This window comes from Cellulosimicrobium cellulans, assembly GCF_016921195.1.
GTDB classification, from domain to species: domain Bacteria; phylum Actinomycetota; class Actinomycetes; order Actinomycetales; family Cellulomonadaceae; genus Cellulosimicrobium; species Cellulosimicrobium cellulans_F.
On record NZ_JAFGYF010000001.1, the window covers coordinates 1 to 57,671 of the forward strand.

Genomic DNA, 57,671 nt, shown 5'->3' on the forward strand with positions numbered 1-57,671 from the left:
AGTTCCACTCCACCGCGGGAGGCCCTCTCGCGCTACCAACTCAGATCAGCGCGTCACACTCTCTCGACCAACGTGCCCGGTCAGTACAGCTAGTCGCGGTCGCCGCGGTGCTTGCGGCGCATGGCCTCGATCAGGAGCCAGGTGTCGTCGTCGAAGGCGGTCGCATCGCCGACGAGGACGAGGGTGGTGAGGTAGAGAGCCGCGTCGCGCAGGAACGCGTCGCCGTCGCGGCTGTCCGGCGGGGCGACCCGAGCCATGCCGTCGTCCACGACGGCCCGTTGCTCGGGCGTCATGGGACCGAGCGAGTCGATGTACGCGCTCAGGTCGAACGGCTCGCCCATCTGACGCCTCCCCCCAGAGGCCGCCATCGTAGCGATGGCGGGTCGCGCCCGCGTCATGGTCGTGCTCACCACGTTCCGTCCCGTGCCGACTGCTGGTCGCGCCCGCCGGCTCGGCGCTACCGGTAGGCGCGGCGCGTGCCGGTCCTCTGGCGTGCGCGCGCACCGAACTGTACGCAGTTGGACGATCGTCCAGAACCGCCCCGAGCGCGGGGCGGTGAGTCGTCGCAGGTCAAGAGAGGGGGCGGCCCACCAGGGTGATGCACACAACGACGCAACTTCACCCGTCGTTCATCAAGACCTTCGTCAACGTGGGACGGTCAGGCCTGGTCGAGCGCCTCGGTCGTCGTGGTGCCGGAGGTCCCGATGACGGTCAGGTTCCGCAGGGCCGCGGCAGCGTGCAGGACCTGGGCGACCTCGTGGTCGCGCGCGGCGTGGATGCCGCACCACACGAGCTGCCGGGCGAGGGCTTCCTGGGTCTCCCCGAGACGCGCGTCGCAGGCGCGACGCATGGCGCGGACCAGGGCGGCGGACGCGACGTCGAGCGGGGTCGCTGCGGCCGTCGCGCTGCTCAGCGCCGAGGCGCCCGTGGTGCGCACGTCCACGGCGTGACCGAGCAGCCGGCGCCGGCCGACGGCGGTCGCGGCGGTTCGGGGGCTGCGTCGGTGGGCCGGGGACCGCAGGAGCTGGACGTGGAAGGCGTGGAGCTCGTCGGTCGTGAGGTCCGGCGGCAGGACGGTGTCGACCCGGCGGGTCCGCCCGGCGAACGGATGCGTGAGGTCGCTGGCACGGAGCAGGGTCGCGTACCCGAACAGGGTGGGGAGGACGATGCGGTGGGCGTCGCGGTGCATGGGGACCTCACAGGCGGGGCGTGCGCGTCGACGGTGACGCGCGACGGGACGTCGTGCGGTGGGTTGCCGGGGAGTGCGCGGTAGCGATGACGGCGAGGACGGCGGCTCGGCGCCCGGTCTGCTTCAGGCGCCGGGCAGCCACCGGTGCGGGCTCTGGGTCGTGCCGAGGGGACGGGCGCGAGCCGGTGTCGGGTGACGCCGTCGAGCGGTGGCCCTCGGGCCTCACGTGGTGGTCCGTGGTGTCAGCGCTGAGGGCCGCCGGTCGCCCCGCCCCGTGGTCGGGGCGACCGGCGAGGCCTCAGCTGGCCGTGGTGCGGCGGTTGCGGGCCGCGACCAGCACGATCACGCCGAGCAGGAGCAGCAGTGCTGCGCCGCCGGCGACCCAGGCGAGGGTGGCGCCGGTGGTCGCGAGCGACCCACCCGGCTTGCCGGGCTTGCCCGGGGTCCCGGGGTCACCGGGCTTGTCCGGGGTGTCGCACGCCTCCGCACTGTCGGTCAGCCCGTTGTGGGCGATGCCGGCGGTGTTCGCGAACCCACCGTTGCCATCGCTACCCGGTGCGGGGCAGGTGAACGTGGACTCGTTCACCGCGCCCGCGTCGAGGCTGGCCTCGACCTGCACCTGGTAGGTGTGGGTCGTCCCGGCCGGGAGGGTGACGTCGCTGGCGACGACGTTCTCCGGTGCGCCGGCCTCGCCCTGCCCTGTCCACGTGCCCGACGCCGTCACGCCCTCGGGCGTCGCGGTCACCGTCGCGGTCTTGACCGTGATGCCCGCGCCGTAGCGCAGACGGTCGGTCAGGTCGTAGACCCCTGCCGTGGCGCCGTCGTTGCTGGCGGTGATGGTGTAGTTCACCGTCCAGGTCCCGTCGGCGTTCTTGGCGGGCTTGCCGTCCATGACCTTGGTGATGTCGATGGAGGGCACCGGGGCGCAGTCCGTGTCGGTCTGCGTCCCACCCGTCTCGTCCGTCAGCGTGGCCGCGTTGTTCAGACCCTGCTCCAGCGTGTTCGACCCCGCCGCAACGGTGCAGGCCGGCGAACCGGACCCGTCCTCGCCCACGTCGTCGGACGCGAAGTACAACGGCACGTCCGCGACCACCGTGACCCGGTAGACGTGCGGGGCGTACCCCTCGTCGTCCAGACCACCGATCGCGACGTCCGTCGCGATCCGCTGGTCGCCGTCACCGTCGAAGCCCTCGTTGACCGAGACTCCCTCGGGCCCGGTGACCGCCACGGAGTCGACGGTGATGACCGGGGCGAAGAGGAGCTCGTCGTCCAGGTCGTACGTGGTCGCCTCGGTGCCGACGTTGCCGACGGTCAGGTCATAGACGACCTCCCACTTGCCGTCCCCGACCGGGTTGGCCGAGACCAGCGCCTTGTCCAGGGTCGGCTTGCCGGGACGCACGCACTCGTCGTCGGAGTCCTGGATCCCGTTCCAGCCGATGCTGGCGACGTTGTTCAGGCCGCCCGGCACCGTGTCACCGTCACCGCTGGTGCAGGTGTCGACCGCGGGGTCGATCACCACATCCGAGAGATCGGCCGCGTAGCGGACCGTGACCGTGTAGGTGTGCACGACCGGGGCGGTGCCCGCGCCGTCGATCGGCTGACCCGTCACGACCCGGACGTCGCCGACACCGTTGAAGCCGGGGTTGATCCCCACCGACGCCGGAGCATCGGTGACGACGTCCTGGATCCCGACGATCGTGACCCCGTCGCCCGGGGCCAGGGTGTCGTCCAGGTCGTAGATCCCGGCGCCCGGGCCCCGGTTGGTCGCGGTGACCTCGTAGACCACGTCGTAGACCCCGTCCATGCCGGGCACCGGAGTGACCGCACCCGACAGAGACTTCGTGATCTCGATCAGCGGCAGCGGCGCGCACGCCTCGTCCTCGGACGTCTCGCCGTTGTGGTCGAGCTCGACCGTGTTCGCGAGCCCACCGTTGTCACCGGACCCCGGAGCGGGGCAGGTGAGGTCCGCGGGGGCCACGACGTCCACGTCGAGGGAGACCACGACCTGCACCTGATACGTGTGCGTGCCACCCGCCTCGAGCGAGACGCCACCGGCGATCAGGTTCTCCGCGTCCTTGATGTCACCGCCCTGGCCGGTCCACCCGGCCTCCGCGGTGACTCCTGCCGGGGTCGTGATGACGTCGGCGGACTCGACGTTGATCCCGGCCCCGTACCGGAGCTGGTCGCGCACGTCGTACTCGCCCGCGGCCTGGCCCGTGTTGGTCGCGACCAGGTCGTAGGTGATGGTCCACGTCCCGTCACCGTTCGGCGTCGGGCCATCGGAGATGGTCTTGTCGACGTCGATCAGCGGCAGGGACGCGCACACGTCGTCCTCGGCGATGATCCCGTTGTGGTCCAGGCTGACCGAGTTCGCCAGCCCACCCTTGTCACCCGAACCGGGGGGCGGGCACTGCAGGTTCACCGGATCGATCGTCGCCTCGTCCATCTCGACGACGACCTCGACCTGATAGGTGTGGCTCCCACCGGCGGCAAGGGTCACGTTCTCGGCGATCAGGTTCTCCGCCGAGTCCTTGTCCGGGCCCAGACCCGTCCACGACCCCTCCGCCGTCACACCGGACGGCGTCGTGATGACGTCGGCGGACACGATGTCGATCCCCGTGCCGTAGTCCAGGCGGTCGAACACGTCGTACTCACCCGCGTCACCGCCCACGTTCTCCGCCACGATGTCGTACGTGATCGTGTACGTGCCGTCACCGTTCGGGGTCGGGCCGTTGCTGATCGTCTTGTCGACCGTGATGAACGCGATCGTCACGCACGCGGTCGCCTCGTCGGTCAGGTCGTTGTGCTCGACCCCGGCCGCGTTCGACAGGCCACCGTTCTCACCCTCACCGAGCGCGGAGCACGGCGTGATCACCGGAACCCCGGTCACACCGTCCGCGATCCCGACGACCACCTCCACCTGGTACGTGTGCGACCCGCCCGCAGGCAGGACCACACCGGAAGCGATCACGTTCTCCGCCGCACCCTCAGCACCCAGACCGGTCCACGACCCGTTCGGCGTCACACCGGCCGGCGCAGTCACGACACTGCCGGAGACGACCTCCAGGTCACCCTCGGCCGTCATACGGTCCGTCACCTCGTAGGTGCCCTCGAACGCGCCGTCGTTCGTGGCGACGATGTCGTAGGTCACCGTCCACGTCCCGTCCCCGTTCGGGGTCGGGCCCGCGGACACCGTCTTGGTGATGTCGATCGACGGGATCGGCGCACACGCCTGGTCGTCCTCGACCTCACCACGACCATCCGTCAGCTGGGAGGTGTTGTTGAACCCCTGCTCAGCGTCCGAACCCTCCGCCGGGCACGCCGTCGGGTCAGGGTCCGACCCGGCACCGGGCACCTGCAACGGCACGTCCGCGATCACCGTGACCTCGTAGTGATGAGCGGCGTAGCCGGCGTCGTCGTTGCCCAGCAGGGGCACGTTCGCCGCGATCGCGGTGTTGCCCTGACCGTCCCACGCCGGCGTCGCCAACGTCACGCCCGCCGGTGCGGTGGTCACCGTCGCGGAGATGATGCTCGCCTCGGGGGTGAAGCGCAGCGTGTCGTCCAGGTCGTACGTGGTCGGGTGGGCCGAGGTGTTCGTCACGTCGATCCCGTACACGACCTCCCACTGACCGTTCCCGACCGGCGTCGCCGAGAGCAGCGTCTTGACGTGGGTGGGGTCACCGTCCACCTCGAAACCGGCAGGGTCACAGCTGGTGTCGACCGGGTCCTCGGTGTCCTCGGGCTGGGGAGCAGCCACGCACGCGGTGTTGACCACCGTGTCCGGGCCACCCTCCTCCAGGACGATGGAGTACTCCTCGACGTGCGCGTTCTCCTCACCCGGCAACAGCTCGTCGATCTCGAACGACCCCAGATCGGGCTGCTTGTCGTCCGTCACCACCAGGTCACGCAAGGTGCCCTGACCGGTGTTGACGACCACGATCCGGTAGTTGATCGTCTCCCCCGGCCGGAACGTCGGGTACTCCGCGACGTCGTTCGCGTCCACCCAGTTGCCCTCGGCGTCCTGCACGTACTTCTTCAGGGAGACCGAGTACATCGTGCCCATCGTCAACGGCTCCGAGGTGCGCATCACGAGCTCGGTGTGCTCGGCGATCGCCTGGGCGCGGTTGACGTACGTGTCCCCCGGCTGCGCACCGTCCGGCTCGATGTTCACCGTGAACGCAAACGTCGCGCCCGGGGCGAGCTCACCACCGATCACGCGGATCGCGGTCGGGTTCGCCACCGGCGTCGTGCTCCACCGCGCCGGATCCACCGTCCCCGGCGCCGGACCGTTGCTCGTGTCCGACGGGTCATCCGACAGCGTCGCCGGGTCCTCGGTCGTGTAGTACACCGTCGCCCCCGCCGGCACGTTCACCCCGGTCACGTCATACGTACCCGAGAACGCGGTGCCACGACCGTCGCCGTTGAACGGCAGGATGTCGATCGTGTCCGTGAACGCCTGCGGCAGCGGATCCTGCGACCGCAGGGTGATCGTCCAGGAGCCTTCCTCCCCGGACCCGTCACCATCCGGGTTCGCGATGAACCACTGATCCGTCGTCTTCGCGATGTCCGTCGTGCCGGACGTCGACACGGTGACCTGGGCCCTGGACGGTCCTGTCGTGATGCCTCCGTACTCCGCGGTGACCGTGTTCTGCAGCCTCTGGCCCGGGTCCACGGAGGCGTCCGGAACTGCCTGGTACGTCAGCGCGTGCTGCACGTTCGTGGTGACACCGTCCAGCTCCCAGGTCAGGACCTGCTGACCGGAGCTGTTGGTCGTTACCGTCGGAGCCGGCGTCGCCGAGCCCGCCACATAGGTCATCCCCACCGGCAGAGTGTCGACGATCCGGAAGTCATCGACCGTCGGAGGGACCACGCCGGCTCCGTTGGCCGAGTACGTCAGCGTGTAGGTCGCGGGAACACCCGGCCGTACGACGCCGCGGTCGACCGCCTTCTGCACGGCCGGTGTCGCGACGATCACCCGGAGGATGTCGCGGTAGCCGGAGGTGTAGGGGTAACGAGCATCCGGCGTGTCCTGGACCCCGGGCGGCGGTCCCCCCGTGGCCATGTTCGGGCTCCAGACGCCGTCTCGAGCGTGGTTGCCGAACTGCCACACGTCCTGGCCGGCGGGCACGTTGTCCTTGAGCCGGGTCTGCAGGAAGATGCCGTAGTTGGTGATGCCTTGGTCACGGTTCTGGGCGACCGGGAGCGTGATGCGCACGGCCTTGACCGTCGACTTGTCCGTGGGCTCGGTCGTCGTCCAGCCGCCGTCGGCGATTCCGCAGTTGAAGTTGGCGGGGTTGTAGCTCGCGCTGTTCGGGTCCACCGTGGCGTTGCTGCCGACGTACCACTCGGTCACCACACCGACCGTGTCGGTCCAGCCTGGCGGGGAGTAGCGTCCCTCGTACTCGACGTACTTGGTGTCGAGCACGTTGCAGGTGCTGAGCGTCGTGGCGGTCTCGTTCAGCGCGATCCCTCCGGCGGACTGCTGGTAGAGCGTCGTGCCTGGCGATACGCGGATGCTGTCGTCCCAGGACGAACCGCCGACGTTCATCCACCGCTCGGTGCGGTTGAACTGGGATGACCACCCGCCGACGAACGTGATGGTCTTAGTCGACGTGTTGTTCGACGCGTCGTCGGTCGCGCTCTGCCCGCTCGGCGCGGTGTACGTCGGGGCGCTCACGTTCAGTGTGGTTCCCGTGCTCGTGGTGGTGTTCACCCGGAAGGTGATCTGACCGCTCGCCACAACATCCTGATCCGCCGGAAGGGCGCGGTTTGACGAGTCCCGCGCTGGCACCTGGGTACGCGAGTAGTCGATCCCCGTCAGCGTCAGCCGGTAGGTGTTGGTCCCGGTCTTGACGAAGGTGCACCCACCGACGAACGGAGCCATCTGGTCGGCGGGGTGCGAGCCAGCCGACCATGGGTGGCCCTGCGCACCGGCACCGTCGAAGGCGGAACAACCTGTCGGTGCCACGTTCGTCACCGACCCGTTGTTCGCGGTGAACGTCAGGTCGTAGCTCACGGTCGCTGGCCCGGGGTCGGACCCCTTGTTGAGCGACAGGGTCCATTGGAAGGGCATGTCGACGTAGCCCGTACCCACGGTACGCACCTCGTTGGGCGTGCCCCAGCGGATGTCCATTCCGAATGGGTTGTTGATGGGGATCTCTGGCACGTCAGCGGTCTGGCCGTTGATCTCGCCCGTCATGGAGATCGTCTCGCCGGTCGGGCCGTCCACGATGACCGGGACCACGACGACGGCTGCGGTGCCCTCGTTCTGGGTACCGACGTTGCACGTGAGGGTCTTGCCGTCCGCGGAGATCTCCGACATCGGCGTCACACCGGTGGTCAGGCACAGGTCCGGAATCGAGGCGATGCGCCCGTTCGTCACGGTGGTGGTGAACGTGACGTTGTCCACCGGGTCGTTCGACGGCGCTGCCTGGTCGTCGTTGACGTTGATCCGCCACTCGGCGTTGATCACATCCCCGGACGCGACCTCCGTCGTCGGCGTGCCGTCCGCCCACCGGGCGGTGATCTGGTACTCCGTGGCCGCCACGGCGGGCAGCGCGGCCGAGGCCGCGATACCGGTACCGGCTGTCGCGAGCGCGACGGCACCGGCGACGGCGCGCTTCCACGTCCCTGTCCGGTGCCTCGGTCGGGCGTGGCGTGCTGTCTTCGTCCCGGCGCGAGACCCGCGCCGAGGGGCGCCGTCGGCGCCCGTCGTGCTCCATGGTCGTGGTCGCATGAACTCCCCATCGGTTCCGTGGCGCGCGCCCCTCGCGCGCTCGTCAACACCCCATGTGACCCAGGTGACAGCGGTCCGTGACGGAACCGTGAAGGAACCTCATCAACGAGATCATCAATTCTGGCGGATTTTCACCCGCTGACCGCCAGATCTCCCGATACGCAGCCGGGGCCGGGGGAACGTCGCAGGCCACCCGTCACCGCCGTCCGTGGAGCCTGGTTCGGTCCCGTCGGGCGTCCACGGGAGGCTCGGCATCTCGAGCCCGGACCGTCTCCGGGTCACACGGACGCGTCGGGCTCGATGCCCAGCAACCGAAGGGCGGTGCACGCGTGCTCCCTCGCCTCCGTCGGCGTGGGCGCCGGTACGAGGTCGAGGAGCCGACGGCGGTGCCGCTCGCCGAGCAGCAGCCCGAACAAGGCCTCTGCCCGGTCGGTGGGCGCGCCGGCCGCCGACCGGCCACCCCGCCGCTCGGCCGGCTCCGGCACGGCGTCGAGCCGTGACGCCAGGAGCTCGACGTACCCACCGGGCCCGCTGGCGTAGAACCTCGCGGCGAGCTCCGGGAACCGGGGTGCCTCGGCGATCATCAGGCGGTGCATGCCGACCGCCTCGTCGGAGTGCAGCACGAGCACGAGCCGCGTGGCCAGGTCCGTGAGCGACTGCTCCGCGTCGGCCACCTGACCGACCGCGGCCAGTCGGAACCGCTCGACGGCCGCGGCGAACACCTCGGTCTTGTCTCCGACATGGACGTAGATCGTCCTCTTGGTCACGCGCGCGGCCGCGGCGAGCTCGTCGATCGACGTCCGCCCGAATCCCTGGGCGACGAAGAGGCGCACCGCGGCGTCGAGGATCTGGTCCCGCCGTCGTTCCCGCTCCTCGCGCGTCGGGCGACCGCGCTTGCGGGCCATGGTCTCCTCCGCGTCCTGCATCGCCACTCTCCTCCCGCTGCTGGGCTCGACGTCGGCGACGCCATCCTATAATGAGACGATGTCGTATCATTAGAACGCCGCCGTCCGAGGACGCGGTGCACCGAGGTTCCAGAGCCGAGCTCCGCAGGAGGAGTCGACACATGCCACACCAGAGCAGCGCGAGGAAGCGGCGCGGAGGAGCCCGTCCGCACGACGCCTCCGCCGCGGAGACGTGCGATCGCGACCAGCTGACGCACTACTACCGGCAGATGGTGCTCATCCGTCGCTTCGAGGAGCGCGCCGCCCGGGCGTACACCCAGGCCGAGATCGGGGGGTACTGCCACCTCAATCTCGGCGAGGAGGCGACCGTCGTCGGGCTGATGGCCGCCATCAGACCCACCGACTACCTCTTCACCAACTACCGCGAGCACGGGTACGCGATCGCGCGGGGCATCGACCCCGGCAGGGTGATGGCCGAGCTCTACGGTCGCCGCGACGGGGTCTCGAAGGGGTGGGGCGGCTCGATGCACCTCTTCGACATGGACGCCCGGCTGCTCGGTGGATACGGGATCGTCGGCGGCCAGGTACCCCTGGCCACGGGCGCAGCGCTCGCGATCGACTACCGCGGGGGCGACGAGGTCGTCGTGTGCCTCATGGGTGACGGGACGACGAACATCGGCGCGTTCCACGAGTCGCTCAACCTCGCGGCGCTGTGGAGCCTGCCGATCGTGTTCGTCGTCGTGAACAACGGGCTCGGGATGGGGACGACGGTGGAGAAGGCGTCGGCCGAGCCCGAGCTCTACAAGCGTGCCGCGTCCTACCGGATGGCGTCGGCGCGCGTCGACGGCAACGACCCGGTCGCGGTGCGCTCGGCGATGCTCGCCGCGGTCGCGAGCGCCCGCGGCGGCCGCCCGTTCCTCCTGGAGACGGTCAGCTCTCGCCTGAAGGGCCACTCGGTGGTCGACCCGGCGCGGTACCGCACCAAGGAGGAGGCCGAGGCGTTGCGGTCGAGCGATCCGGTCGCCGCCTTCGCCGTCCGCCTGCACGAGCAGTCCGTGCTGACGGACGAGGCGATCGCGCAGGTCGACGCCGACGCCGTGGCGGCGGTCGCGCAGGCGGTCGCCTTCGCCGAGGCGAGCCCCCACCCGTCGGTGGGCACGCTCTTCGACCACACCTACGCCACGCCCGTACCCAACGACTCGCAGCGGCTCCCCGGCCAGCCGCTGTTCGAACCCGCACCCCTCCCGGCGATCGGAGCGCCCGCATGACCGTCATGACGTACCGCCAGGCGTTGCACGACACCTTGCGGGCGGAGATGCTGCGCGACGAGGACGTGCTGCTCGTCGGCGAGGAGATCGGCGTCTTCGAGGGCTCCTACAAGATCACAGCGGGGATGCTCGCGGAGTTCGGCGAGAAGCGCGTGCGCGACACGCCCATCGCCGAGGAGGGGTTCACCGGTGCGGCGATCGGCGCGGCCATGCTCGGCCTCCGCCCGGTCGTCGAGATCATGACGATCAACTTCTCGCTGCTGGCGCTCGACCAGATCGTCAACCACGCCGCCAAGATCTACGGGATGTTCGGAGGCCAGGCCCGCGTGCCGCTCGTCATCCGCACGCCCGGCGGCGGCGGTCAGCAGCTGGGCGCCACGCACTCGCAGAACATCGAGCTGTACTACGCCTTCGTCCCCGGCATGAAGGTCGTCGCGCCCTCCACCCCGGCGGACGCCAAGGCGCTGCTGCTCGCCGCGATCCGGGACGACGACCCGGTGCTGTTCCTCGAGAACCTCGCCCTCTACAACACCAAGGGCGAGGTGCCGGACGGCGACACCCCTGCCGAGATCGGCCGCGCGGCGGTCACCCGCGAGGGTTCCGACATCACGGTCGTCGCCTACTCGCGCATGGCAGCCGTCGCCCTGGAGGTAGCCGACCGGCTCGCCGCGAGCGACGGCCTGGACGTCGAGGTGGTCGACCTGCGGAGCCTGCGACCCCTCGACCGCGAGACGGTGGTCGCGTCGGTGCGCAAGACGCACTGCGCGGTGGTGGTCGAGGACGACTGGCTGACGTACGGGATCGGCGCCGAGATCGCGGCCACGATCTCCGACGGCGCCTTCGACTGGCTCGACGCCCCCGTCCGCCGCGTCGCCATGGCCGAGGTCCCGCTCCCCTACTCCAAGCCGCTCGAGACCGCCGCGCTCCCCTCCGCGGACGACGTCGTGACGGCCGTCCGTCAGACGTTGGCCGCCGTGGGCCGACGCGCTCAGTAAGGACCATCCATGATCGAGATCCTCATGCCGCGTCTCTCCGACACCATGGAGGAAGGCGCCATCTCCGCCTGGCACAAGAAGCCCGGCGACCCGGTCGAGGTCGGCGACCTCCTCGTCGAGATCGAGACCGACAAGGCCACGATGGAGTACGAGGCGTACGACGCCGGCGTGCTCCAGGACATCGTCGTCCCCGAGGGCGACGTGGCCCAGATCGGGGCGGTGATCGCCCGGCTCGCCGACGGTACCGAGGACCCGGCCCCCGACTCCGGGCGCACCGTGGTGCCGCACCCCACCCCGCCCCCGGAGACCGGAGGAACGGCACCCACCCGCCGCGAGCGGCTGTTCGCGACGCCGCTGGTCCGTCGGCTCGCCCGCGAGAACGGCATCGACCTCGACGGTGTCGTCGGCAGCGGACCCGGTGGCCGGGTCGTCCGCGCCGACATCGAGGCGCTGATCGCGCGTCCGGCTCGCGAGACCGACGGCGGAGCGGACGCCGGGCCGCAGCCCGGCACGGTGCCCGCGCCCGCGCCCGCGCCCGCGTCCGCGGCGGAGGATCGGGCTTCAGCCACCACGCCGGGCCCTGATCGGGCGGGGACGACCGCCGTCCCGTTCGACTCCGTCCGACAGGTCATCAGCCGGAGACTCACGGAGAGCAGCGCGTCGGTGCCGCACTTCTCCGTCACCGTCGTCGCCGACGTCGAGGAGCTGCTCACCCTGCGGGCCGACGTCAACGCGCGGCTCGCGGACGCCGGGCGACCGACGGTCAGCGTCAACGACCTCGTCGTCCGGGCGACCGCTGTCGCGCTCCGCGAGCACCCGGGGATCAACGCCTCGTACTCACCGGAGGGCCGCGGGCAGACGCTCCTGCACGAGCGCGTCGACATCGGCGTCGCGATGGCGTCCGACGCCGGTCTCGTGGTCCCGGTCGTCGCCGGCGCTGACCGGAAGACGGCCTCCCAGATCGCCGTCGAGTCCAAGGAGCTCGCCGCCCGGGCGCGAGAACGACGTCTCACCCCGGCGGACATGGCCGGCGCGACGTTCACGATCAGCAACCTCGGCATGCACGGAGTCGAGCAGTTCACCGCGATCATCAACCCGCCCGAGGGCGCGATCCTCGCGGTCGGCGCGGCACTCCCCGAGCCGGTGGCGGTCGACGGCGCCGTCCAGGTGCGCCGCCGCGTCCGCTGCACGCTCTCCGCCGACCACCGCATCATCGACGGCGCGTCGGCCGCGCAGTTCCTCGCGACGCTCCGCGGCCTGCTGGAGCGTCCGCTCCTGGTCCTCGCCTGATCGCCGTCGGATAGGGTGACGCGCATGTCCGGTGCCTCCGCCGCGGCCGCTGCCGCGGCCGCTGTGACGAGGACGCCCCGCTAGCGGCGGGGCGTTCGTCGACACCTTCTGACGCCCTTCCGCTTCGTGGTCGTACCGGAGCGGCGCCTCGTGCTGCCCCGGTGTTCCTCTCGAGCAACGGAGCGTCCCTGTGTCCTTCTCCACCTCTCCCGCGCGCCCGCTCGGCGCGCCCGCACGCGCCCGCGCGTGGCTGGTGCTGGTCTGCCTGGCCATGCTCCAGTTCTTCATCGCCGTCGACGTGACCGTCGTCAACGTCGCCCTGCCCGCCATCGGCCACGAGCTGGGCGGCGACCCGCGCCGGATGACGTGGGTGATCGTCGGCTACACGATCACGGGCGGCGGCCTGCTCATGCTCGGCGGACGCCTCGGGGACGTCCTGGGCCGCCGACGAGTTCTCGTGCTCGGCACCGCGCTGTTCGGCGCGGCCTCGGTGCTCGCGGGCGCCGCGTGGTCCTTGCCCGTGCTGGTGGCGGCCCGGCTCCTCCAGGGAGCGGGCGAGGCGCTCGCGCTGCCTGCGGCGATGGCGGTCATCGTCCTGCTCTTCCCCGAGGGACCTCGCCGCGCACGCGCCCTGGGCGTGTGGGCGGGAGTGGCGAGCTGCGGGCTCGTGGTCGGGTTCGTGCTCTCGGGCGTCATCACGGAGCTGCTCGGCTGGCGGTGGGTCTTCCTCGTCGCCGTCCCGTTCGTCGTGCTCGTCCTGGTCGCGGCGATCGTCCTCGTCCCGGCGGACCCCCAGCGCGAGCGTCGTCCCCTCGACCTCGCCGGGTCGGCGCTGCTCACCGCCGCACCGCTGCTCTTCGCCGCCGGAGCGACCGGGGTGGGCGAGGGCGCTCCCGGCACCCGGTGGCTCGCCGTCGCCGCACTGCTCGCAGCCGTGGTCGCCGCCGCACTGTTCGTCAGGGTCGAGCGCCACGTGGCGAACCCGCTCGTGCCGCCGTCGTTCTTTCGCCACCGCGTCCGAGTGCTGGCCAACCTCGCCACCGCCCTCCTCAGCGCGGCGCTGTCGACGTCGTTCGTCCTGCTCACCTACCACCTGCAGCGCCGGCTGGGGCTGAGCCCGCTCGCCGCCGGGCTGACGCTCGTGCCTCTCGGCGTGTCCCTGGTCGTGGTCGCGGCCGTCGTCCCGCGCGCGCTGGACCGGTGGGGACCCCGTGCGTGCATGCTCGCCGGCATCACGTCCACCGCGTCCGGCGTGGCGGCCGTCGCGCTGTGCGCGCACCTCGGCGCTCCGGCCGCCGCCGCGGTCCCGGCGATGGTGCTCATCGCCGCCGGGATGGGGTTCGGGATCGTCGGACTGCAGTACGCGGCGGTCACGGGCGCGACGGACGAGGACGCCGGGGTCGCCGCGGGCGCCCAGCGGGCTGCCGACCAGCTCGGCGGATCCGCCGGGATCGCGGCCTACGTCGGTGTCGGGTTCGCACCGGCCTTCGCGGGCGCCACCCCCTACGTCGTCAGCGGCGCGCTCGCCGTGGCCGGGCTCGTCGTGGCCGGGCTCGTCGCCGCACGCATCGACCTCCCCGCCGCGGCACCGGCGACGGCCCCCGAGCGGCGTCCTGCGCCACGCGGGTTCCTCGGGCGCCGGAGCGCGCGGCGGAGATGACGGCGACGCGAGGCGATGTGGAGGAAGATCATCAACGGATTCATCACTTCTGAGGGCTTTTCACCCGCTGGTCCGGGCTTTCACCCTCGTGCCCTGGCACGCTCCCGGGGGTGCTGGGCGAAGATCGATCAGGTGAACCCACCGCTCGACGAGACGACGTCCGGGAGCGATGAGGCGATCCGCGAGATGATCGCCACCGGCTCGCTCGAGGACATCGAAGACCTGTTCGACCTGCTCTGGTACGACCTGCCCGGTCGTTTCGCGCGCCCGATCATGGAGAGGGTCCGTGGCCTGGACCCCGTGGAGTTCGAGCACAGGCCACGCCTGCTGCACGCGGCTCTCCTCGCTCACCACCGCGCCGAGATCGCTGAGCGTGACGGCGAGCTGATGAAGGTCCTGCACGTGTTCGCCGTCCAGGGCCGCGCGTACGCCGCCCGGCTCGCGTCCTTCACCCGCCCGAGCGACCTCGTCACGGCCGGCACGATCGCCGTCATCTCGGCACGGCTGCGCGGGGCCTACGAGGAGTCCGAGCGGCTGGGCGCGTGGGTCGACAAGCAGCTCGCGCTCAGGGGGACCGGGCACACCCTTCCCTGGACGCCGGCGCACATCACGACCAAGCCCGGCTGGCTGTCGGCCCAGCGCGGTGTCACCGCGATGCTCGCGGGTCGGCTCGACCACGCCGCGAAGCTGTACACCCAGGCGCACGTCGAGGCCGGACCGCCCCCGCACGCGCACCACGCCGGCGCGAACGCGCTGGCCAACCTCGCCCTCGTCGCCGCCTACCGCGGGCACCTCGGCCTGGCCCGTACCTGGCTCACCGCGCTCGACGACAGCGCTGCCGTCCCGCCGTGGATCGAGCACCTGACCACCGTCGGCGCACAGATCGCACGCGCACTCGTCGCGATCGAGGAGCAGACCCCGTCGAGGCGAGCTCTCGCCTGGACGTCGTCGGGCCGGCGACCCAGAGCCTGGAGCTGTGGCCCTTCATCGCCTACGCGCACTCGAGCCACGCGGCGCTGTTCGGCGACCCGCACGCGGCGCTCGCGCGCCTGGACGAGGCCAGGACGCGGCACGGTGCGCTCGAACCGGACCCCACCACCCTGGCGGGTCAGCTCGTGCTGCGCTCCGAGGCCAAGCTGCTGCTCAAGGCGGCCGAGGGCAACCGCCTGCTGCGCCTCGTCGAGGCCTACCCCGACGTCGCGTCGTTGCGTCAGCACGCCGCCTGGGTCCATCTGCTCGCCGGCCACCCGTACGAGGCCATCCGCTCCACGGCCCAGGCCCTGCACCAGCTCCACATCCCCGTGACGGACATGATGGGCCTGCACCTCGTCAAGGCGATCGCACACCTGCGCACCGGCAACAAGCACCACGCCGCCGCTGCGTTCCGCAAGGCCGTGGCGCTGCGCACGAGCGACAACCACGTCAAGCCGTTCCTGGCCGCCGAGCCCGACGACCTCAACCACCTCGCCCAGCTCGCCGACGTCCCCAACCCGTTGCTCAACCGGCGCGTCCAGCACGTGAACCTCCCCCGCCCCACCGCCGTCGTCCGCCTCTCACGCCGTGAACGGGCCGTCCTGGCCGCGCTCAGCACCGGCGACACCGCCGAGCAGGCCGCCGCACGGTTCGAGGTCTCCCCCGCCACGGTGCGCACCCAGATCCGGAGCATCTACCGCAAGCTCGGCGTCTCACGGCGAGCCGCCGCGCTCGCGCGCGCCGAAGAGCTCGGGCTGCTCGACGACACCGACGACTGACACACCGCCCGTGCGGCACGACAGCAGCACGTGACGCGGCCCGGTCGTCGTCGGACGCGCCGGCCCCGGTGCGGGTCGGCCGCGCTCAAGACGCCTGGGCGAAGAGGTGGTCCAGGTGCTGGTCGATGGCGGCCAGCGCGGCTCGCGGCTCGATCACCTCGAGCTCGAGCAGCGGGGTGAACCCGGTCAGCGCCAGGAGGAGATCCGTCTCGACGTCCGGGTCGCGGTCCGGTGCGATCTGCCCCTGCGCGATCGCCTCACGGACGAGCCGTGCGACCAGGGCGCGGCCGTCCCGCAGCCCGAGGCTCGCCTGCTCGCGCAGCGCCGGGTCGTGCAGCGCCTCCAGGACGTAGGCGGCGCTCATGCGGCTGGACGCGCGCGCGTCGGGACCCAGAGGGAGCATCTCGACGAGGACCAGCCGGAGCACGTCCCGCGGGTGCGGGGGCTGGTCGAGCGCGCCCAGCCCCCGCGCGACCCGGTCGGCGGTCTGCTCGGCAGTGAGCTCCATCGCGAAGGTCAACAGCGCGGTGCGTGAGGCGAAGTAGTGCTGCACATGCCCGAGCGAGACCCCCGCCTCGCGGGCGACCTCGCGCATCGTGGCCCTGGTCCAGCCGTGCTGGTCGACGACCCGCCACAGCGCACGCGCGATGGCCGCGCGACGCTCCTGATGGTCCACCAGCTTCGGCACCCGGGGCCTCCTGTCTCCGGCACGACACGTGACACAATACAGTCGTATGGCAAACGTCGGGACGGAGGGACGATGACTGACCCGCACCACCCCCCGGCGTTCTTCAACGCCGCCGCGGTCGCCATCGACGACGAGGTGGCGATCGCCCTGCTGGCCGACCTGCACATCCGCAGAGCGATCGCACGCGGCGAGTTCGACGACCTGCCCGGCAGCGGCAAGCCGCTCCCCATGCCCGACCGCCACGACCCCGACTGGTGGCTCAAGAACCTCGTCAAGCGCGAGCGGCTCGTGGTGCTGCCACCGTCCATCGAGCTGCGCAGGGAGGACGCCGCGCTCGACGAACGTCTCGACGAGATCTGGGTCGAGGAAGACGTGCGCCGCGAGGTCGAGGAGTTCAACCGGCGGGTGATCCGTGGCCGCTACCTGCCGCCCGCGGGCCCGCCCCTGGTCACCATGCCCCGGGACGTCGACGCGACGGTCGCGGCATGGGCGCGCCGCCGGGCGGCACGTGCCGCGGAGGCACGAGCAGCAGAGCGCGCGGAAGCGAGCGACGAGCGTCGCCCCCGGCGGTGGCGCCGTCTGCGACGTCGGTGACGGCAGCCGCGCCGTCAGTTGATGATCTCGCCCCGCTCGTCGGACCGCAGTGCTGCCAGACGTGCGCGCCAGGACGCCAGCGCCTCGGGGCTCAACCGCGGCCAGTCGGCCACCTCGCGGACCACCCGCAGCGGCTCGCTGCTCCGGTACGACCGCGTGGGATTGCCGGGGAACTTCTTGTCGGTGACGTTCGGGTCGTCCTCGAACGGCCCCGTCGGCTCGACCTCGTAGACCCGGGGCGCGGCGTCGCCGGCCGCCAGCTCGGCAGCAAGGCCCGCGCCGTCGACGAGCGCGGTGAAGTACACGTGGTTCATGGTGATCTCGGGCCGGTAGTTCGACCGGAAGCCCGCGGTCAGCAGGTCACCCGTCCGGAGATCGGCCTTCGTGCCGTGGAAGAACGGCCCCTCGTCCAGCGCCTGGTTCACCCGCTCAGGCTAGGCCGCGGTCACCCACCGATGCTTCATGTGGCCCTCAGACCTCATCGCGGGCCATGGTCAACCGGTTGACCACTCGCCCGACGACCCGCTACGTTGTGCGCAACCGCTTAACCACGACGATGGGTAGCAATGGACCAGCGAGGGTTCTACCAGCCGACCGACGCCTGGGTGGGGGACGTCATCCCCTGGCAGGAGGGCGGGGTCTTCCACCTCTTCTACCTGCACGAGACGCGTCGCACGCCGAAGGACGGCATGCCGTGGCACCGGGTCGTCACCGACAACCTGGTCGACTTCCACGACGCCGGGGAGGCGCTCGCCTCGGGTGGACCGTCCGCGGCGGACTTCAACGTCTACACGGGCAGCATCGTCGTGGACGACGAGGGGACGCACCACGCGTTCTACACCGGGCAGAACCCCGCCCACGTGGGTGCGGACGGGCGCCCGCTCCAGGTGGTCATGCACGCGACGAGCAGCGACGGCATGCGTTCCTGGCGGAGCCACCCCGAGGAGACGTTCGGCGCGACGCCCGGGTACGAGACCGGGGACTGGCGCGACCCGTTCGTCTTCTGGGACGCCCAGGCCGGGCTGTGGCGCATGCTGATCACGGCCCGCCACGACCACGGGCCGGAGCGCCGACGGGGCGTCATCGCCCAGTGCGTCTCGCGCGACCTGTCCACGTGGGAAGCCGCGGCGCCCTTCTGGGACCCGCGCCGGTACGTCGCCCACGAGTGCCCCGAGGTGTTCCAGTGGGGCGAGTGGTGGTACCTCGTGTACTCCGAGTTCAGCGACGCCTTCACCACGCGCTACCGGATGGCCCGCAGCCTGGAGGGCCCGTGGCTCGTGCCCGAGCACGACACGCTCGACGGGCGCGCCTACTACGCCGCCAAGTCCGCGGAGCGCGACGGCCGGCGGTTCTTCTTCGGCTGGATCGCCTCGCGCGAGGGCGCGACCGACGACGGAGCGTGGCAGTGGGCGGGCACGATGTCCGTGCTCGAGGCCGAGCAGCGCGAGGACGGCACGCTCGTCTTCCACCCCACCCGCGAGCTGCGCGACACCTTCGCCGAGCCCGTGGACGTCGTCCCCGCCGGGACGTCACTGGTCGCCCCCGACGGGCTCGCGAGCGTCCTCTCGCCCGCGGACGCCCCGGCCGCGTTCCGGCTCACCGCCCGGTTCGACGTCGCCCAGGGCACGCGGGAGGTCGGCCTCCTGCTGCGTGCGAGCCCGGACGGCGACGAGGGGTACGTGCTGCGCCTCGAACCGCACCGACAGCGCCTCGTCCTGGACCGGTGGCCGCGCCGGCAGACCGGCACCGAGCAGTGGCAGATCTCCGGCGACGTGCCGTTCGCCGTCGAGCTCGAGCGCCCGTGCGCGCTCGACCTCGGCGAGCACGAGCTCGAGGTGATCGTCGACGGGGACCTGTGCGTCGCCACGGTCGACGACGCGACGGTGCTGAGCACCCGCCTCTACGACCGGACGGACGGGCGCGTCGGAGCCTTCGTCGGGGAGGGCACCGCCATCCTCACCCGCCTCGCGCTCGCCCCCCGTGCGACGCACGACCCGGCGCGACCGCTCGACGACGCCACGGCCCTCGACGACGTGCTCGCCGCGGCCACCTAGACCGCATCTCGACCTGCTGCCCCTACCCATCCCTTGATCGACGGAGATTTGACCATGGCCATCAGGAAGCGCAACGCAGCACTCCTCGCCGCCGTCACCGCCACCGCGCTCGCGCTCACCGGCTGCGCGGGCGGGACCGGCGGCGGCGACCCCACCGACGTGAACCCCGAGGGGGAGATCGAACCTCGCGAGATCTCCTGGCTCCTCTCACGACCCGCCGACGGTGGCGTGATCACCGCGATGGAGCAGATCGCCGACGAGTACGCGGCCGACCACCCCGGCTTCTCGCTGAACCTCATCACCACGCCCGACCGGCCGTCGTACATCCAGAAGTACGAGACCCTCGCGGCCGCGAACAAGCTCCCGGAGCTCTTCGACACCGACGCCACGCCCTTCGCGCAGAAGCTCGCGAGCCAGGGCCGGATGATCGACGTCGACGCCCTGCTCGACGACCTCGGGCTGGCCGAGGACTATCGCGAAGCCGCGCTGGGCTACCAGCGGTTCGACGACGGCTCGCTGTACATGGTGCCGTTCGAGTTCCAGCTCGAGTTCTTCTGGTACAACACGGCACTGTTCGAGGCGGCCGGCGTCACGGTCCCCGCGACGCTCGACGACTTCCCGCAGCTGTGCCGGGACCTGCGCGCCCAGGGCATCACGCCGATCGCGCTCGACGGCCAGGACCAGTGGCCGCTCGAGCGGTACATGGCCTACTACCCGTTCCGGATGGCGGGCCCGCAGTACGTGCAGGACCTCAAGAACGGTGACGCGTCGTTCTCCGACCCCGCCGGCGTGGCCGCCGCCGAGTGGCTGTCCGAGCTCGGAGAGGCCGGGTGCTTCCAGGAGGGCTTCTCCTCCACGGGCTACGCCGACGCCCAGGCGCTGTTCACGTCGGGGAAGGCCGCCGTCTACAACATCGGGACGTGGGAGCTGGGCAACCTCGCCACCGAGGCGCTCGACCCGGGCGTGCGCGACGACGTCGACTACTTCACCCTCCCGACCGTCGACGGCGCGGTCACCACGGACGACGAGTACGTCACGCCGTCCGGGATCGGCATGGCGGTCAACGCCCAGACGTACGACCCGCTGGTCCGGGACTTCCTGAAGTTCGCGCTCGAGCGGTACCCCGAGATCTACGCGGCCACGGGCGCGCTGTCGCCGACGACGACAGCGACGACCACGATCCCGGCCGACGCGACCCCGCTGTACTCCCGCGCCGTCGAGCAGGCCGACACGGTCGGACCGCAGATCGCGATGCCCTGGGACACGCAGCTCGACCCGGCGACCAACACCCGGCTCCAGCAGGAGCTCACGCTCCTGGTCCAGGGCGACATCACTCCCGAGGAGTTCGTGGCGACCATGGACGCGACGCTGCAGGAGAACATCGATGGTTGACACAGCGACGGTCGAGGTCGAGGCCCAGCCTCGGCCTCGGCCTCGGCCTCGACAGCAGGCACGGCGCACACCGCTGAGGTCGTCGATGCTGCCCCGCCGGTCCCGGATCGCGGTCCTGGTCTTCCTGGTGCCTCCGCTCGTCCTGTACGGCGTGGCGGTGCTGCTGCCGATCGTGCAGTCCCTGGTCCTGAGCCTGTTCCGGTGGGACGGCATCAGCGACATGGACTTCGTCGGCCTCGACAACTACACCAGGATGTTCACGCGCGACGACGTCTTCTGGACCGCGTTCGGCAACGCCCTCGGGTACCTGGCGATCTGCCTCGTGCTCCAGCTCGGCGGCGCGCTGGCCGTGGCGGGTCTGCTGACGGCGCTCCCCCGGGCACGCGAGCTCGTCAAGACCCTCTACCTGCTGCCGGCCGTCATCTCGACCGTCGCGATCGCGTTCCTGTTCCAGCGCATCTACTCCCTCGAGCCCGTCGGCCTGCTCAACCAGGTCCTCGCCTGGGTCGGGCTGGAGAACCTGCAGACGGCGTGGCTGTCGAACGTGGACACGGTGCTCGCCGCGGTGTCCGTGCCCGAGGGATGGCGCTTCACCGGCCTGTACATGCTCATCGTCTACGCGGCGCTCATCGCCGTGCCCCGCGAGCTCGAGGAGGCCGCGCGCCTCGACGGGGCCTCGTGGTGGCAGGTGTTCTGGCGCATCCGCTTCCCCTACATCCGGCCGGTCTGGATCACGACGACGATCATGGCGACGACCTTCGCGCTGCGCGGGTTCGACATCCCGTACCTGCTCACGAACGGCGGCCCCGGCCAGGCCTCCGAGCTGCTGACGACCTACATGTACAAGACCGCGTTCGTGCACACGGACTACGGCTACGCCAGCGCGATCTCCGTGTTCATCGTGGTCGAGTGCCTTGTCGCCGTCGGCCTCATCTTCCTCCTGCTCCGTCGAAGGGACGCCTCGTGACCACGCCCGTCCTGGCCCGATCCACGGGCGACACCGCACGGCCCACGCGACCGCCGGCCCGCGCGCACGCGCGCTCGTCGCGGCTGCGCGTGCAGCGGACGCTGCTGACCGCGACGATCGTCGCGATCGTCGTCGTCCAGGTCTACCCGCTCGCCTGGCTGTTCCTCACGAGCTTCCGGACCGCGGCGGACTTCGCCGGCGGCAACCCGTTCGCCATCCCCGGAGAGCTCACGCTCGACAACTACTCGCGGGCGTTCGCGACCGGCAACCTGTGGCTGAACATCGTCAACAGCTTCGTCGTGACCCTCGGCGCGAGCGCGCTGATCGTCGTCGCCGGGATGATGGGTGCCTTCGCGCTGCAGGTGCTCGGCTTCCGCTTCAGCGGGCTCGTGCGCGCGCTGTTCCTGCTGGGCATCATCGTGCCCGTGCAGATCGCGCTCGTCCCGCTCTTCGTCGACTACGCCCAGGTGGGGCTGCTCGACACGTACGCCTCCATGATCATCCCGCTCGCGGCCTTCTCGCTGCCCATGGCGATCTACCTGTTCTCGTCGTTCTACGAGTACATCCCCCGAGAGATGTACGAGGCGGCGTCGCTCGACGGCGCGGGCCCGTACCGGATCTTCGCGCGCATCACGACCCCGCTGTCGGTGAACACCATCATCACGGTGGTCCTCGTGAACAGCATCTTCATCTGGAACGACTTCATCTTCGCCAACACGTTCGTGCTGTCCGACGGGCTCAAGACCATCCCGCTCGGTCTGCAGAACTACATCGGCGCGATGGGGAACACCGACTGGACGGCGACCTTCGCGGCCGTGTGCGTCACCGTGACGCCGTTGCTGCTGGTGTTCCTCGTCCTGAACAAGGCGATGATCAACGGACTCGAGAGCGGGGTGACCAAGGGATGAGCACAGCAGGCAACGGCAAGCCCGGTGCGGCCGTCACGATGCGCGACGTCGCGAAGCTCGCGGGCGTCTCGGTCGCCACGGTCTCGCACGTCGTGAACGACAAGCCCGGTGCGCGCATCGGCACGGACGCCCGGCGACGGGTCCGCGAGGCCGTCGAGCAGCTCGGCTACCGCCCCAACGCACTGGCGAAGACGCTCTCTCGCGGCACGTCGGCGTTCATCGGCCTCGTCGCCGACGAGATCGCGACCACCCCGTTCGCGGGCCAGATCATCCACGGTGCGCAGGACGAGGCGTGGAAGCACGGCTACGTGCTGCTCGTCGCCAACACCGACGGCAACGTCGCTGCGGAGAACGACGCCATCGCGATGATGCTCGAGCACCAGGTGCGCGGGATCCTCTACTCCACCTGGTACCACCGCGAGATCGTCGTCCCCGAGTCGCTGCACCAGACCGACACGATCCTGGTCGACTGCTACGCCGACGGCAGCGGCCTGCCGGCCGTGGTCCCCGACGAGGAGCAGGGCGGCCGGACCGCCACCGAGGAGCTCCTCGCCACGGGCCACCGACGCATCGCCTTCCTCAACACGACCACCCCGTCCCCCGCCCAGACCGGTCGTCTGGCCGGATACCGCGCCGCCCTCGAGGCGGCCGGCGTCGGCTACGACCCCGGGCTCGTCCTGTCCGTGGCACCCGAGCAGGAGGGTGGCTACGCCGGGACGTCGCACGTCGTCGAGTCCGGCGCGACGGCCGTGTTCTGTCACAACGACCGCGTGGCGATGGGCGTGTACGACGGCCTGCGGGAGCGCGGGCTGCGCATCCCCGACGACGTCGCCGTCATGGGCTTCGACAACCAGGACGTCATCGCCGCCCACCTGCGCCCGACCCTGTCCACGGTGGCGCTGCCGCACTACGAGCTGGGTGCCGCGGGCGTGCGGATGCTCCTCGGCGTCGACCCCTCGCCGGACGACGAGCCCCGTCTCATCGCCTGCCCGCCTGTCCGCCGGCACTCGGTCTGAGGAGTCGATCCCGTGCCCCCGACGAGCACCACCGTGCCCCGGCCCCGATTCCACTTCACCCCCCGGCGACACTGGATGAACGACCCCAACGGGCTCGTGCACCACGGCGGCCTGTGGCACCTGTACTTCCAGCACAACCCCGAGGGTTCCGACTGGGGCAACATGAGCTGGGGCCACGCCACGAGCCCCGACCTGGAGCACTGGACCGAGCACCCCGTGGCGCTGGCGCACCGGACGGGCGAGCAGATCTTCTCCGGCTCCGTCGTGGCGTCGCGTGCCGGCGGCGACGTCCTCACGGCCTTCTACACGAGCGCCTACGACGACGGGCACCAGGCACAGTCCAGGGCGACCAGCCTCGACGGCGGCTTCACGTGGAAGACCGACCCCGCCGACCCGATCCTCGACCGGGGCACCACCGCGTTCCGCGACCCCAAGGTGATCCGCTACGACGACGGCCGCCACCCCCGCTGGGTCATGCTCACCGTCGAGGCGGACGACCGGCAGGTCCTGCTCTACGCCTCCACCGACCTGGTGACCTGGGAGCACCTGAGCACCTTCGGTCCCCTGGGGGCGGCGGGTGTCGTGTGGGAGTGTCCGGACCTCGTCAGGCTGCCCCTGGACGGTGACGGCGACGACGCTCGGTGGGTGCTCCTGCTCAGCACCAACCCGGTCGGCGACGACCCCGACCCCGCGGGCTCGTCGATGCACTACGTCGTCGGGCACTTCGACGGGACCGCGTTCGTCCCGGACACCCCCGAGCTCCGCCGGCTCGACCACGGCCGTGACTACTACGCGGCCGTCACGTTCGACGACGCCCCGGGCGGCGAGGCCGTGACGATCGGCTGGATGGGCAACTGGCGCTACGCGCACGCGTTCCCGTCCGACCCCTGGCGCGGCGCGATGTCGTTGCCACGCGTCCTCGGGCTCCGCACCGTGCAAGGACGACCCACGCTCATGCAGGCACCGCCGGCCTTCGTCCGCGAGCGCCTCACCCACGCGGCGGCGACCTCGGTCGCCGTCGTCGACCGCCCGGCGGAGCTCTCGCTCACCGGGCACGTCCTGGTCGAGCTCGGCTGGGACCCCGCAACGACCGGCACGCTCCGCGTGCGGCTGCGCGGGGCGGCGGACGCCTTCGTCGACCTGGTGCACGCACCCGGGACCGGGAGCCTGCGCCTCACGCGCGGCGGCCCGGCCGCCGAGGCGGTGCACCCCGACTTCCCGTCGACGACCGCCGTCCCCCTGCCGGGCGACCGCCCGGCACGCCTGCTCCTCAGCCTCGACGGACCCCTCCTCGAGGTCTTCGTCGGGGACGGTGAGGCGGCTGCGTCGAACCTGGTCCTCCTGGGGGCCGGCGGTGTGACCGCGAGCCTCGAGACGGCACGGCCAGGAACCGTGCACGTGACCGCGGTCGACATCGAGGCGCCCAGCGATGCCGACGCCCCCGAACCTGCCGCCGCACTGGGCTGACGAGCTCTTCCCTCCTGCCAGCCGTCCTTCCACCACCGCCCGAACCAGGGTGAACGCTTCGTCGCGCCCACCCGTCCACGAGAGGAACCAGCAATGACGCCGTCCGTCTCGCGCCGCACCGTGCTCCAGGGAGCCGGCGCCGGAGCACTCGCGCTGATCTTCGGCGGCGCCGTGCCGTCCGCAGCCCGAGCAGCAGCCCCGGGCTCGCTCCGCGCCGTCTACCACATGACTCCGCCCAGCGGCTGGCTCTGCGACCCGCAACGCCCGGTCACCACGCACGGCGCCTACCAGCTGTACTACCTGCACTCCGACCAGAACAACGGCCCCGGCGGCTGGGACCACGCGACCACGACCGACGGCGTCGCCTTCACCCACCACGGCACCGTGATGCCGCTGCAGCCCGACTTCCCGGTCTGGTCCGGGTCGGCCGTCGTCGACACGGCGAACACGGCCGGCTTCGGCGCCGGAGCGGTCGTCGCGCTCGCGACCCAGCCGACCGACGGGATCCGCAGGTACCAGGAGCAGTACCTCTACTGGTCGACCGACGGCGGCTTCACGTTCACCGCCCTGCCCGACCCCGTCATCGTCAACACCGACGGTCGCGCCGCGACGACGCCCGCCGAGATCGAGAACGCCGAGTGGTTCCGCGACCCCAAGATCCACTGGGACGCCACCCGGGCCGAGTGGGTCTGCGTCATCGGACGGCTGCGGTACGCCGCCTTCTACACCTCGCCGAACCTGCGCGACTGGACGCTGCGCCGCAACTTCGACTACCCGAACCACGCCCTCGGCGGCATCGAGTGCCCCGACCTGTTCGAGATGACCGCCGACGACGGGACACGCCACTGGGTGCTCGGCGCCAGCATGGACGCCTACGGGGTCGGTCTGCCGATGACCTACGCCTACTGGACGGGCACGTGGGACGGCGAGCAGTTCCTCGCGGACGACCTCACCCCGCAGTGGCTCGACTGGGGCTGGGACTGGTACGCCGCCGTCACCTGGCCCTCGGCCGACGCACCGGAGACCAAGCGGCTCGCCGTCGCGTGGATGAACAACTGGAAGTACGCCGCCCGCGACGTCCCTACCGACGCGACCGACGGCTACAACGGCCAGAACTCGATCGTCCGCGAGCTACGGCTCGCCCGACAGCCCGGTGGTTGGTACAGCCTCCTGAGCAGCCCGGTGACGGCGCTGGCGAGCTACGTCACCGCGACCACCACGCTGCCCGACCGGACCGTGGACGGCAGCGCCGTGCTGCCCTGGACCGGACGCGCGTACGAGATCGAGCTCGACATCGCCTGGGACACCGCGACGAACGTCGGCATCTCCGTAGGACGCTCCCCCGACGGCTCCCGGCACACGAACATCGGCAAGTACGGAGCGGACCTGTACGTCGACCGCGGACCCTCGGACCTCGCCGGCTACTCGCTCGCGCCCTACTCGCGCGCCGCCGCCCCCATCGACGCCGGCGCCAGGTCGGTGCACCTGCGCATCCTCGTCGACACCCAGAGCGTCGAGGTCTTCGTCAACGCGGGCCACACCGTGCTCTCGCAACAGGTCCACTTCGCCGAGACAGACACGGGGATCTCGCTCTACACCGACGGCGGCCCCGCGCGGTTCACCGGCATCACGATCCGCGAGCTCGGGGAGGCGATCTAGGCCATGCCGCCATACCGCTCACCGAAGCGGCACCCGCAGAGGCGACCGACGACGACCGGCACGTGCTTCGTCCGGGGGGCCGGACGATCGCGGGCGAACCACCCACGAATCACCAGATCGAGGCCAGCCGCGTCACCTCGATCGATCTCAAGGTCGCCGTCCCTCCGCGCGCGTAGACCGAGAGCCCGACGGTGCCCTCGCCGGGGTAGACCACCATCGTCCCGGTGAGGGCCCCGTCGTCGACGAACGCCTCCACGGAGGACTCGTCGACGAGCACCCGCAGCCGCACCACGCCGTCCAGCGGCGCGTACGGCGCCGCTCGGCGGATCCCGAACTCGGTGTTCTCCCCGCTCCTGTCGGGCAGCGTGGTGAGGCCGGCGTGGGTCCGGTCCAGGAAGAACCCCTCGGGGCCGATGCCGACGACCGTCGCCTCCTCGATCGACCCGTCCTCAGCGCGACGCTCACGGACCCGCAGCCCGACCTCCTCCGCGTCTCCCACGGCGATCTCCGCGAGCGCCTGGTAGGTCGTGCCGGGGTCGTCGAGCACCGCCTCGTCGTCCCCGAGCGCCACGTCGGTGACGGTCGTGGTCCCCTCGCCCAGCACCTGGAGCTCGGGGACGGGCGTCTGCGCGAGGACGTACCCGCCGTCGGGCAGCACGTCGCCCGACGGTGCGGGGCCGTCCGGAGCCACGCGCCGCAGGGACAGCTCGCGCGGGACGCTCATCGCGTTCTGCCACGGCGTCGTCGGGGCGGAGTAGGGGAAGCGCCAGCTGCCCATCCAGCCGAGCCAGAGTCTGCGCCCGTCGGGTGCGTGCTCGAACGTCTGGGCGGCGTAGAAGTCCTGGCCCACGTCGGTGATCTGCACGGCCTCAGACGGTGTCGCGGGGTCGCGCGTGAACGTCGTCCCGTCGAAGTCGCCGACGAAGTACTGGGCCGTCGACCCGTTCGTCTCCTCGGAGTCGCCGACGCTCACGGTGAGCACCCAGCGCACGTCGTCCGGATCCCCGTCCACGGGCAGGGGGAACAGGTCCGGGCACTCCCACACGGCCGAGTGCAGGCCCTGCCCCTCGCCGAAGGTGCTGAGCCGCTCCCAGTGCAGGAGGTCCGGGGAGCCGTGGAGCTCGACGCCGTCCCCCACGGAGACGACCATGACCCACCGGTGCGTCGCCTCGTGCCAGAAGACCTTCGGGTCACGGAAGTCGCTGCGCCCGTCGTTCGGGATCACGGGGTTGTCCGCGTAGCGCTCCCACGTGCGGCCACGGTCGGTGCTGTACGCGAGCGACTGCGCCTCACCGCCCTCCGTCGAGGTGTACACCGCGACGAGGCCGCCCTCGCCTGCAGGGAACAGCCCCGACGTGTTCGCCCCGTCCACGACGGCGCTCCCGGACAGGGCCTGGCCGAGCTCGTCGTGCTCGAGCGCCGTGGGGAGCGTCTCCCAGTGCACGAGGTCCGTGCTCACCGCGTGCGCCCACGTCCCGTCCTGCTGGTGGAACAGGTGCCACTCCCCCTCGAACCACACGAGCCCGTTCGGGTCCGCGAGGCGTCCCTCGGGCGGGCTGTAGTGGAACTGCGGACGCCACGGCTCGGCGTACGCCGTGCTCTCGCGCGGGCCGGGCGCCGTCGTGCCCGACGGCGCCCGGTCGTCCTCCGGCGTGCCGGTGCACCCCGCGAGCAGCGCGAGCGCGAGCGCGACGGCTGCCGCGACCCCGCGTGACGGGACGCGCCGTGCCGTGGAGCGACCGGTTCTCGCCATCGTCACCACGCTAGGCACCGTGGCATCCCACCCGCCCGCCGGGGCGCGAGGGAGGGGCGACGGCCGGGTGCCGCCGCCCCGCCTCAGGCGTGCGACCCTCGTCCGCTACGGGAGCGGACTCGGGTCGGGATCGGGCGAGACGGCCTGCTCGGCGTTCGCGGGGATGTCCCCGTAGCCGCCGAGGCCGTCGTCGCCGTAGGAGCGGTCGACGACCGCGCTCGTGCCGGCGATGTTGAGCTTCACCGTCGGCGCGAGGGTCCCGCCGCGTCGCACGTCCGGGTTGCCGATGGCGTCGATGAACGACTCGACGAGACCCCCGGGCTGGACGTAGTGCGAGTAGGACTGGAACGCGTGCGCCGTCTGGAACGGGTCCGGGCTCGCCGGGGTCCCGACCGCGTAGTTGAGGTTCGTCGGGTTGCCCAGGGCGAGCCCGCTCCCCTCGTTGAGCGGCTGGAAGTCGGACCGGATGCCGTTGCCCACGAACCCGTAGACGCCGTCCGGACCGTCCAGGTACCAGAACCGCGGATCGGTCGAGTCGGTGTCCGGGCCGCGCGCGAACGTGTGCCGGTGGCTGATCGTGAACAGGTAGTACTTCGACCCCTGCACGTAGATCTGCGGACGCTCCGTCTGGTCGTTGACGCAGTTGCCGGACAGGATCGGCGGCAGGTACCGCCACTGCGTCATCGCCTTGTTCTCGGCGACGGCGAGGCCGACGTTCGCCATCTGGAAGTTCGCGCCCGAGGCCGTCACGGTCTCAGGCAGCTCGGCGTACGGATCGCCCTCGCGGTAGCCGAGGTCCTCGGCCGTGCACGGCACCGACCCGCGCTCACCGCCCGTGTTGCCCTCGAACACCATGTACGTCGGGCTGTCCTCGGTGTTCGGGTCCTCGAAGGTGAACGGGTCGCGGAAGTTGACGAACGCGTTCTGCTCACGGGTCTGGTAGAGCGTCCCGTCCGGCACGAGCAGCTGGTGCTGGTCGCGTGCACCGGTGAGCCACACGCCGTCCTCGTCGGCGAAGATGCGCAGCTCGGTCTGGACGATGCGCGGGTCGGCGGGCTGGATCTCCTGGTCGTTCGCGTCCCGGTAGAACGCGACCGCCGTGTAGAACATCCGGAGCTTGTTGCCCTCCATGATCCGGGTCGAGCCGGACCACTCGGTGACCGTCGAGAACGACTGGTCCTCGAAGATCGCGCCCGCGGCGCCGTCCGGGAACACGTGGCCCCCGTAGATCCAGCCGCCGTTGGCCGGCCGCTCGTCGGCGGGCACGTCAGCGGGCCGGTAGAAGAACCCGATCCGCGCGTGGGTGTGCCGGTCGTCGAACGTGTACCCGGCCGTCGAGTCGGCGACGAGCGAGAAGATGACCTCCCAGCCCTTGAAGCTCAGCTGGTTCGAGTGCTCGTCCGTCAGCGTCCAGGTGTCCCACACCCAGACCTGGGTGCCGTTCTGGTCCACCAGGACCGGGAAGTCCTGCGGGATCTCGGGCATCGTGTACTCCTCCGGCAGGGAGTTCTCCCCTGCCGGCGCGGAGGGCTCCGACATCGCCCGGATCTGGAGGGCGTCCGCACGGGTCCACCGCGCGGTGAAGTCGTCCTCCGGGTCGTACGCCTGCTGGCTGTGGATCGACGGCGCAGGGAAGCCCGGGAAGCGGAACGGGGTGACGAGCCCGTCCTCACCCGGGTCGTCGGTCGGTGGCGCTTCGTCGGCAGGCGGTTCGTCGCCGCCCTCCGGCGGCGCGGGGTCCTCTGTCGCAGGTGCCGGATCGGCCGGGACTGGCTCCTCGAGTGCGGGGGCGGTCTCCGACGGAGCCGTCTCCTGAGGCACCGGCGCGGTGTCGTCCGTCGTGGTCTCGGTGGGCGACGGGGGCGTCGGCGCCTCGTCGTCCTCGGCCGCCAAGGCGGTCGTGGAGCCGATCGTGATGGTTCCCAGGAGGAGGCCGGTGGCGAGCAGTCCGCTCACCAGCCTCTTCGTGCGTGGTCGTGTGCGTGTCGAAGACTTCACGTCCGTTCACCTTCTGCTGGATCCGTGAGCGTCTTCGTCCGAACGGTTCTCCCCCAACGTTTTCGAGCGTAGTGTGACGTGCACCACACCTGTCAAGGCATCGGCAGGTTCGCCACAGGAACGGTCACAGGGGGTGACTTCCCCGGTGCGTCCCATCGCACCCGACGACTGGCGATGACGCCGGCCGCACATACGGCTTCGGCTGAACGGCACGCGAATCCCGCGACATCTCCTCCTCCATGAAGCACGCGTCGCGCCCTGCGCGACGGCGCCCCCGGGCGCACTCCGACAACTCATGGAGCATCATGAACACCTCAACAGCCCACGGCCGGCCACCGGCCGAGCCACGGCGCGGGCCTCGTCATCACCGACGCGCTGCCCGCGCGGTCGGCATCGTCTGCGCGGCCACGCTCGCCACGAGCGGCACGGTCGTACTCGCGCTGCCCGCGGCCTCCTCGCCCGGACAGAGCGTCACGTCGCTGCGCGACCTCGAAGCAGAGGACCTCGCCGCGACGATCGCCGGGCGCGGCATCACGGTGCGCAGCGCCACCTTCTCCGGCAACGACGTCCAGGCCGGCCGCTTCTCCGGGATGAACGACACCGGCCTCGCGCGCGGTGTCGCGCTCACGACCGGCTCGGTCATCGACGCCGACCCGCAGTCCGAGGCCGACACCGACTTCTCCGCCTCGGCCGTCCTCGGCCCGAACGAGAAGCTGACCACCACCGGCGACCTCGGCGGCCGCGGCGCGCGCGCCCTCGACCGCCTGGTCGGGCAGACCACCTACGACGCGGCCGTGCTCACCATGCGGGTCGTGCCGTCAGGCAACCGCCTCTCCCTGTCCTACGTCTTCGGCAGCGAGGAGTACGCAGGATGGAGCGAGCAGGACTTCGCCGACGCGTTCGCCATCTGGGTGAACGGCCAGCCGTGCTCCACCGTCCCGCGCACACGTGACCTGGTGTCCACGGCCACCGTCAACGCGAGCTCGCACCCCGAGCTGTACGTGGAGAACTTCGCGCCGAACGACCCGGGCGCCGGGACGCACGACACGGAGCTCAACGCGTTCACCACGGTCCTCACGTGCGACGCCCGCGTCACACCGCGGCGGGTCAGCACCGTACGGGTCGCCGTGGCCGACACCCGCGACGGACAGCTCGACAGCACCGTCCTGCTCGGACGGGACTCCCTCGTGTCGAGCCGCGGCAACGGCCCCCAGGCCGACCGCGACCATCGCGACCACGGCAGGTGGAACCACGGCGGACAGTACTGGCAGATCCGGCGCTGACCGAACCAGACGCACACCGGCACGGCCGACGTCTGCTGCCGGGAAGTGCTTGAAGCACGAGGTGTGGGCGTCCCCGCAGGGACACCCACACCGTCGCGTTCGCACCGAATCAGCACCTGCAGACCGAATCGCACGAACTCGCGGCGCCCGGCCCGCAGGATCGCGACGTGACGAAGCCGAGGAGGAATCGCCCTACGCCGGTGCGAGGCACCTCCGGGCCTGGTGAGCATCAGAAGACGCGCCACGCCCGGAGGTGCCTCGTCCACGGGGACGAGAGGGGCCCTCAGCCGCAGGTCCGAGCGTCAAAGGCGACGTCGTACACCGTGTCCACAGGGGTGCCGTCGAGGACTGCCGTCCCCGTGACGGCTACCGTGCCCGCCTCGACGGACGTCGCTCGGGTCGGGAACGACTGGTAGGCGTTCCTGCCCGGCGCCACGTCCGTGAACGACTTCTCTCCGAACGGCGTCGTGAGGGTCAGGTCCGCGGGCACGCTGCCCGCGTTCGTCGCGCGGACCGCGATGTAGGTCTTGCCCGCCAGGCACCGCGGCGACACGTCCACGTCCAGGTCGACGGTCGGCACCTCTCCGGAGACCTTGACCTTGACCTGGACGTCCGCGAGCTCCGGGTCGAGCTCCTCGGCATAGGTCATGTCGAGTATGGGCTGGCCGTCGGCGGCCCAGTGGACGCGCCGGACCTCGGTGTCGCGGCCATCGCCGGAGGCGGTGCCGTTGCCCCAGCGGTGGTAGACGTAGAGGAGGTTGTCGTCCTCGTCCCAGGTGAACGAGCCGTGTCCGGGGCCCTGCTCGTAGCGGCCGTAGTCGACGCCCGTGACCATGGGTTCGCTCTTCTGCAGCGGGGCACCGTACTTGTGCCAGCTGTGGATGTCGGTGAGGTCGGCGTCCTCGTCCGCCCACACGCCGCCGACGATGTAGGTGGGGCTGACGCCGGAGCCGGAAGTGGTCAGGTAGATCTTGCCGTCGTGGTGCAGGGGGAACGCGCCTTCGCTGAGATGGTCCTCGAACGTCAGGGTCGGCACGATGATCGGCGTCGCCGTCGTGGTGATCCGTGTCGGGTCGGCCGGATCGACCTTGGCGATCCATGTCGCGGGGTCGCTCAAGCCGGGTGTGACGTAGCGCTGGGACCACGCGTAGTACGCCTCACCACCGGCCTCGACGTAGGTCATGTCGAGCGAGATGTTCTGGGCGAATCCCGGTCGTCCGAGGGGGTTTCCTGCGGCGTCGAGGATCGGCGCCGGAGTCGACCAGTGGTCGGGGTTCGCCGGGTCTCCCCCGTCCTCGAGCTGCATGATGTGGGCCTGCACGGTCCGCCACGATCCACCGCTGTTCGCTTGGGAGTCGTTCTCGTTGAAGCAGGGGGCGAACAGGATGGACAGGCGTCCGCCGATCTCGTGGATCTCCGGTGCCCAGTAGCAGCCTGCGATGGTGCGGCCCTGCGTGTTCCTCTCTGCCCGGGTGAGTCGGTTGAGCAGATCGACCTCCAGCGAACGACCGCCGTTGACGTCCGCGAGGGCTTCGATCGAGCTCGCGGCCCGGATCGGCAGGTGGGTGGAGCCGACGTTGTCGTTGTTGGTGTCGTCGGTGGCGATGAAGAGATAGGTGGTCTCGGCGTCCCGGGTGTACCGGTAGATGGTCGGGTCGGCCCGGTTGTGCGCGAACTGGCGGGGGTACCGGGTCTGCTTGATCCGGCCGTCGAGCGTGTAGGTGCCGGGGCCGGCGTCGGCGAGGCCGGCCAGCTGGTCGGCGTCCCACGTGACAGCGCGCTGGGCTGTCGATCCGTCGGAGTAGGTCAGGGTCGCGCGGACGTCCTGGAGGGCACCGGTGGCACCCGGGGCGATCTCCTGGTCGGGGACCGTGACGGCCGTGTTGGTGATGCGGCCGAACCGGGTCCGCAGCGCGTCAGCGGCCGTGGCCGGGACGGTGATCGCGTTGGTCGGCTCGGCGTCGGCGATACGGGAGGCGACGTCGTCGGGGACGGCGAGCGCGGTGGTGATCGGCGCACCGTCGCGAGGCTGGTCGCGGTTGCCGTCGGTCGCGACCACGGTGCGACGCCCCCCGTACGGGGAGTGCGGGTCCGGCACGCTGGCGGTGCGCCCGAGGTCCTCGATCAGGACGTGCTGCGCACGCCCGGCGTCGGTGGTCCACGACACGAGGTACCGGTCCTCGGCGGAGTCGTAGAGCGCGACCGGGTCGTTGATGCCCGCCGTCGTCCCGAGGTCGACGAGGCCCAGCTCGCGGAAGTCGGTGACGTTGCCGGGCTCCTGCGAGCGGAAGACGAGGGCCTGGCTCGTCCGGGTGCCGTCCGAGCTGCCGTCGACCTCGACCCGTGTGGCGATGACGCCGAGTGTGCCGTCAGCGAACCAGAAGAGCGACGGGTCGCGCAGGGCGCGCAGGTCGCTGAGGTCGACGCCGGTGAAGACGCTGCTCGCGAAGAGCACACCACCGTTCTCGTTGAGCGGCTCGGCCGTCTCGACATGATCGCCGAGCGCGAGGTGCAGCGACCGGGCGACGGTCTGGTGGTTGGCCTGGTCCACGGAGGTCGGGGTGCGGGTGTAGGCGAGGAGCGCCTGTGAACCGTCTTGCGGAAGCACCTTCACCGAGAACTGCTTCGTCAGCGTGTCACCCTCGACCGCGGCGGACGCGGTGACCTCGACGTCGAGAGCCGCGTCGTCGTCGTTGACGAGCATGCCGTCCACGACGGCGGTCGCCGGCTCGGCGCTCCAGACGACGAGCCCGTCGCCCACGGGGGGCAGGGAGTATCCGTCGCCCACGATCGGCGGCACGACGAGACGGGACCGCAGGTCGGCGGTGATCTCCTCGGTCGAGAAGGCGCGCACCACGACGTCGACGGCGTCGCCACGGATCTCCACGCCTCCGAGGGAGGCTGCCGGCGTGAGCGTCACGGTGACGTCCGGGCTGCCCGGTGCCGGGCGGCGCACGGTGCCGCTGCTCGTGACGACGTCAGGGTGGCTGCTCGTCCAGGTGATCGACGCGCCGTTGCTGCCGGTGGCAGGCAGCGGCAGGTCGCCACGGACGTCGGCGGTGTCACCGAGCTCGATCGCGTCCAGGTCCGCGCGGGCGAGCGCGGTGTAGCCCTCCACGCCGAGTGCGGCCACCTCACCGGGCGCCAGAGCGGACGCGAAGACCTGGACCTCGTCGATCGCCCCGCCGAACAACGGATCGACTGCGTACAGGGACCGGCCGAGGTAACCCGACGCGGCGGCGGCACCGAGTGCCGCCTCCGCGGTGTGCGCCGTGGTGGAGCGGGCGACCTCGGTGCCGTTGAGGTAATAGGCGATGTCGGTGCCGCCGTCGAGCACGACGGCGACGTGCTCCCAGCGGTCCGCGACCAGCGGCCGCGGTGCGGTGGAGCGCTGCTCCGTGCCTTGCTTGATCGCTCCGAAAGATGCCGCTCCGCACCTGGGGGTGGCAAAGACGTAGCTGGTGCTGTCGCGCCCGAGAGCGAAGGGCCAGGTGCAGTCCCGGGCGCCGTCCCAGCGGACCCATCCGGCGATCGTCAGATCTGTCTGCCCCGGACCGACGAGGCCGGCCGGGAGCTGGACGTACGGGGCACCCGAGGTGTTGGCGCCCCCGGGCAGCTCGATCGCGAGGTCCCCCGGCGTACCCGTCACACCGGGGACGAGGGACGCCCCGGTTCCGACCACGGTGGCGTGCCGGGCGCCGGTGCCGGCATCGTGGAGGGTCGCGCCTGCGCCGACGGCAGCGTCGTCGTCGAAGGCGTAGTGCACGTCGGCCACGGGTGCGGCCGCTGCCGGGGCTGCCGCGAGCCCGACCCCGACGAGGCCGCTCGCGACGAGCAACCCCGGCAGGGTGAGGGCAAGCAGTCGGGAAGGTCTGGACTTCATCGTCGTTCCTCTCGCATCGTGGGTGTCATCCGCAGGTCGAGGCCGTAGGGCATGGTCAGCCGCAAGCACGCGCGTCGAACGCCACCTCGTAGGACGTCGGGGTGCCACCGTCGACCCAGCCGGCGACCGTGACGGTGCCCGCCGCGACCGAGGTCGTCCGCGTCGCGAACGACTGGTAGGCGCTCTTGCCCGGCGCCACGTCGGCGAACGACCTCTCTCCAAACGGCGTCGTGAGGGTCACGTCCACGGGCACGTCGCCCGCGTTCGTCGCCCGCACCGCGAGGTAGACCTTGCCCGCGAGGCACCTTGGCGACAGCTCGACCTCGAGCGGCACCTGGGTCTGCGGGTCACCGACAGCCGTGAGCGTCGCAACGGCCGGCGTACCCGCGCCGTTGGCGAGGCGGCCCTCGACGGTGACGGTGTCACCCGGTCGCGTGAGCTGCCCGAGGTCCACGTGGTCCCACGCGACCGCCACCTGCTCGGTGTGCCCGTCCCGGAACGTCGCCGTCACGGTGGCGGGCAGGTCGACGCTCGTGGTGCCGATCTCGACGTCCAGCGCGACGGGCGCGACATCGGTGACGAGGAGGTTGGGCGCCCACCTCGCCGCGAGGGCGTCGCGCTCGGCGCGCGTGATCCCGATGACCGAGCCGTGGCGCGGTGAGCGCGGGAGCGAGAAGGACGACGGGTAGGTCCAGGCGACGTCGCCCTCGAGCGAATCCGTCATCAGCGGGATGTACCCCACGCCGCCGTAGTCGTCGACCCACAGGTAGTACCGGTTGCCGTTGACGTCGTCGTCGTTGGCGAGGAACGCGCTCGGCCCTTCGACCTCGGGGGTGCCGGCGGTGCGGCCGATGCACGTATCGACGAGCTGCCAGGCGCCGGAGGCCGTGGTCGCGCGCAGGCTCGTCGACCTCTGCCCGATGATGTCCGGGGACGGGCAGCCGCTGGCCTGGGTGGCCTTGGTGAACCGGTAGTAGGTGTCGCCGTCCTTGAGGACGGTCGAGTCGATCAGGCCACGGTCCTCGACCAGGCCCGGGACGTCGGCCGCCTTGAACCAGGGCTCGGGGTCGGTGAACGTGCGGAAGTCACGCGTGATCGACGTGAGGATCTGCGGGCCGTTGCCGTCCTGGACCGTGCGCGCCTCGTCGCTGTACATCGTCGACGTCCAGTACACGAGGTAGGCGTCGATCGACTCGTCGTAGAACGCCTCCGGCGCCCACGTCATCCCGGCGTTCGGCAGGTTGACCTCGACGTGGCGCTGTTCGCCCCAGTTCACGAGGTCCGTGGACTCCCAGATCTCGAGGTGGCGGCTGCCGCGGTCGGTCGCGCCTCCCCATCCCGTACGCCCGACCGACAGGTCGGTGGCGAGCAGGAAGAACCGGTCGCCCTCGTGGGAGCGCATGATGAACGGGTCGCGCAGCCCCATCGTGCCCTTGGTCGACTCCAATACGGGCTGGGCGCCGTTCAGCTCCTTCCAGCGCAGCGCGTCGTTGCCGTCGGACGTGGCGAACCGGATCTTCTCGCCCTCGATGCTGTCCGCCGTGAAGTAGGCGAACATGTAGGCCTCGAAATCCTCGCGCCCGATGCGAGGGTCCGCGGGAACGTTCACCACCACGTCCACGTCGACCGATTCAGCACCCGCGACCGCGACGGTCGCGGTGAGCGTGACCGTCGTGTCCCGTTCGCCACGCGTGACGGATCCCTTGCGCACCACGTCGGGCGCCGTGCCGGAGTCGGTGTCGGAGATGACGGCGTCGTCCGAGGACCGCCAGACGATCGTCGCCGCCTCGGCACCGCGCATGTCGGGGGCGACGTCGCTGCCGCTCTCGGGCAACGTCAGGCTCCCGAGCACGTCGCCCTGGAACGCCGGCAGCTCCGGGATCCTCGCGGCGACCTGCCGGGCGAGGAACGCCTCGGGACCGTCACCCTCGGCCCAGGCCCTCACCGTCACCGCGATCGGCGCGCCGACGACGGTCACGGGTCCGAACGACGCCGTGGGCGTCAGGGTCACGCGCTCGTCGGGCTCGCCGGCGGTTGGCCTCGTCACGACACCCGTCGTGCTCACGACGTCCGGCGCGCTCGAGACCCACGTGAGCGTCGAGCCGCCGGCACCGACGGTCGCCAGGTCGAGGTCGTTCTCGACGGCGCTCGTGTCACCGAGGTCGACAGCCACGTCGCGCTGCGCGACGGCCGCGTAGACGGCCCGTTCCGCCTCCTGGAGCTGCTCCGCAGTCAGCGCCTCGGTGTAGACGCGGACGTCGTCGATCGCGCCGTCCCAGTACGCATCGGCGGCGTAGAACGACTTCCCGACGTACCCCGAGAACGTCGCAGTCCCGACAGCGGCGGCCGCGGTGTGCGTCGTCGCCGCGTGCCCCACACGCACGCCGTCGAGGTACGTCGACACCGACGTGCCACCGTCGACGACGACCGCGAGGTGCGCCCAACGGTTCGTCGGGACCGTGCCCTGGCCGGTCGCGCGAACCTCGTTGCCGTCGCGGATCGCTCCGTAGGCGTTGCCACCGCAATCGGTCGTGGCGAACACGTGCCGCTCGACCGCCGAACCCAGCGTGAAGGGCCACGTGCACGCTGGAGCCCCGCTCCAACGAATCCACGCCGACATCGTGACGTCCGTCGTGCTCGCGTCGAGCAAACCCGGCGCGATCCGCACGTACGGCGCTGCGGCCGTGTTCGCTCCACCGGGCAGCGAGAGCGCGCGATCGTCCTCGTGGCCCGTCGGACCGGTCACGAGAGAAGCTCCGGTGTTGAGGACGGTGCCGGGGTGGGATGCGGACCCGCTGTCCTGCACGACCGTGCCGGCGCCCGCCCCCGCCAGACCGTCGAAGGTGTACTCGAGCACCGGTTCAGGCACCTCGACCCCGGCCGATGCGTTCAGCGCTCCGCCGGCGACGAGCGCCGACGTGAGCCCGAGCACCGCCAGGGCGGCCGCAGCGCGTCGGCGCTCGACCTCTCGATGGCCCACGTTCTTCCTTCTAGCGTTCAGCACGCCACCCCTCCTCCTTGAGCGGGTAATACGTCGGCGCGGGAGGACACACCCACACGCGCCACGGTCCTGGACGACGGTCCGGTCGAGCTCCTTCTCGATCGGCCGCGTCCCATGTCGACGCGTCGGGCGACTTTCGATGTTGTGCGCAACGCCCGGCCGACCACCGCATGTTAGCGCTCACACGAATCGGCGTCCATGCCCGCCAGGCGTTGCGACCGCCGAGAAACCACCCGTGGTCGTCGCAGGTCGTCGCTGAGGCGCGGCCCGGTCGGCCCACCGCTGCCACCGGCCAGTCACTGACTCGGCTCGTGTGGAGCCGAACGTCGGGGAACGTGCCTCGGGGGGCGCCGCCCAGGTGTCGCCAGGCGCACCGGAGGGTTTCACGGCGGTCCCCAGCGAGCACTCCGACGATGAGACCCTTTGCCTCAGGACCTCGCCCGCGCGTCCGGGGCCCGCGGAGATCGACGAGTCGTCGTTCTCGCGGGGGGCGTGACGCGATCGCTCGTCGCGGACCGTTCTCGTCTCACGGTGATGACGGCAACGATCCCGGGACTTCTCCGGGCCGCGGGCTCAGGTCGAGCAGCACCTTCGACGACCGTGCCGCGTCTCCGGCGACGGTGAACGCCTCCAGGGTCTGGTGGAGAGGGAGCTCATGGCTGATGACCGGGGCCGCGTCGAGCGAGCCGTCCGCCATCGCAGCGAGGACGTCGTCGATCTCGTCGTTGAAACGGAACGACCCGCGAACGTCGAGCTCGCGGGTCACGACGAGCGAGAGCAGTGCCGGCTGCGGGCCGCTGGGCATGAGGCCCACGAGGACGACCGTGCCCCCTCGCGCGGCGCCACGGACCGCGGACTCGAGCCCCGGCGTCGACCCGGAACACTCGAGCACCACGTCCGCCTCGACGGCGGCGATCGCGTCGGCCTCGGTCGCCGGGAGCGTCTCGTCGGCCCCGAGGGCGCGTGCCGTCGCGAGCGCGTGCTCGTGCAGGTCCACCGCGACGACACGCGCGGCACCGTGGTGCTTGAGCACCGCGACGGCGAGGGCGCCGATCGGCCCCGCGCCGACGACGAGCGCCGTGGTCCCCCGCACGTCACCTGCGCGGTCGACGGCGTGCCACGCGACGGCGGCGGGCTCGGCGAGCGCGGCCCTGCGCAGGTCCAGGCCCGGGGGCAGGGCGCGCAGGAGCCGGGTGGGCAGCGCGACGTATGACGCGAACGCGCCGTGCGTGTGCGGCACGTACGCCGCGCTGCCGAGGTACGACGCGCCCGGGGAGATGTTGGGTCGGTCGTGGGGGTACCGGCCCGGGGCGGTGCCGCGCGTGGCGGGGTGCACGGCCACCGGCGTCCCCGCGGCGGGCCCGCTGCCGTCCGCCGCCGCCACGACCACCGTGCCCGACACCTCGTGCCCGAGGCGCATGGGCGACCGCAGCACGGACTCGCCCGCAGCGCCGTGGCGCCAGTAGTGCAGATCGGACCCGCAGATCCCGCCGTACGCCATCCGGACGAGCGCCTCGTCCGGGCCGGGAACGGGCATGGGCTGCTGCTCGACCCGGAGGTCGTCGGCGCCGTGGGCGACGACGGCGGTCGTCGTCGTGGGAAGGTCGGTCATGGTTCTCCTTCGGAGCGGGCCGATCGGTCGGAGCGGTCGTGGGCGCCAGGGGTCAACGCGTCGTGGGGACGACGTCGTCGATCGCGTTCCTGGGGTCGGCGAGGTCGCGGTCGCGCGTCTCCGGTGCCCTGAGCGCGGCGACGAACGCGAGAAGCATCGCGAGGGACATGTAGACGGCGACGGGCACCCAGGACCCGGAGAATGCCGTGACGAGCGCCGCGGCGATGAGCGGGGCGAAGCCGCCGCCGAGCACGGCCGCGAACTCGCGGCCGAGCGTCACGCCCGCGTACCGGTAGCGGCTGCCGAACATCTCGGGGAAGTAGCTCATCGTGATCGCCACGCCGCCCTGGCACGCGAGCATGAAGCCGACGATCATCGCTGTGTAGATCCAGGCCAGGTCGCCGGTGTTGAGCGCCAGGAAGGTCGGGTAGGGCAGGACGAGCAGCGCGCCGGCGACGACGAGGAACGTGCTGCGCCGACCGAACCGGTCGGACAACCCGCCGAGCAGCCACGCGGCGATACCGCCGAAGATCGCCCCGACGAGCAGGATCTGCGGCACCTTCGCGGCGTCGATCTGGACGGATTCCTTGAGATAGGACGCCATGAACACCTGGTACGTGTACGACTGGACGCTCAGGCCGACGGTCATGAAGGTCACGATCGCGAGCAGACGCTTGCCGTTGCGGAAGACCTCACGCACGGGCGCGGCGGCAGTGACCTTCTGCTCCTTGGCCTCGGCGAAGACCGGCGTCTCGTTGAGCTTGCGGCGGAAGAAGTAGGCGGAGAGCGTCACGAGGATGCTCGACATGAAGACGGCTCGCCATCCCCAGCTCATGAGCTGGTCCTCGGGCAGCAGCTGGACGAGGGCCCATGCCCCGGCGCCGAGCACCGTCCCGCTCGCGGCACCCACCATGACGAGGGACGCGAGCCGGCCGCGCTTGCCGTGGGGCGCCGCCTCGGTGAGCAGCGTCGCACCGCCGGACTGCTCGGCGCCCGCACCGAAGCCCTGGCCGAACCGGCAGAGCACGAGGAGCGTCGGGGCGAGCAGACCCGCCTGCTCGTACGTCGGCAGGAAGCCGATGGCGAGCGTCGACAGGCCCATGAGCAGCAGCGTCGTCACGAGCACCCACTTGCGCCCGAGCCGGTCGCCGTAGCGGGAGAAGAAGAGCCCGCCGAGCGGGCGTGCGCAGAACCCGACGGCGTAGGCGCTGAAGCTCGCAAGGATGCCCGCTGCGGGCGAGACGTTGGGGAAGAACAGCTGTGAGAAGACGAGCGCCGACGCCGTGCCGTAGAGCACGAAGTCGTAGTTCTCCAGCGCCGTGCCGACGAGGCCCGCCGTGGCGGCACGCCGGACCTCGGCCGGGTGCGGTTCGCGGGCTCCCGCGGGCGGTCCTGTCGGGGTCGTGGTGGGGTTCGAGGAGATCGTGCGGTCCATGGGGTCCTCCAGGTCGGGCTCCGTGCGGGAGCCCTCACGTCGTCGTGACGACCGTGGCGGTCGGTGCCCTGGGAAGGGCGATGGGTGGTGGAAGGGCGTGCAGATCGGGGTGAGGTCAGGCCGCTCCGGCGGCACGGGCCGCGCCGGCGGCGGCGGCGCGCACGCCGTGGGCGACGATGGTGCGCACGTGCGCGGCGACGCGCTGCGCGAAGGCGGGGTGGGCGGCGATCTCGTCGCCGAGGAGCCCGCCCCGCCCGAGCACTGCGTCGACGAGGGCGTCGGTGCTCCGCGTCGTGCGGGCGAGCTCGGCGAGACGTGCGCGCGCCGGGTCGGTCATCGCGGCCGCGTGCGGTCCCGGTTCGAAGCCGTCGATCGGCGCGACGCAGCACAGCCACGCGGCGACGGTCAGGGCGAGGTGCTCGGGCACCCGCCCCTCCCGCAGGGCCCGGACGGCCGGGACGGGCACGCGCTGGGGAAGCTTGACCGAGCCGTCCGAGCCGACCTGGCTCGTGCGGTGCCCCAGGGCGGAGTTCGACCAGCGGTCGAACAGCTGCGCGACGTACGCGTCGACGTCGAACCCGCGCGGCAGCGTGATGCTCGGCAGGTACTCGTCCGCGATGACCGCTCGTGCCGCGCGCTCTACGAACTCCTGCGCGCGTGCGTCCGGGATCGTCGCGCGCCCGTCGAGGGCACCGAGGTACGCGAGGAGCGAGTGCGTGCCGTTGAGCAGCCGCAGCTTCACCAGCTCGTACGCCTCGACCTCCGGCGAAAACACCGCGCCGCCGCGCTCCCACGCGGGCCGGCCCGCGGCGAAGTCGTCCTCGAGCACCCACATGGTGAACGGCTCCGCCGGCACCGGCGCCGCGTCCGCGAGACCGGTGACCCGCCGCACCTCGTCGGCGTAGCGGTCGGTCGTGGCCGGGACGATCCGGTCGACCATCGAGTTCGGGAAGCGCGCCCGGTCGGCGACCCAGTCCAGCACGTCCTGGTCGGCGCCGGACGCCGCGAGGAAGTCGAGCACGAGCGCGCGCGTGGTGGACCCGTTGGACTGGAGGTTGTCGCACGACAGGACCGTCACGGGCTCGCCGTGCCCGAGGGCTCGACGCTCCAGCGCCCGCGCGAGCTGCCCGACCGTCGTCACCGGAGCTGCGCCGACGCCGAGATCGTGGCGGACGTCCGCGGCGTCGAGGTCGAGACGGCCCGTGCCCGGGACGACGTGGTAGCCGTGCTCCGTCACGGTCATCGACACGATCCGCGTGGTGGCGGCCGCAGCCGCGGCGACGACAGCCTCCGGGTCGTCCGCGGCGACGAGCGTGCCCGTGTGGACGCCCGGGACGGAGACGGTGCTGCGACCGGGGGCGATCTGGAGCACGGAGTACAGGTGGTCCTGCGCGCGCATCGCGTCGACGACGTGGCGCGACCGGTTGGCGACGCCGAGCACGCCCCAGTCGCCGGGCTCCGCGCGCTGCGCGATCGCGGTGTACACCGCCTGGTGGGCACGGTGGAAGTTGCCCAGGCCGAGGTGCACGATCCCCGTCGCGGAGGGCTCCGCCGGGGCGACGAGCAGGTCGGCCAGAGGCGCGTCGCGGCCCAGCCGCGTGGCGGCGTCGGTGGAGGACGTCATGGGGATCACCAGTCCGTGAGGGTGCCGTCGAGGCGACGGGCGACGGGTAGGTAGGCGGGCTCGTACGGGTACTTCGCGGCCCGCGCCTCGTCGACCTCGACGCCGATGCCGGGTGCGTCCCCGGGGTGCAGGTAGCCGTCGGCGTAGGTCCACGCGTGCGGGAAGACCTCGTGCGCGGCCTCGGAGTAGCCCATGTACTCCTGAATCGCGAAGTTGTGCGTGGCCAGGCCCACGTGGATGCTCGCACCGAAGGACACGGGCGAGACGTCGGAAGGCCCGTGCGGGGCGCCCTTGACCTGGTACACCTCGGCGAGCGCGAGGATCTTGCGCAGGTGGCTGATGCCACCCGCGTGCACGACGGCGGTGCGGACGTAGTCGACGAGCTGCTCGGTGATGAGCTGGTGGCAGTCGAAGACGGTCGTGAACACCTCGCCGATCGCGAGCGGCGTCGTCGTGTGCTGCCGCACGAGCCGCAGCACCTCCTGGTTCTCAGCCGGTGTGACGTCCTCGAGCCAGAACAGGTCGACGGGCTCGAGCTCCTTGGCGAGACGGGCAGCCTGCTGCGGGGTGAGGCGGTGGTGCGCGTCGTGGAGCAGGTGCAGCTCGGGTCCGACGTGGTCACGCACGCCCTGCAGGACTTCCGGCGCGTGCCGCAGGTAGGTGGCCGTGTCCCACGTCTCCTCCACGGGCGCGGCCCCGCGCGCCGCGGGCTCGTACGAGGCGACGTCGCGGTGCACGCCGTAGACCGTCTCGAGGCCGGGCACCCCCGACTGCGCGCGCACGGCGAGGAAGCCCTGCTCGCGGCGCGCGTCGACGGCGTCGAGCAGCGCGGGCAGCTCCCACGCGGACGCGTGCGTGTACGTGAGGACCCGGTCGCGCACCGCACCGCCGATGAGCTGGTACACCGGCTGGCCGAGCGTCTTGCCCTTGACGTCCCACAGCGCGACGTCGACCGCGCCGATCGCGGCCATCGTCACGGGTCCGCGGCGCCAGTACGCGCCGCGGTAGAGCAGCTGCCACGTGTCCTCGACGCGCGCCGGGTCGCGCCCGACGAGGAGGGGGCAGACGTGGTCGCGCAGGTAGGACGCGACGGCGAGCTCTCGCCCGTTGAGCGTCGCGTCGCCCCAGCCCACGACGCCGTCGGCCGTGGTCACCTTGAGCGTGACGTAGTTGCGGCCGGGGCTCGTGACGAGCACCTCGGCGGCGACGATGCGGTCGCTCATGCGGGGACCTCCTCGGGGCGGAGCGCGACGACGCGTTCGAGCGGGCGGCCCTCGGCCAGGGCCGTGACGTTGGCCGCGACGTCGACGACCCGCCCGAGGAACGTCTGACGGGTCACGCCCGACAGGTGCGGCGTCATCCGCACGTTGTCGAGCTCGTGGAACGGCAGGGCGGCAGGCGCCGCCTGCCCGTCGGGGCCGGGGTAGGAGTACCAGACGTCGACGGCCGCGCCGCGGATGGTGCGCGCGGCGAGCGCCTCGTACAGAGCGCGCTCGTCGACGACGGGTCCGCGCGCCACGTTGACGAGGACGCCGTCGGTACCGAGACGCGCGAGCTCCGGAGCGCCGACCATGCCGCGCGTGCGCTCGTCGAGCGGGACGCTGACCACGACGACGTCCGACTCGTCGAGGAGGCGGGGCAGCGCGTCGACCCCGCCCGCCCACTCGAGCCCGACCGACGACGCGTCGACGCCGCCGCGACCGGTCACGGCCCGCCCGGTGGCGCCGAAGGCCGACAGCGCGCGCCAGCACGCCGAGCCGATGTGACCGAACCCGACGAGACCGACGCGCGCGGCACCGAGCGTCTGCGGCTGCGGGAGCGACCGGTCGTACACCGACGACCGCCACAGCCCCGTGCGCAGCGCCGCGTCGGCAAGGTGGAGGTCGCGGCGCAGGTCGATCGCCGCCCAGGTGACGTACTCGGCGATGGAGCGCTCGTGGTGGAACGTGTTCGCCACCACGACCCCCGGGCGCAGCGCTGACGGGTCCACCCGGTCGGTGCCGGCGCCGGCGACGTGGACGAGCCGGAGCGCGGGCGCCGCGGCGGCCATCGCGGGCGTCAGCTCGGGGCCGACCAGCACGTGCGCGTCGCGCAGCGCGGCGGCCGTGTCGTCGGGCGCGAGACCGACGGCCCAGGACACCTCCGTGCCGCCGGGCAGGCGCGCGACGAGCTCGTCGCGCAGCGGGACCAGGTTCGCGTCGGTCACGACGACGTGGAGCCCGCTCATCGACGTGCCCCCCGCGGGTCCCAGCCCGGCGCCGGCGCGGTCGACTGCCGGACCACGAGCTGCGTCGGCAGGTGCACCGTGCGGGCCGGGTCGACGTCGTCGTCCTGCGCGAGCAGGGCTTGCAGGAGGTCGACGCTCAGGACTCCGGCCCGGGACATCGGCACCTGGATGCTCGTGAGCTGCGGCTTGGCGACGCGCGCGATCGTCGTGTCGTCGATGCCGACGACCGACAGGTCCTCGGGGACCGTGAGACCGAGCTGCGCGGCGCCCTCGACGATGCCGAGCGCGACGAGGTCGTTGTGCGCGATCACCGCGGTCGCTCCCGTGGCCACGACGCTCGCCGCCGCGGCGTTGCCGCCGGCCATGGTCTCGGCGTGCCATCCCAGGACGTCGAGCTCGACGTCGTGCTCGTCCGCGAGCCGGCGCATCGCGGCGACCCGGTGCTCGTTGGACCACGAGAGCTGGTTGCCCTGCACGTACGCGAGGTGCTCGTGCCCGAGGACGCGCAGGTACTCGACCGCCTGGCGCAGGCCGTGCTCGGCGTCCGCCAGGACGCTCGGAGCCTCGTCCGAGTCGCGGTTCACGAGCACGAGCGGGGCGTCCCCGCAGAGCTCGACGATGTCGTGCGCCGGCAGGCGCGGCGAGCACGCGATGAACCCGTCGACCCGGCCGTGGAGCTCGCCGAGAATCTCACGCTCGCGGTCCGGGCTGCCGTCGGCGTCGGTGAGGACGAGCGTCTGGCGGCGGTACCAACCGTGCGCCTGGGCGGCCTTGACGAACGACGCGATGATCGGGTTCGCAAGGTCGGGGACGGTCATCGCGACCGTCGTCGACCGGGTCGGCCGCGTCGTCGTGCGCTGCCTGCGCGCCGACGAGGCGACGTATCCGATCTCCTCCGCCGCACGCACGACCCGCGCGAGCGTCTCTGGCGAGATGCGGTCCGGCTCGCTGAACGCGCGCGAGGCGGTCGACAGCGACACCCCGGCGCGCTGTGCGACCTCGGTGAGCGTGGGAGCCACGATGATCCGTCCTTCCGTCGGCGGTGACGTCGCCCACAACCTTGCGCCACCTTGTGCAAACTTGTCAACCCTTGCACAAGCCGGTGCTGTGCGCGGTGAGAAACAGGAGGCCCTCGACGTCGCCGACACGGTTGCCGCGTGTCGAGATCGACGCGCGCTCCGTGCTCGACCTGGGGTGCGGGCCGGGCCACTTGTCCGCGGTCCTGCAGTCTCGATGGCCCGAGGCGCACGTCCTGGGCGTCGACGCCTCGGCGGCGATGATCGAGCGCGCCAGGTCGCAGGCGACCGCTACGACGCGGTACGAGCTCGGGGACCTGCGGAGCTGGACCCCGCCGGCCGCCGCCGACGTGGTGGTGAGCAACGCGACGCTGCAGTGGATCCCTGACCACCTGGACCTCCTGCCCCGCCTGGCCGGCTTCGTCGCCCCCGGTGGTGCGCTCGCGTTCAGCGTCCCGAGCAACCACGACGCGCCCATGAACCGCCTGCTGCGCGAGATCTGCGGACGCGAGCCGTATGTCTCGCACACCACCGACCTCGCACAGGGACGTTCCGCGCACGAGACCTCGACCTACCTCGAGGTGCTCGCAGGGCTCGGCTGGAAGGTCGATGCGTGGGAGACGACGTACGTCCATGCGCTGCCCGGGAAGGACCCCGTGCTGCGCTGGGTCACCGCCGCGGGTGCCCGGCCCGTGCTCGACGCCCTGCCGGACGAGGTCCGGCCCGCATTCCTCCAGGAGTACAGCGCCGCGCTCCGCCAGGCATACCCGCGACGCCCGTACGGCACGCTCCTGCCGTTCCACCGGATCTTCGTCGTCGCGACCCGCGGCTGACCAGGCCCGACGCGCGGGCACCCGCACCGACGTCGACCGACTCTGGGCCAGCGCACCCGCACACAGGTGGAACCCGCTCTACACCGACCAGCACCCCTGGGCGGGCGGCCCGAACTACTACGCCGCCTACCTCGAGAACGAGGAACGGTTCAAGCTCGAGCTCGTCGCCAAAGACGACCCCGAACGGTGACGGCGCCGCGGCGCCGTGTGCGCTCAGTCGTCCGGCTCAAGGAGAAGGAGCAGGACCGGGGCACCCCCGAGGTCGCACGCCACGGTGAAGCTCCCCGCCTGGTCGACCGCGGCCGAGGCGAAGGCGAAGAGGGTCTGCGGACGGCCTGCGGCCTCGAGCCCTCGCGGCTCCGGGACGTTCAGGGCTTCGGCCGCCCGCTCCATCGGCACGCCGTCGAGCGAGCAGTCGACCGGGTCCACCCGCCGCACGTCATCGCGGCGGGTCAGCGCCCACACGGTGGCGGCCCCTGCGGACTCCACCACCGTCGCTCCTGCCGGGTCTCCCGGAACCTCTGTCATCGCGGCGAACCGGGCCTCGACCTCGGCGAGCTCGACATCGGCACCGGTGTCGTCCGCGTCATCCACCCCCGACACGGGGATCGGGGAGCATGCCGCGAGGACGCACGCGAGCGACACCGCGACCAGGCCACCGAAGAGCTTGCGACGGGGCGCGAGGGAAGTCCACATGGTCCGATTCCATCGCATCCGCGACGGTCGACGCCAACCGCAGCCCGCTGGACGCGGGGCGGATCATCCTTGACCACGGACAGCTCGACGCCGTGACTCAGCCACGAACCACCCGTGCTGGAGGGCGAGCGACTGACGCCGACGTCCTGGTGTGCGTGACGACGGCGAACAGCTCGTTGGCGTCAGTCAGATCGTGGGCAGAAACACCCGCATCGTTCCCGGAGCGTGCTCCGCCCAGCGGTGGTAGGGCACGAGGGCGATCGCGAACTCTTCTCGCAGCGTCACGGTTGGCCGAACGCTGAAGTAGGGCAGCGAGGAGTGCTCCGTCGGATGGTGCCGCACGGTTCTCGCCCGGAGGAGGGCACCGTCCCCTTCGAGGCGTGGGCGCCCGCCGACGTCGACGCGGACGTTCTCGATCGTCACTCCGGCGGGTAGGTCGGCGGATTCAAGGCAGAGAACGAGGGGCCCCTTCTCGACGGCGACGGTGCCGCGTAGGGCGTCGATGCGGGGGTCGGGCCAAGTGAAGCGGGGCTCGACCGGCACGTTGAGCCGGACCGTGTCACCGGCGCGCAGGACGGTGCACACGGTAGCCCAGCCAGGGGCGACGAGCCGCTCCTGGCCGGCGGCGTCGATGAGCGTTGCCCCGTGCCCCCATTCGGGCACGCGCAAACGCAGCGTCACCTTCCGTTCAGGTGCGTCAAGGATCGTGACCTGGATCGCTCCGTCGGCGGGGTATCTGGTCTCGACGCGCACGCTGAGGTGGCCGCCGGCGTCGAGTTCGACGTCGATCTCGCAGGGTGCGTGCTGGACGATCGTGAGCTCGTCGCCGTCGACGGTTGCGACGTTGGTCTGCCAGGACGCGAGGGTGCGTGCGACGTTCGTGGGGCAGCACGACACGTCGAACCAGGGCGCGCGGAGTCCGCCTTCGGCGCGGGCGTTCACGTCACCGGCTTCGGCGGTGTTGGCCGGGACGCGCTGCTGCAGGGGATTGGCGTAGAAGAACGCACGACCGTCGGCGCGCGGTGAGGTGGCGACGATGTTGTAGTAGGTGCGTTCCATGAGGTCGGCGTAGCGCACGTCGCCGGTAGCGAGGAAGAGCCTCCAGGAGACCATGGTCGACGCGACGCCGGCGCACGTCTCGCAGTAGGCGCGGTCGGGAGGCAGTTCCCAGTCGTCTCCGAAGCCCTCGTCCTGGTGGCGCGATCCCATTCCGCCCGTGAGGTAGGTGCGGCGCTGGACGGACCGTTCCCACTGGCTGACGACTGCGTCGAGGAGTTCATCGTCGTGGGTGTCGACAGCGACATCGACCGCGCCTGCGGCGAGGTAGAGGGCGCGTACGGCGTGCCCCCGCCAGACGTCTGCCTCGCGCACCGGGATGTCGTCCTGGAAGTAGGAGGAACCCAGCAGGGGAATCGGGGTCAGGACGCCGCGACCGCGACGTTCGACGAAGAGTCGAGCCTGCTCCGTGTATCGCGGTTCGTCGAGGGCGCGGCCGAGCTCGGCCAGGCCGACCTCGATCTCGGGATGGCCGCAAATAGCCTGGCGTCCCTGAGGGCCGAACTCACGACAGACGTGATCGGCGGCGCGCCGAGCGACTCGGACGAGCAGGTCGTCCTCACCCCGGGTGCGCCAGCGCGCGACTGCTGCCTGGAGCAGGTGCCCGATGCAGTACAGCTCGTGTCCGCGCTCGAGGTCGCTGTAGCGCTCGGCCTGTCCGCGGTGGCCGTAGCAGGTGTTGAGGTAGCCGTCCTCGTCTTGTGCGGCGGCGACGCGGGCGACGAGCCGGTCGAAGGTCGCGGCGAGTGGACGCGTGTCGGTGCGGGCGAGCTCCCAGGCTATGGCTTCGAGGAGCTTGTAGATCTCGGAATCGGAGAACTGCCAGCCGCGGCGTTCACGTCGCGTGTTGCCGCTTGCGACAGCGTCGAAGTTCGCGATCCATCCCAGCCGTTCCATCCAGGTCAGGCAGTGCTGGATCGTTGCCCAGGCGTTCGTCTCCTGGCGCACTCCCCAGAACCCGCCTGTGAGCCGGACCTCTCCGACTCCGAGCCCGCGACGGGTCGCGAGGAGCGGTGCGACGGGTCGCGACTGTGGCGAGCTGGTGCCTCCCTCGGCGGTGGAGCCGAGGGAGGCACCGGCGGATGTGGGTTGGTTCATGAGCCGATGTGTGCGAGCAGCTGGTCGAGGGTCTGGTCGCGAACGAACACCGGCACAACGTCCAGCGGTGCGTCGACGTCGATCTCGTGCCCGCCGTCGTGAACGGCTCCGGTGGCGTGCTCCACCCATCGCGCCCCGGCCGGGAGGTAGACGGTGCGCCGACGGTCGCCAGCGCTGGTCACGGGTGCGACGAGGATGTCGGGCCCATAGAGGTACTGGTCGTCGATGTCCCAGGCGCGGGGGTCGTCGGGGAACTCGTGGAACAGTCCGCGCAGGACCGGCTGGCCGTCCTCGTGGGCTTGGGCCATGACGTGGCGGCTGTACGGGCGCAGCGTCTCGCGCAGCTCGAGGTAGCGGACGAGGATGTCGTAGACGTCCTCGCCGAAGCTCCACAGCTCGTTCGGGCCTCCCGAGCGCAGTCGGGGGCTGCCGTCGGCCGCGGTGACGTCCTCGTAGGGCAGGCGGTCGCCGTGCATGCGCATGACCGGGCAGAACGTGCCGAACTGCATCCAGCGGATGAGCAGCTCGTGGAACGCGGGGTCGGTGGAGTCACCCTGGTGGAAGCCGCCGATGTCGGTGGTGAACCAGGGGATGCCCGCGACGCCCATGTGGATGCCGGCGGTGATCTGGCGGCGCAGGTCTTCGAAGGTGGAGTGGATGTCTCCGGACCACACGAGGACGCCGTAGCGCTGGCTGCCGGCCCAGGCGCACCGCACGAGGTTGACCACGTCCTGCTGCCCGGCCTGGACCTGCCCGTCGTAGAAGGCGCGCGCGTACAGCTGGGGGTAGACGTTGCCGACCTGGGCGTTGGTGCCGGCGTGGTAGCGGTAGTTGTCGAAGTCGTAGACGCCGTACTCGGGCTCGGCCTCGTCCAGCCAGAACGCGCGGATGCCGTGGTCGTAGTAGTTCTTCGTCACGATCTCCCACAGGCGGGCCCGGGCGGCGGGGTTGGTGACGTCGTAGAACATCGACGGGCCTTGGAAGCCCATCTGGACGTCCAGGCCACGGTCGGCCTTGACGAGGTAGTTGCGCTGACGGAACTCCGGGAAGTTCTCCGACTGGGTGGAGACCTGGGGCCAGATGGAGACCATGAGCTCGATGCCGAGGTCGTTGAGCTCGGCGACCATCGCCTTGGGGTCGGGCCAGAACTCCTCGTCGAAGCGGAAGTCGCCCATCTCGGGCCAGTGGAAGAAGTCGGCCACGATGACGTCCATCGGCAGGCCGCGACGCTTGTGCTCGCGGGCCACCTCGAGCAGCTGCTCCTGGTTCCAGTAGCGCAGCTTGCACTGCCAGTACCCCAACCCGTACTCCGGCATCATCGGCGCGTGACCGGTCGCGTCGGCGTAGGCGCTGGTGATCTGGGCCGGGGTGTCACCGGCGGTGATCCAGTAGTCGAGCTGCTGGGTCGAGCCCGCGGTCCACTCCGTACGGTTCGCGGCGAACGTGGCCTGTCCGATCGCGGGGTTGTGCCACAAGAAGCCGTAGCCGGCGCTGGACAGCACGAACGGGACGCTGGCCTGAGAGTTGCGGTGCGCGAGCTCGAAGGTGCTGCCCTTGATGTCGAGGATGTGCTGCTGGTACTGCCCCATCCCGTAGAGCTTCTCGCCAGGGTTGGGCTCGAAGCTCGCGGTGAGACGGTGGTCCCCGCCCAGCAGCGGCTGGAAGGCCCGGGCGCGCAGCTTGAGCGACCCGCCGGCACCGAGCTCGCGCAGCAGCGTGCGCCCGTGGTGGTCGACGAACTCGATCGAGCAGGTCGCAGTGTCGTACCCGGTCTGCTCGTCGTACCCGCGCTTGGCGCGCAGGTGGGCGCTGATGCGCCCGTTGGTGATCACGGCCCGCTCGTCCTCAACCGTGATCCGCGCATCGCGGGCGCCCGGCTCGAGCAGCGCCCAGTCGGTGTCCAGGACCTCACCCATCACCGTGGCCCTCACCCGGAGGCTGTTCGCCCCCCAGGGCTCGACGACGAGCGTCTCGCCGTCGCCCCGCCAGACCAGGCGGTGGCCCTCGATGTCGAAGGTCCTCATCGTGTGCTTCCTTTCCGATGGTGCCCACCGCGACGACTGCGTCGCGACAAGACGTGATGCCCCTGCTGAGGTGAGTGCGTGAGCGCTAGTCCTTGACCGCTCCGGCGGTCACGCCTGCGGCGACGTAGCGCTGCGCGGCGATGAGGAGAAGGGCGGTCGGGATGGAGGCGACCACCGCGGTCGCCATCATCGGGCCCCATTCCTGATTCTGGGCTCCGATGTAGTTGTAGATACCCATAGTGATCGGACGCAGCTCTCCGCCCTCACGGTTGAGGGTCGAGGCGAAGATGAAGTCCGACCACGCCCACAGGAACGCGAACAGCGACGCGGTCACCATCGAGTTGCGCGAGACCGGGATGACGACCGAGCGGAAGGTGCGCCACGTGGAGGCGCCGTCGAGCTGAGCGGCCTGGATGAGCTCGCGCGGGATTCCCCGCATGAACGCCGTGAACAGCATGACCGCGAACGGGATCGCGATCGTGGAGTCGGCGATGATCAGGCCGGGGATCGTGTTGAGCATGCCCAGGCGGGAGTAGATCGAGTAGAAGCCGAGCGACATGACCACGGCCGGGACCATCTGCGCGACGATCAGGACGAAGCTCAGGGTGTTGCCCCAGGGAAGCGCGAGCTTGGCGATCGCGTACGCAGCGGGCATCGCCACGACAAGCGTGAGCGCCACCGTGCCCAGCCCGACGACCAGGCTCGTGCCCAGGTAGGGCAGCTGTTCGGACAGCACCGTGGCGTAGTGCCCGAGGGTGAAGTCGAACGGGAGCAGGTCGCCGCGACGGATGGACTCACGCCGGGTGAGCGAGACGTTGACCATCCAGTAGATCGGGAACAGCATCACCGCGGTCAGGGCCAGCGCGATGAGGGTCTTCCACCAGGTGCGATGCGTGGTGTGCAGCATCAGTCCTCCTGCTTGCGTTGCAGTGCGAGGTACAGCAGGCCGAAGGCGAGTGCGACGACCAGCAGGATCGAGCCCACGGCCGATGCTTCGGAGTACTGGATGGAGGCCGAGGTGCCCTTGCCGAACGCCATCGCGTACGACCAGGTCGCCAGCGTCTGGGACGTGCCGGTGCCCATCGTCATGATCCAGATGATGTCCACGACCTTGAGCGTGTAGACCAGGCCGAGCAGCAGCGTGATCATCGACACCGGCCGCAGCAGCGGGAAGGTGATGCGCCAGAACTGCTGCCAGGTGTTCGCGCCGTCCAGCGCCGCCGCTTCGTACAGGTCTCCGGGGATGTTCTGCAGGCCCGAGTACAAGATGACGAGGTTGAACGGGATCCCGAGCCAGATGTTGGCGATGATGACCGCCGCGAGGGCGTTCTCGGCGTTGAGCCACCAGACCGGGTCGACGCCGAAGAGGCCCAGGAACCGGTTGAGGATGCCGTTGTCGGCGTTCATCATCCACTGCCAGGTCGTACCGGAGACGATCACGGGCAGCAGCCACGGCACGAGGAACATCGCACGCAGCACGCTGGACAGCGGGAAGGCGCGGCGGAAGAACACGGCCAGTCCCAGGCCGGCGGCGTACTGCACGATCAGCGAGGCGAACGTGAAGACCGCGGTCTGGATGACGATGCGGCGGAAGCGGTCCTGGCCGAGGATGTCGGCGTAGATGTCGAAGCCGACGAACGGTGCCCCGCCGTAGACGAAGGTGTTGCGGTCGTACTCGTGCAGGCTCATCGAGAAGTTCTGGACGAGCGGATAGACGTAGAAGAGCACGAGGTAGATGACCAGCGGTGCCGCGAACGCCACGGCTACCCAGCGGGGGGACAGGCTGGGGCGGCGGCGAGGCTGGCTGGCCTGGTCCGCAGGCGGGCGGGCCGATTGCGGGCTCGTCCGGGTCGGGGCAGGCATCGTGGGGGACGACATGGAGTTCACCTGACTGACGGATCGGTGGCGGGCGCACAGTGGCGTCCGCCGTGCGGCGACGCCCGATGCTCTGGGCACGGGCGTCGCCGCCGGGTGTGGCAGATCAGCTCTCGGCCGCGTCCTTGAAGGCGGTCTCGACCTGGGCGCTGTCGCCTGCGGCGTTGAGGGAGGTCTGCAGGGCCTCGCTCAGGCGCGCTGAGACGTCGACGTACTCCGCCCCGAGCTCGGTGGTGCGGCCTTGGGCGCCCTCGACGATCGGTGCCCACGGCTCCCACAGCGGGTTGGCCGCGACCTGCTCGGCGCGCACCTCAGGCTTGGCTGCGAGGTAGCCCAGGGTCTCGTTCGTCTCCAGGAGCTTGTCGCCCTCGGTCAGGCACGAGATGACCGCGGCCGCGTTCGCGAAGTGGTCCGAGGCGTTCTCCGACTGCACCGGGGCCATGAGGAACTCCCCGCCGGTGGGCACGGGCGCCACTCCCCCGTCCTTGGACGGGATCGGGATGACGCCGACCTCGAACCCGGCGTCTGCCGCGGCCGCGGCGAACCACGACCCGTTCTCGGCGAAGGCGTACTCCCCCGTCAAGAACAAGTCCCACGCCGCCGACTGGTTGTCGGTGGCCGCGGACTTGGGTGCGTAGCCGTTGCCGATCCAGTCCGACATGAGCTGCCCGGTGGCGACTGCCTCGGCCGAGCCCAGGTCGGACAGGTCCGCGCCCGCGCCCCAGTACCAGGGCAACGCCTGGAAGACGCCCTCTTCACCGGCGATGCCGGAGAAGGTGATGCCCTTGTTGCCGGCCGCGGTGACCGTCGCCAGCGCGTTCTCCAGCGCGGCCCAGTCCGTGATCGACGCGGGGTCGATGCCGGCTGACGAGAGGATGTCCGCGTTGTAGTACAGACCCAGGGCGTTCGAGCCGAACGGGATCCCGTACGTCTCGCCGTCCACGACGCCCGGGCCGAGCAGGTTCTCGTCGATCCCGGTCGTGTCGATGCCGACCTGGTCCGCGGTCGCCACCAGACCGGCGCCCACCGCCTCGGGCATCGCGGGGTTGTCCAGCAGGATCACGTCGGGCGCGTTGCCCTCGCGCACCGAGGTCGTGAGCTGGTTGATCAGGTCCGCCGTCGGGGCGGCGGTGCGGGTGATCGTGGACCCCTCCGGCGCGCAGCTCTTGACCAGGGTGTCCCACGGCGTGCCGTCGGTGTGCTGGGGGTAGGGGTCCCAGAAGGTGATCTCGTCGGTCGTGGTGCCTTCGCTCGCGTCGCCGGTCGCCTCGGGCACGCCCCCACCGCCAGAACCGCACGCGCTGAGCGCAAGGCCCACCAGCGTCACCGCACCCAGGGCGGCGATGTTCCGCCTGCGCTTCGTTGCCATCACACTCTCCTCCACATCGAGGGCTGTTCCTGCGTCCCGGTTCGTCCCGGCAGTCACGCAGTCCATCCGGCGTCGAACCGGTTCGAGTTGAAATTACTCACAACGAATCGAACCGTCAACTCTCAACGAGGTGACGGTTCGACTTGGGATTGCGCGGCGGGGCTGGCTACTTCAGCGTGCGCACGCTGGCGCGGTCGGTCAGCTGCGGGGGAACGAGCATGTGCGAGGTGGTGGTCTCGACCTGGCCACCCATGCGCTGGGTGAGCAGCCGCACCGCGGACTGCGCCACCATCTCGGGCTGGGACTCCACGGAGGTGTAGGGCAGGGCGAAGAAGTCGGCGAGCTCGGAGGAGTGCAGACTGACCACCGACAGGTCACGGGGCACCTCGAGGCCGGCCTCGTGCAGCACCGTCGGCAGCATCGCGACCGCGCCGTCGTTGTGGACCAGCAGAGCGGTGGACCCCTCGTGGCGACGCAGCAGCTCACGCAGGTCCTGGCGAATCTCGGCAGGCTCTGGCCGGCAGTAGTGGTCTACGAGGCTGACCCCGAGCCGGCGGGCACGCGCCCTTGCTGCGCGGTCGAACCGCGTGGCGAAGGTGTGTCCGGCTTGGTAGATCTCCTGCGGCCACCGCACGAAGGTGACCTTGCGGTGCCCCTTCTCGTACAGGTGGTTGACCAGCGTCTGCGCGCCGCTCGCGAAGTCCAGGTCGACCGCATCCAGGCTCGAGCCGTCGGCCATCCCGACCAGAACCGCCGGAAATCCGGCGGTCTCGATGGGGTCGACGCGCGGGTCGTCGGCCACGACGTTGAGCAGCACCAGCCCGTCGACCTGACGCCCGGCGATCGCGCTGCGCACGGCCCGCACGCCGTCGCTGTCGGTGATGAGCTGCAGGCCGTACCCGGACTCTCGCGCCGCGTCCGACAGTGCGACCAAATAGGCGGCCAACGCCGGCTGGAACTCGGAGTGGTGGAACTGCACGACCACGCCGATGTTCATCGTGCGCGCCGTGGCCAGCGCCCGCGCGCTGGAGCGCACCGAGAAGTCCAGCCGCTGGATCGCCGCATGGACCCGGTCCTTGGTCTCCTGCGAGATCGTGCGCTTACCCGACAGCACGTACGACACCGTGCTGCGCGAGACGCCCGCCTCTCGCGCAACGTCTCCGATGTTTGCCATGTGCCTCTCCTTCAGCCCGCCCCGTCGGGGCCCCGGCCCCGCCTGCCGCTGGATCGACGGGGATCACCTCGCACTGTCGAACAAGGAAGGCCAACGTCGCGAGCGCACCCTTGACCACCCGTAGACGTCAGGCTAGCGTAATCGAACCGGTTCACCACGTCCAAGGTCGGACGCGTGATTGCCGAGACGACCGGGGGCGTGTGCACCGACTGTCCAGTCACACGAGAAAGTTGGATCCAGTGGTACGACGACGTACACCGGCGCGCACGCGCCACGCGACCCCACTCCGCAGAGCGATCGGTGGCGGGCTCGTCGCCGCGCTCTCCTTCGGGACCCTCGGCACCGCCGTCGGGCTGGCCCCCTCAGCCGCCGCGGGGGTGCCCGACGACGAGCTGGTCCTGCGCTACGACTTCGAGCCGTCCCAGGTCTCCGGCGACGTGATCGAGGACCTTTCCGCCAAGGGGCTGGACGGGAAGCTGGTGAACGCCGGCAACGCGACCTTCCCGCAGGGCCACACCGACGGAAGTGCCGCGCTCGAGCTGCCGGGCGGGGCGACGGGGTCGACCACGGCGCCCTACGTGCAGATCCCCAACGGAGTCTTCGAGGGCCTCGAGGCCGCCACCATCTCCACCTGGGTCCGCTGGGACGGCGGGGCCGACTTCCAATGGGTCTACAACCTCGGCCGAGACAACAACCGGGCCACGTTCCTCACCCCGTCCTTCGGCGGCGACCCGCGCTCGCGCTCGTCGATCAAGCCGGTCAACAACAACGCCGAGGTCGGCGTGTCCAGCATCGGCAAGCTGCCGACCGGCACCTGGGTCAACGCCGTCACCGTGATCGACCAGTCCACGATCACCTACTACCTCAACGGCATCAGGGTCGGCTCGACCAACGCCACCCTCGACCTCGACGCGGTCATGCACTCCCCGACGAACACGACCTCCGGGTTCCTCGGCAAGCCCTTCTGGGGCGGGCACCCGTTCTTCGACGGCGCGCTCGACGACTTCCGCATCTATGGCACCGCGTTGGGCGCCGAGACCGTCGCCGAGCTGTACGGGCAGGCCCTTCCCACGCTCCAGGGCGTCGCCCAGACCTCGATCTCGGTCGAGACGACCAGGGGCACGGCCCCCGCGCTGCCCGCGACGGCACCCGGTGACTTCAGCGACAGGATCCAG

Annotated in this window: 40 protein-coding genes (1 of these 40 running past the window's edge); 16 read left to right on the forward strand and 24 right to left on the reverse strand. The window is 71.1% G+C overall.

All coding sequences use genetic code 11. The annotated features are described in order from the left end of the window. Nucleotides 1-89: 89 nt before the first annotated feature. The 4 genes from JN535_RS00005 to JN535_RS00020 all read right to left on the reverse strand — a co-directional run bounded on the left by JN535_RS00005 (nucleotide 90) and on the right by JN535_RS00020 (nucleotide 8,851). Nucleotides 90-341 (reverse strand): hypothetical protein, encoded by a 252-nt coding sequence (locus JN535_RS00005; protein ID WP_205200883.1) that lies wholly within the window; start codon nucleotides 339-341, stop codon nucleotides 90-92. A gap of 317 nt (nucleotides 342-658) precedes the next feature. Continuing rightward, complete coding sequence (locus JN535_RS00010; RefSeq protein WP_205200885.1) at nucleotides 659-1,189, reverse strand: hypothetical protein; 531 nt, start codon at nucleotides 1,187-1,189, stop codon at nucleotides 659-661. A gap of 298 nt (nucleotides 1,190-1,487) precedes the next feature. Further along, the gene (locus JN535_RS21345) at nucleotides 1,488-7,736 is read right to left on the reverse strand and encodes a DUF11 domain-containing protein (protein ID WP_205200887.1); all 6,249 of its coding nucleotides are present in this window, start codon (nucleotides 7,734-7,736) and stop codon (nucleotides 1,488-1,490) included. A gap of 467 nt (nucleotides 7,737-8,203) precedes the next feature. After that, entirely contained in the window at nucleotides 8,204-8,851 is a 648-nt protein-coding gene (locus tag JN535_RS00020) for a TetR/AcrR family transcriptional regulator (protein ID WP_240200404.1), read from the reverse strand. Nucleotides 8,852-8,991: 140 nt separating this feature from the next. Between JN535_RS00020 and pdhA the strand changes: the two genes are divergently transcribed. The 4 genes from pdhA to JN535_RS00040 all read left to right on the forward strand — a co-directional run bounded on the left by pdhA (nucleotide 8,992) and on the right by JN535_RS00040 (nucleotide 14,043). Then, a complete protein-coding gene (gene pdhA / locus JN535_RS00025; protein WP_205200889.1) occupies nucleotides 8,992-10,098 on the forward strand; it encodes a pyruvate dehydrogenase (acetyl-transferring) E1 component subunit alpha in 1,107 nt (368 codons plus the stop codon). Then, nucleotides 10,095-11,093, forward strand: coding sequence for an alpha-ketoacid dehydrogenase subunit beta (locus tag JN535_RS00030; protein ID WP_205200890.1), 999 nt, complete (start codon nucleotides 10,095-10,097; stop codon nucleotides 11,091-11,093). Before pdhA ends, JN535_RS00030 begins: the two co-directional genes overlap by 4 nt. A gap of 9 nt (nucleotides 11,094-11,102) precedes the next feature. Further along, nucleotides 11,103-12,383, forward strand: a complete 1,281-nt coding sequence (locus JN535_RS00035) for a dihydrolipoamide acetyltransferase family protein (RefSeq protein ID WP_205200893.1) — start codon at nucleotides 11,103-11,105, stop codon at nucleotides 12,381-12,383. A 190-nt stretch (nucleotides 12,384-12,573) separates the two neighbouring features. After that, complete coding sequence (locus JN535_RS00040) at nucleotides 12,574-14,043, forward strand: MFS transporter (RefSeq protein WP_307867986.1); 1,470 nt, start codon at nucleotides 12,574-12,576, stop codon at nucleotides 14,041-14,043. A 60-nt stretch (nucleotides 14,044-14,103) separates the two neighbouring features. On the opposite strand, the gene JN535_RS00045 is transcribed toward JN535_RS00040, so the two are convergent. Then, on the reverse strand, nucleotides 14,104-14,904 hold the full coding sequence (locus JN535_RS00045; protein ID WP_205200895.1) for a hypothetical protein: 801 nt from the start codon (nucleotides 14,902-14,904) through the stop codon (nucleotides 14,104-14,106). Between JN535_RS00045 and JN535_RS21350 the strand changes: the two genes are divergently transcribed. Continuing rightward, nucleotides 14,892-15,794, forward strand: a complete 903-nt coding sequence (locus tag JN535_RS21350) for a helix-turn-helix transcriptional regulator (RefSeq protein WP_307867988.1) — start codon at nucleotides 14,892-14,894, stop codon at nucleotides 15,792-15,794. The two genes, JN535_RS00045 and JN535_RS21350, sit on opposite strands and share 13 nt — an antisense overlap. Nucleotides 15,795-15,879: 85 nt before the next feature. Here the strand turns inward: JN535_RS21350 and JN535_RS00055 are convergent, their stop codons facing one another. Next, nucleotides 15,880-16,482, reverse strand: coding sequence for a TetR/AcrR family transcriptional regulator (locus tag JN535_RS00055; protein WP_205200897.1), 603 nt, complete (start codon nucleotides 16,480-16,482; stop codon nucleotides 15,880-15,882). Nucleotides 16,483-16,554: 72 nt separating this feature from the next. Between JN535_RS00055 and JN535_RS00060 the strand changes: the two genes are divergently transcribed. After that, entirely contained in the window at nucleotides 16,555-17,076 is a 522-nt protein-coding gene (locus tag JN535_RS00060) for a DnaJ family domain-containing protein (RefSeq protein ID WP_205200898.1), read from the forward strand. A gap of 14 nt (nucleotides 17,077-17,090) precedes the next feature. On the opposite strand, the gene arr is transcribed toward JN535_RS00060, so the two are convergent. Then, nucleotides 17,091-17,501: an NAD(+)--rifampin ADP-ribosyltransferase gene (gene arr, locus JN535_RS00065; protein WP_205200899.1), complete on the reverse strand. Its 411-nt coding sequence runs from the start codon at nucleotides 17,499-17,501 to the stop codon at nucleotides 17,091-17,093. Between the two features lie 141 nt (nucleotides 17,502-17,642). Here arr and JN535_RS00070 point away from each other — a divergent pair, with 141 nt between their 5' ends. The 7 genes from JN535_RS00070 (at nucleotide 17,643) to JN535_RS00100 (ending at nucleotide 26,539) form a co-directional block, all read left to right on the forward strand. Then, nucleotides 17,643-19,130, forward strand: a complete 1,488-nt coding sequence (locus JN535_RS00070; RefSeq protein WP_205200900.1) for a glycoside hydrolase family 32 protein — start codon at nucleotides 17,643-17,645, stop codon at nucleotides 19,128-19,130. 54 nt (nucleotides 19,131-19,184) lie between these two features. Beyond that, nucleotides 19,185-20,522 (forward strand): ABC transporter substrate-binding protein, encoded by a 1,338-nt coding sequence (locus JN535_RS00075; RefSeq protein ID WP_205200905.1) that lies wholly within the window; start codon nucleotides 19,185-19,187, stop codon nucleotides 20,520-20,522. Nucleotides 20,523-20,607: 85 nt separating this feature from the next. Further along, a complete protein-coding gene (locus JN535_RS00080; RefSeq protein WP_205200907.1) occupies nucleotides 20,608-21,489 on the forward strand; it encodes a carbohydrate ABC transporter permease in 882 nt (293 codons plus the stop codon). A gap of 83 nt (nucleotides 21,490-21,572) precedes the next feature. Beyond that, nucleotides 21,573-22,397, forward strand: a complete 825-nt coding sequence (locus JN535_RS00085; RefSeq protein ID WP_374100477.1) for a carbohydrate ABC transporter permease — start codon at nucleotides 21,573-21,575, stop codon at nucleotides 22,395-22,397. Next, entirely contained in the window at nucleotides 22,394-23,413 is a 1,020-nt protein-coding gene (locus JN535_RS00090; RefSeq protein WP_205200909.1) for a LacI family DNA-binding transcriptional regulator, read from the forward strand. The genes JN535_RS00085 and JN535_RS00090 overlap by 4 nt, the downstream gene beginning before the upstream one ends. 33 nt (nucleotides 23,414-23,446) lie before the next feature. Further along, nucleotides 23,447-24,880 carry a glycoside hydrolase family 32 protein gene (locus JN535_RS21355; protein WP_307867992.1) on the forward strand — a complete coding sequence of 478 codons (1,434 nt, stop codon included), beginning with the start codon at nucleotides 23,447-23,449 and terminating at the stop codon, nucleotides 24,878-24,880. A 93-nt stretch (nucleotides 24,881-24,973) separates the two neighbouring features. Then, complete coding sequence (locus JN535_RS00100; RefSeq protein ID WP_205200913.1) at nucleotides 24,974-26,539, forward strand: glycoside hydrolase family 32 protein; 1,566 nt, start codon at nucleotides 24,974-24,976, stop codon at nucleotides 26,537-26,539. 109 nt (nucleotides 26,540-26,648) lie between these two features. On the opposite strand, the gene JN535_RS00105 is transcribed toward JN535_RS00100, so the two are convergent. Continuing rightward, nucleotides 26,649-28,292, reverse strand: a complete 1,644-nt coding sequence (locus JN535_RS00105; RefSeq protein ID WP_205200915.1) for a glycoside hydrolase family 32 protein — start codon at nucleotides 28,290-28,292, stop codon at nucleotides 26,649-26,651. A 105-nt stretch (nucleotides 28,293-28,397) separates the two neighbouring features. Continuing rightward, complete coding sequence (locus tag JN535_RS00110; RefSeq protein ID WP_307867994.1) at nucleotides 28,398-30,248, reverse strand: glycoside hydrolase family 68 protein; 1,851 nt, start codon at nucleotides 30,246-30,248, stop codon at nucleotides 28,398-28,400. A gap of 347 nt (nucleotides 30,249-30,595) precedes the next feature. On the opposite strand from JN535_RS00110, the gene JN535_RS00115 reads away from it, so the two are divergent. Continuing rightward, nucleotides 30,596-31,573: a choice-of-anchor L domain-containing protein gene (locus JN535_RS00115; RefSeq protein WP_205200917.1), complete on the forward strand. Its 978-nt coding sequence runs from the start codon at nucleotides 30,596-30,598 to the stop codon at nucleotides 31,571-31,573. A gap of 283 nt (nucleotides 31,574-31,856) precedes the next feature. Here the strand turns inward: JN535_RS00115 and JN535_RS00120 are convergent, their stop codons facing one another. The 8 genes from JN535_RS00120 to JN535_RS00155 all read right to left on the reverse strand — a co-directional run bounded on the left by JN535_RS00120 (nucleotide 31,857) and on the right by JN535_RS00155 (nucleotide 46,374). Continuing rightward, on the reverse strand, nucleotides 31,857-35,456 hold the full coding sequence (locus JN535_RS00120) for a LamG-like jellyroll fold domain-containing protein (RefSeq protein ID WP_205200919.1): 3,600 nt from the start codon (nucleotides 35,454-35,456) through the stop codon (nucleotides 31,857-31,859). Between the two features lie 55 nt (nucleotides 35,457-35,511). Further along, nucleotides 35,512-38,436: a LamG-like jellyroll fold domain-containing protein gene (locus JN535_RS00125; RefSeq protein ID WP_205200921.1), complete on the reverse strand. Its 2,925-nt coding sequence runs from the start codon at nucleotides 38,434-38,436 to the stop codon at nucleotides 35,512-35,514. Nucleotides 38,437-38,983: 547 nt separating this feature from the next. Continuing rightward, complete coding sequence (locus tag JN535_RS00130; RefSeq protein WP_205200922.1) at nucleotides 38,984-40,069, reverse strand: L-idonate 5-dehydrogenase; 1,086 nt, start codon at nucleotides 40,067-40,069, stop codon at nucleotides 38,984-38,986. 52 nt (nucleotides 40,070-40,121) lie between these two features. Next, entirely contained in the window at nucleotides 40,122-41,504 is a 1,383-nt protein-coding gene (locus JN535_RS00135; RefSeq protein ID WP_205200924.1) for an MFS transporter, read from the reverse strand. Between the two features lie 115 nt (nucleotides 41,505-41,619). Continuing rightward, nucleotides 41,620-43,128, reverse strand: coding sequence for a mannitol dehydrogenase family protein (locus tag JN535_RS00140; protein ID WP_205200926.1), 1,509 nt, complete (start codon nucleotides 43,126-43,128; stop codon nucleotides 41,620-41,622). A 5-nt stretch (nucleotides 43,129-43,133) separates the two neighbouring features. Next, nucleotides 43,134-44,351 (reverse strand): D-mannonate dehydratase ManD, encoded by a 1,218-nt coding sequence (gene manD / locus JN535_RS00145; protein WP_205200928.1) that lies wholly within the window; start codon nucleotides 44,349-44,351, stop codon nucleotides 43,134-43,136. Continuing rightward, nucleotides 44,348-45,355, reverse strand: coding sequence for a 2-hydroxyacid dehydrogenase (locus tag JN535_RS00150; protein ID WP_205200930.1), 1,008 nt, complete (start codon nucleotides 45,353-45,355; stop codon nucleotides 44,348-44,350). The genes manD and JN535_RS00150 overlap by 4 nt, the downstream gene beginning before the upstream one ends. Beyond that, the gene (locus JN535_RS00155; protein WP_205200932.1) at nucleotides 45,352-46,374 is read right to left on the reverse strand and encodes a LacI family DNA-binding transcriptional regulator; all 1,023 of its coding nucleotides are present in this window, start codon (nucleotides 46,372-46,374) and stop codon (nucleotides 45,352-45,354) included. The genes JN535_RS00150 and JN535_RS00155 overlap by 4 nt, the downstream gene beginning before the upstream one ends. A gap of 95 nt (nucleotides 46,375-46,469) precedes the next feature. On the opposite strand from JN535_RS00155, the gene JN535_RS00160 reads away from it, so the two are divergent. Then, the gene (locus JN535_RS00160; protein ID WP_374100359.1) at nucleotides 46,470-47,204 is read left to right on the forward strand and encodes a methyltransferase domain-containing protein; all 735 of its coding nucleotides are present in this window, start codon (nucleotides 46,470-46,472) and stop codon (nucleotides 47,202-47,204) included. Nucleotides 47,205-47,417: 213 nt separating this feature from the next. Here JN535_RS00160 and JN535_RS00165 read toward each other — a convergent pair whose 3' ends face one another. From JN535_RS00165 to JN535_RS00195, 7 genes are all read right to left on the reverse strand, one after another. Next, nucleotides 47,418-47,900 carry a hypothetical protein gene (locus tag JN535_RS00165; RefSeq protein ID WP_205200936.1) on the reverse strand — a complete coding sequence of 161 codons (483 nt, stop codon included), beginning with the start codon at nucleotides 47,898-47,900 and terminating at the stop codon, nucleotides 47,418-47,420. Between the two features lie 186 nt (nucleotides 47,901-48,086). Next, nucleotides 48,087-50,054, reverse strand: a complete 1,968-nt coding sequence (locus JN535_RS00170) for a glycoside hydrolase family 127 protein (protein WP_205200937.1) — start codon at nucleotides 50,052-50,054, stop codon at nucleotides 48,087-48,089. Then, nucleotides 50,051-52,078 carry a glycoside hydrolase family 31 protein gene (locus tag JN535_RS00175; RefSeq protein ID WP_205200939.1) on the reverse strand — a complete coding sequence of 676 codons (2,028 nt, stop codon included), beginning with the start codon at nucleotides 52,076-52,078 and terminating at the stop codon, nucleotides 50,051-50,053. Before JN535_RS00175 ends, JN535_RS00170 begins: the two co-directional genes overlap by 4 nt. Before the next feature lie 85 nt (nucleotides 52,079-52,163). Continuing rightward, complete coding sequence (locus JN535_RS00180) at nucleotides 52,164-52,985, reverse strand: carbohydrate ABC transporter permease (RefSeq protein WP_205200941.1); 822 nt, start codon at nucleotides 52,983-52,985, stop codon at nucleotides 52,164-52,166. Further along, complete coding sequence (locus JN535_RS00185; RefSeq protein ID WP_307867996.1) at nucleotides 52,985-53,839, reverse strand: carbohydrate ABC transporter permease; 855 nt, start codon at nucleotides 53,837-53,839, stop codon at nucleotides 52,985-52,987. The genes JN535_RS00180 and JN535_RS00185 overlap by 1 nt, the downstream gene beginning before the upstream one ends. A 220-nt stretch (nucleotides 53,840-54,059) precedes the next feature. Beyond that, on the reverse strand, nucleotides 54,060-55,322 hold the full coding sequence (locus JN535_RS00190; RefSeq protein WP_205200943.1) for a sugar ABC transporter substrate-binding protein: 1,263 nt from the start codon (nucleotides 55,320-55,322) through the stop codon (nucleotides 54,060-54,062). Between the two features lie 166 nt (nucleotides 55,323-55,488). Then, nucleotides 55,489-56,496 carry a LacI family DNA-binding transcriptional regulator gene (locus tag JN535_RS00195; RefSeq protein WP_205200945.1) on the reverse strand — a complete coding sequence of 336 codons (1,008 nt, stop codon included), beginning with the start codon at nucleotides 56,494-56,496 and terminating at the stop codon, nucleotides 55,489-55,491. Between the two features lie 239 nt (nucleotides 56,497-56,735). Between JN535_RS00195 and JN535_RS00200 the strand changes: the two genes are divergently transcribed. Then, nucleotides 56,736-57,671, forward strand: the 5' end (the start) of a protein-coding gene (locus JN535_RS00200; protein ID WP_205200947.1) for a LamG-like jellyroll fold domain-containing protein. It continues 3,027 nt past the right edge of the window; 936 of the gene's 3,963 nt are visible here — the first part of the coding sequence; the start codon lies at nucleotides 56,736-56,738; its stop codon lies beyond the right edge, outside the window.

What these genes read in the sequence shown, in the direction of transcription:
- JN535_RS00075 (WP_205200905.1), top strand. Translation starts at nt 19,185, where the DNA reads ATGGCCATCAGGAAGCGCAACGCAGCACTCCTCGCCGCCGTCACCGCC.
- JN535_RS00130 (WP_205200922.1), bottom strand. Translation starts at nt 40,069, where the DNA reads ATGACCGACCTTCCCACGACGACGACCGCCGTCGTCGCCCACGGCGCC.
- JN535_RS00115 (WP_205200917.1), top strand. Translation starts at nt 30,596, where the DNA reads ATGAACACCTCAACAGCCCACGGCCGGCCACCGGCCGAGCCACGGCGC.
- JN535_RS00135 (WP_205200924.1), bottom strand. Translation starts at nt 41,504, where the DNA reads ATGGACCGCACGATCTCCTCGAACCCCACCACGACCCCGACAGGACCG.
- JN535_RS00175 (WP_205200939.1), bottom strand. Translation starts at nt 52,078, where the DNA reads ATGAGGACCTTCGACATCGAGGGCCACCGCCTGGTCTGGCGGGGCGAC.
- JN535_RS00165 (WP_205200936.1), bottom strand. Translation starts at nt 47,900, where the DNA reads ATGTGGACTTCCCTCGCGCCCCGTCGCAAGCTCTTCGGTGGCCTGGTC.
- JN535_RS00195 (WP_205200945.1), bottom strand. Translation starts at nt 56,496, where the DNA reads ATGGCAAACATCGGAGACGTTGCGCGAGAGGCGGGCGTCTCGCGCAGC.
- JN535_RS00070 (WP_205200900.1), top strand. Translation starts at nt 17,643, where the DNA reads ATGGACCAGCGAGGGTTCTACCAGCCGACCGACGCCTGGGTGGGGGAC.
- JN535_RS00080 (WP_205200907.1), top strand. Translation starts at nt 20,608, where the DNA reads ATGCTGCCCCGCCGGTCCCGGATCGCGGTCCTGGTCTTCCTGGTGCCT.
- JN535_RS00035 (WP_205200893.1), top strand. Translation starts at nt 11,103, where the DNA reads ATGATCGAGATCCTCATGCCGCGTCTCTCCGACACCATGGAGGAAGGC.
- JN535_RS00010 (WP_205200885.1), bottom strand. Translation starts at nt 1,189, where the DNA reads ATGCACCGCGACGCCCACCGCATCGTCCTCCCCACCCTGTTCGGGTAC.
- JN535_RS00190 (WP_205200943.1), bottom strand. Translation starts at nt 55,322, where the DNA reads ATGGCAACGAAGCGCAGGCGGAACATCGCCGCCCTGGGTGCGGTGACG.
- JN535_RS00120 (WP_205200919.1), bottom strand. Translation starts at nt 35,456, where the DNA reads ATGAAGTCCAGACCTTCCCGACTGCTTGCCCTCACCCTGCCGGGGTTG.
- JN535_RS00020 (WP_240200404.1), bottom strand. Translation starts at nt 8,851, where the DNA reads ATGCAGGACGCGGAGGAGACCATGGCCCGCAAGCGCGGTCGCCCGACG.
- JN535_RS00140 (WP_205200926.1), bottom strand. Translation starts at nt 43,128, where the DNA reads ATGACGTCCTCCACCGACGCCGCCACGCGGCTGGGCCGCGACGCGCCT.
- JN535_RS00090 (WP_205200909.1), top strand. Translation starts at nt 22,394, where the DNA reads ATGAGCACAGCAGGCAACGGCAAGCCCGGTGCGGCCGTCACGATGCGC.
- pdhA (WP_205200889.1), top strand. Translation starts at nt 8,992, where the DNA reads ATGCCACACCAGAGCAGCGCGAGGAAGCGGCGCGGAGGAGCCCGTCCG.
- JN535_RS00060 (WP_205200898.1), top strand. Translation starts at nt 16,555, where the DNA reads ATGACTGACCCGCACCACCCCCCGGCGTTCTTCAACGCCGCCGCGGTC.
- JN535_RS00030 (WP_205200890.1), top strand. Translation starts at nt 10,095, where the DNA reads ATGACCGTCATGACGTACCGCCAGGCGTTGCACGACACCTTGCGGGCG.
- manD (WP_205200928.1), bottom strand. Translation starts at nt 44,351, where the DNA reads ATGAGCGACCGCATCGTCGCCGCCGAGGTGCTCGTCACGAGCCCCGGC.
- JN535_RS00100 (WP_205200913.1), top strand. Translation starts at nt 24,974, where the DNA reads ATGACGCCGTCCGTCTCGCGCCGCACCGTGCTCCAGGGAGCCGGCGCC.
- JN535_RS00150 (WP_205200930.1), bottom strand. Translation starts at nt 45,355, where the DNA reads ATGAGCGGGCTCCACGTCGTCGTGACCGACGCGAACCTGGTCCCGCTG.
- JN535_RS00005 (WP_205200883.1), bottom strand. Translation starts at nt 341, where the DNA reads ATGGGCGAGCCGTTCGACCTGAGCGCGTACATCGACTCGCTCGGTCCC.
- JN535_RS00105 (WP_205200915.1), bottom strand. Translation starts at nt 28,292, where the DNA reads ATGGCGAGAACCGGTCGCTCCACGGCACGGCGCGTCCCGTCACGCGGG.
- JN535_RS00180 (WP_205200941.1), bottom strand. Translation starts at nt 52,985, where the DNA reads ATGCTGCACACCACGCATCGCACCTGGTGGAAGACCCTCATCGCGCTG.
- JN535_RS00170 (WP_205200937.1), bottom strand. Translation starts at nt 50,054, where the DNA reads ATGAACCAACCCACATCCGCCGGTGCCTCCCTCGGCTCCACCGCCGAG.